Annotated in this window: 44 protein-coding genes, 1 rRNA gene and 1 pseudogene; 16 read left to right on the top strand and 30 right to left on the bottom strand. The window is 61.8% G+C overall.

The window, feature by feature from the left end; genetic code table 11:
- A 5S ribosomal RNA gene (gene rrf, locus HAQ05_RS29685) occupies window positions 1-78 on the top strand; the annotation flags it as partial.
- 98 nt (window positions 79-176) lie between these two features.
- On the opposite strand, the gene queD is transcribed toward rrf, so the two are convergent.
- Complete coding sequence (queD, locus tag HAQ05_RS18835; RefSeq protein WP_190423324.1) at window positions 177-533, bottom strand: 6-carboxytetrahydropterin synthase QueD; 357 nt, start codon at window positions 531-533, stop codon at window positions 177-179.
- 133 nt (window positions 534-666) lie between these two features.
- On the opposite strand from queD, the gene HAQ05_RS18830 reads away from it, so the two are divergent.
- The 8 genes and pseudogenes from HAQ05_RS18830 (at window position 667) to wrbA (ending at window position 8,614) form a co-directional block, all read left to right on the top strand.
- Complete coding sequence (locus HAQ05_RS18830) at window positions 667-981, top strand: PepSY domain-containing protein (protein ID WP_190423323.1); 315 nt, start codon at window positions 667-669, stop codon at window positions 979-981.
- The gene (locus HAQ05_RS18825; protein ID WP_190423322.1) at window positions 982-1,650 is read left to right on the top strand and encodes a response regulator transcription factor; all 669 of its coding nucleotides are present in this window, start codon (window positions 982-984) and stop codon (window positions 1,648-1,650) included.
- On the top strand, window positions 1,647-2,966 hold the full coding sequence (locus HAQ05_RS18820; protein WP_190423321.1) for an ATP-binding protein: 1,320 nt from the start codon (window positions 1,647-1,649) through the stop codon (window positions 2,964-2,966). Before HAQ05_RS18825 ends, HAQ05_RS18820 begins: the two co-directional genes overlap by 4 nt.
- A gap of 60 nt (window positions 2,967-3,026) precedes the next feature.
- Window positions 3,027-3,848: pseudogene (locus tag HAQ05_RS29530) on the top strand (cache domain-containing protein); the annotation flags it as partial.
- A 36-nt stretch (window positions 3,849-3,884) separates the two neighbouring features.
- Entirely contained in the window at window positions 3,885-4,706 is an 822-nt protein-coding gene (locus HAQ05_RS29525; protein WP_420825782.1) for a methyl-accepting chemotaxis protein, read from the top strand.
- Between the two features lie 129 nt (window positions 4,707-4,835).
- Window positions 4,836-5,897, top strand: coding sequence for an AI-2E family transporter (locus HAQ05_RS18810; RefSeq protein ID WP_190423318.1), 1,062 nt, complete (start codon window positions 4,836-4,838; stop codon window positions 5,895-5,897).
- Between the two features lie 132 nt (window positions 5,898-6,029).
- Window positions 6,030-7,925: a penicillin-binding protein 2 gene (gene mrdA, locus HAQ05_RS18805; RefSeq protein WP_190423316.1), complete on the top strand. Its 1,896-nt coding sequence runs from the start codon at window positions 6,030-6,032 to the stop codon at window positions 7,923-7,925.
- An 89-nt stretch (window positions 7,926-8,014) separates the two neighbouring features.
- Window positions 8,015-8,614, top strand: coding sequence for an NAD(P)H:quinone oxidoreductase (wrbA, locus tag HAQ05_RS18800; RefSeq protein WP_190423314.1), 600 nt, complete (start codon window positions 8,015-8,017; stop codon window positions 8,612-8,614).
- A 56-nt stretch (window positions 8,615-8,670) separates the two neighbouring features.
- Here the strand turns inward: wrbA and nuoN are convergent, their stop codons facing one another.
- From nuoN to cspD, 23 genes are all read right to left on the bottom strand, one after another.
- Entirely contained in the window at window positions 8,671-10,146 is a 1,476-nt protein-coding gene (gene nuoN / locus HAQ05_RS18795; RefSeq protein WP_190423312.1) for an NADH-quinone oxidoreductase subunit NuoN, read from the bottom strand.
- Between the two features lie 7 nt (window positions 10,147-10,153).
- Window positions 10,154-11,686, bottom strand: a complete 1,533-nt coding sequence (gene nuoM / locus HAQ05_RS18790; RefSeq protein ID WP_190423309.1) for an NADH-quinone oxidoreductase subunit M — start codon at window positions 11,684-11,686, stop codon at window positions 10,154-10,156.
- Between the two features lie 48 nt (window positions 11,687-11,734).
- Window positions 11,735-13,588 (bottom strand): NADH-quinone oxidoreductase subunit L, encoded by a 1,854-nt coding sequence (nuoL, locus tag HAQ05_RS18785; RefSeq protein ID WP_190423307.1) that lies wholly within the window; start codon window positions 13,586-13,588, stop codon window positions 11,735-11,737.
- Window positions 13,585-13,893, bottom strand: coding sequence for an NADH-quinone oxidoreductase subunit NuoK (nuoK, locus tag HAQ05_RS18780; RefSeq protein ID WP_190423305.1), 309 nt, complete (start codon window positions 13,891-13,893; stop codon window positions 13,585-13,587). Before nuoK ends, nuoL begins: the two co-directional genes overlap by 4 nt.
- A 3-nt stretch (window positions 13,894-13,896) precedes the next feature.
- Complete coding sequence (gene nuoJ / locus HAQ05_RS18775; RefSeq protein WP_190423303.1) at window positions 13,897-14,397, bottom strand: NADH-quinone oxidoreductase subunit J; 501 nt, start codon at window positions 14,395-14,397, stop codon at window positions 13,897-13,899.
- 9 nt (window positions 14,398-14,406) lie between these two features.
- Window positions 14,407-14,955, bottom strand: a complete 549-nt coding sequence (nuoI, locus tag HAQ05_RS18770) for an NADH-quinone oxidoreductase subunit NuoI (protein ID WP_190423301.1) — start codon at window positions 14,953-14,955, stop codon at window positions 14,407-14,409.
- Between the two features lie 11 nt (window positions 14,956-14,966).
- A complete protein-coding gene (gene nuoH / locus HAQ05_RS18765) occupies window positions 14,967-15,974 on the bottom strand; it encodes an NADH-quinone oxidoreductase subunit NuoH (RefSeq protein WP_190423299.1) in 1,008 nt (335 codons plus the stop codon).
- On the bottom strand, window positions 15,971-18,679 hold the full coding sequence (nuoG, locus tag HAQ05_RS18760; protein ID WP_190423297.1) for an NADH-quinone oxidoreductase subunit NuoG: 2,709 nt from the start codon (window positions 18,677-18,679) through the stop codon (window positions 15,971-15,973). The genes nuoH and nuoG overlap by 4 nt, the downstream gene beginning before the upstream one ends.
- Before the next feature lie 123 nt (window positions 18,680-18,802).
- A complete protein-coding gene (gene nuoF / locus HAQ05_RS18755; protein WP_190423295.1) occupies window positions 18,803-20,167 on the bottom strand; it encodes an NADH-quinone oxidoreductase subunit NuoF in 1,365 nt (454 codons plus the stop codon).
- A complete protein-coding gene (nuoE, locus tag HAQ05_RS18750) occupies window positions 20,164-20,661 on the bottom strand; it encodes an NADH-quinone oxidoreductase subunit NuoE (protein WP_190423293.1) in 498 nt (165 codons plus the stop codon). Before nuoE ends, nuoF begins: the two co-directional genes overlap by 4 nt.
- A 2-nt stretch (window positions 20,662-20,663) precedes the next feature.
- Entirely contained in the window at window positions 20,664-22,448 is a 1,785-nt protein-coding gene (nuoC, locus tag HAQ05_RS18745) for an NADH-quinone oxidoreductase subunit C/D (protein ID WP_190423291.1), read from the bottom strand.
- A gap of 84 nt (window positions 22,449-22,532) precedes the next feature.
- Window positions 22,533-23,207 (bottom strand): NuoB/complex I 20 kDa subunit family protein, encoded by a 675-nt coding sequence (locus tag HAQ05_RS18740; RefSeq protein ID WP_190423289.1) that lies wholly within the window; start codon window positions 23,205-23,207, stop codon window positions 22,533-22,535.
- A 10-nt stretch (window positions 23,208-23,217) separates the two neighbouring features.
- Entirely contained in the window at window positions 23,218-23,631 is a 414-nt protein-coding gene (locus HAQ05_RS18735; RefSeq protein WP_190423287.1) for an NADH-quinone oxidoreductase subunit A, read from the bottom strand.
- 556 nt (window positions 23,632-24,187) lie between these two features.
- Window positions 24,188-25,513: an isocitrate lyase gene (gene aceA / locus HAQ05_RS18730; RefSeq protein WP_190423285.1), complete on the bottom strand. Its 1,326-nt coding sequence runs from the start codon at window positions 25,511-25,513 to the stop codon at window positions 24,188-24,190.
- 467 nt (window positions 25,514-25,980) lie between these two features.
- Window positions 25,981-26,736 (bottom strand): secretin N-terminal domain-containing protein, encoded by a 756-nt coding sequence (locus HAQ05_RS18725; protein WP_190423283.1) that lies wholly within the window; start codon window positions 26,734-26,736, stop codon window positions 25,981-25,983.
- A gap of 87 nt (window positions 26,737-26,823) precedes the next feature.
- Window positions 26,824-27,246 carry a GNAT family N-acetyltransferase gene (locus tag HAQ05_RS18720; RefSeq protein ID WP_190423280.1) on the bottom strand — a complete coding sequence of 141 codons (423 nt, stop codon included), beginning with the start codon at window positions 27,244-27,246 and terminating at the stop codon, window positions 26,824-26,826.
- Window positions 27,239-28,408, bottom strand: coding sequence for a ribosomal protein uL16 3-hydroxylase (locus HAQ05_RS18715; RefSeq protein WP_190423278.1), 1,170 nt, complete (start codon window positions 28,406-28,408; stop codon window positions 27,239-27,241). Before HAQ05_RS18715 ends, HAQ05_RS18720 begins: the two co-directional genes overlap by 8 nt.
- 77 nt (window positions 28,409-28,485) lie before the next feature.
- Window positions 28,486-29,856 carry an adenylosuccinate lyase gene (gene purB / locus HAQ05_RS18710; protein WP_190423276.1) on the bottom strand — a complete coding sequence of 457 codons (1,371 nt, stop codon included), beginning with the start codon at window positions 29,854-29,856 and terminating at the stop codon, window positions 28,486-28,488.
- A gap of 125 nt (window positions 29,857-29,981) precedes the next feature.
- On the bottom strand, window positions 29,982-30,611 hold the full coding sequence (gene hflD / locus HAQ05_RS18705; RefSeq protein WP_190423274.1) for a high frequency lysogenization protein HflD: 630 nt from the start codon (window positions 30,609-30,611) through the stop codon (window positions 29,982-29,984).
- The gene (gene mnmA / locus HAQ05_RS18700) at window positions 30,608-31,741 is read right to left on the bottom strand and encodes a tRNA 2-thiouridine(34) synthase MnmA (RefSeq protein ID WP_190423272.1); all 1,134 of its coding nucleotides are present in this window, start codon (window positions 31,739-31,741) and stop codon (window positions 30,608-30,610) included. The genes hflD and mnmA overlap by 4 nt, the downstream gene beginning before the upstream one ends.
- Window positions 31,742-31,820: 79 nt before the next feature.
- Window positions 31,821-32,261 carry an NUDIX hydrolase gene (locus HAQ05_RS18695; protein ID WP_190423269.1) on the bottom strand — a complete coding sequence of 147 codons (441 nt, stop codon included), beginning with the start codon at window positions 32,259-32,261 and terminating at the stop codon, window positions 31,821-31,823.
- A gap of 67 nt (window positions 32,262-32,328) precedes the next feature.
- On the bottom strand, window positions 32,329-34,554 hold the full coding sequence (locus HAQ05_RS18690; RefSeq protein ID WP_190423267.1) for an NADP-dependent isocitrate dehydrogenase: 2,226 nt from the start codon (window positions 34,552-34,554) through the stop codon (window positions 32,329-32,331).
- 522 nt (window positions 34,555-35,076) lie between these two features.
- Entirely contained in the window at window positions 35,077-35,334 is a 258-nt protein-coding gene (cspD, locus tag HAQ05_RS18685) for a cold shock domain-containing protein CspD (RefSeq protein ID WP_190423265.1), read from the bottom strand.
- A gap of 226 nt (window positions 35,335-35,560) precedes the next feature.
- Between cspD and clpS the strand changes: the two genes are divergently transcribed.
- Window positions 35,561-35,923 carry an ATP-dependent Clp protease adapter ClpS gene (clpS, locus tag HAQ05_RS18680; RefSeq protein WP_190423263.1) on the top strand — a complete coding sequence of 121 codons (363 nt, stop codon included), beginning with the start codon at window positions 35,561-35,563 and terminating at the stop codon, window positions 35,921-35,923.
- 29 nt (window positions 35,924-35,952) lie between these two features.
- The gene (gene clpA, locus HAQ05_RS18675) at window positions 35,953-38,223 is read left to right on the top strand and encodes an ATP-dependent Clp protease ATP-binding subunit ClpA (RefSeq protein ID WP_190423261.1); all 2,271 of its coding nucleotides are present in this window, start codon (window positions 35,953-35,955) and stop codon (window positions 38,221-38,223) included.
- Between the two features lie 88 nt (window positions 38,224-38,311).
- Here the strand turns inward: clpA and infA are convergent, their stop codons facing one another.
- From infA to aat, 3 genes are all read right to left on the bottom strand, one after another.
- Window positions 38,312-38,530, bottom strand: coding sequence for a translation initiation factor IF-1 (gene infA, locus HAQ05_RS18670; protein WP_002553999.1), 219 nt, complete (start codon window positions 38,528-38,530; stop codon window positions 38,312-38,314).
- A 244-nt stretch (window positions 38,531-38,774) separates the two neighbouring features.
- Entirely contained in the window at window positions 38,775-39,482 is a 708-nt protein-coding gene (locus HAQ05_RS18665) for an arginyltransferase (RefSeq protein WP_190423259.1), read from the bottom strand.
- Between the two features lie 58 nt (window positions 39,483-39,540).
- A complete protein-coding gene (gene aat / locus HAQ05_RS18660; RefSeq protein ID WP_190423257.1) occupies window positions 39,541-40,260 on the bottom strand; it encodes a leucyl/phenylalanyl-tRNA--protein transferase in 720 nt (239 codons plus the stop codon).
- 356 nt (window positions 40,261-40,616) lie between these two features.
- Here aat and HAQ05_RS18655 point away from each other — a divergent pair, with 356 nt between their 5' ends.
- The 5 genes from HAQ05_RS18655 to cysG all read left to right on the top strand — a co-directional run bounded on the left by HAQ05_RS18655 (window position 40,617) and on the right by cysG (window position 47,928).
- Window positions 40,617-43,160 carry a DNA translocase FtsK gene (locus HAQ05_RS18655; protein ID WP_190423255.1) on the top strand — a complete coding sequence of 848 codons (2,544 nt, stop codon included), beginning with the start codon at window positions 40,617-40,619 and terminating at the stop codon, window positions 43,158-43,160.
- A 56-nt stretch (window positions 43,161-43,216) separates the two neighbouring features.
- Complete coding sequence (gene lolA, locus HAQ05_RS18650; RefSeq protein ID WP_190423253.1) at window positions 43,217-43,840, top strand: outer membrane lipoprotein periplasmic chaperone LolA; 624 nt, start codon at window positions 43,217-43,219, stop codon at window positions 43,838-43,840.
- 6 nt (window positions 43,841-43,846) lie between these two features.
- Complete coding sequence (locus tag HAQ05_RS18645) at window positions 43,847-45,178, top strand: AAA family ATPase (protein WP_190423251.1); 1,332 nt, start codon at window positions 43,847-43,849, stop codon at window positions 45,176-45,178.
- 74 nt (window positions 45,179-45,252) lie between these two features.
- A complete protein-coding gene (serS, locus tag HAQ05_RS18640; RefSeq protein ID WP_190423250.1) occupies window positions 45,253-46,533 on the top strand; it encodes a serine--tRNA ligase in 1,281 nt (426 codons plus the stop codon).
- Entirely contained in the window at window positions 46,534-47,928 is a 1,395-nt protein-coding gene (gene cysG / locus HAQ05_RS18635; RefSeq protein ID WP_190423247.1) for a siroheme synthase CysG, read from the top strand.
- Window positions 47,929-47,973: 45 nt separating this feature from the next.
- Here the strand turns inward: cysG and HAQ05_RS18630 are convergent, their stop codons facing one another.
- The 3 genes from HAQ05_RS18630 to mexE are packed head-to-tail and all read right to left on the bottom strand — an operon-like array spanning window position 47,974 to window position 53,834.
- Complete coding sequence (locus HAQ05_RS18630) at window positions 47,974-49,404, bottom strand: efflux transporter outer membrane subunit (RefSeq protein WP_190423246.1); 1,431 nt, start codon at window positions 49,402-49,404, stop codon at window positions 47,974-47,976.
- Entirely contained in the window at window positions 49,401-52,577 is a 3,177-nt protein-coding gene (locus HAQ05_RS18625) for an efflux RND transporter permease subunit (RefSeq protein ID WP_190423244.1), read from the bottom strand. Before HAQ05_RS18625 ends, HAQ05_RS18630 begins: the two co-directional genes overlap by 4 nt.
- Window positions 52,578-52,601: 24 nt before the next feature.
- Window positions 52,602-53,834, bottom strand: coding sequence for a multidrug efflux RND transporter periplasmic adaptor subunit MexE (gene mexE, locus HAQ05_RS18620; RefSeq protein ID WP_190423242.1), 1,233 nt, complete (start codon window positions 53,832-53,834; stop codon window positions 52,602-52,604).
- Window positions 53,835-54,471: the final 637 nt, after the last annotated feature.

The following is a 54,471-nucleotide window of genomic DNA, read 5'->3' as shown; positions in this document are numbered from 1 at the left end:
CCCGAACTCAGCAGTGAAACGACGCATCGCCGATGGTAGTGTGGGGTTTCCCCATGTGAGAGTAGGTCATCGTCAAGATTCAAACCCACAAAACCCCAATCGCTCACGCGGTTGGGGTTTTGTCTTTTACGGCGTTGTAACGTGGAAAAACCCGGCGAAGCCGGGCTATTGGGCGGTTAGCCACCACTGTACTCGCAGCCACTGGTGCAGGTTTCATGCACCCGCACCTTCGACAGTTCCGGCAGTGACGGCTTGAGCTGCTGCCAAATCCACATGGCCAGGTTCTCGCTGGTGGGGTTTTCCAACCCCGGAATGTCGTTCAGGTAATTGTGGTCCAGGCGCTCGTACAGAGGCTTGAAAATGGCTTTGATCTCAGAAAAGTCGCGGACCCAGCCCGTATGGGGATCAACCGGGCCGCTGATATGTATTGCGACCTTGAACGAGTGGCCATGCAGGCGTGCACACTTGTGGCCTTGCGGTACGTTGGGCAAGCGGTGGGCAGATTCGAAGGTGAACTCTTTGAAAATATCCAATGGGTTGGGTCCTGGGGCAGTGCAAACGAAAAGGCGTATGGTAACGCTTTGAATCGCCTACGGGCAGGCATGTTCAGTTCTGATTAAGGCAGGTAGGGTATCCTTGCCAGTCCAACACCTACCAGGCATAGCCATGCCCGAACACCGATTTACTGGCCGTACACCGGCGCTGTTGCTGGCCCTGCTCAGTAGCTGCGCCGGCGCCCATGACCTCGACCAGAACCAAGCGCTAAAATTGCGCCAGCAGGGGGCGATTTTGCCGCTGGAGCAATTGCTTGCACAGGCGCTTGCGCGCTACCCCGGGGCCCGGTTGCTGGAAGCAGAGCTTGAACGCGATGATGGCCGCTATATCTATGAAGTAGAGTTGTTGACCTCCCAAGGCGTGGTCAGGGAGCTGGAGCTGGACGCCGCCACCGGCCAGTTGCTCAAGGATAAGGAAGACGACTGAATGCGTTTGCTACTGGTTGAGGACAGCGTGGCGCTGGCCGATGAGCTACAGGGCAACCTGTCGCGCCACGGTTACGCCGTGGATTGGCGCACCGATGGCCGCGATGCGCTGTATCAAGCGCAGATAGAACCGTATGACATCATTGTGCTGGACCTTGGCTTACCAGGCATCCCTGGCCTGGAGGTATTGGCCCAGTGGCGCCGGGAGGGCTTGGGTACGCCTGTGTTGGTGCTGACCGCACGGGGCTCCTGGGCCGAGCGAATCGAAGGGCTGCGCGCCGGCGCCGACGATTACCTGACCAAACCCTTCCACCCCGACGAGTTGCTGCTGCGCCTGCAGTCGTTGCTGCGGCGCGCCAAGGGCTTACCCAACCAGCCTACGCTCAAGGCCGCCGGGCTTGAGTTGGATGAAAGCCGCCAGGTGGTGCAACGAGGCGATGAAGCGTTTGCCTTGACCGCGGCGGAATTTCGCTTGCTGCGCTATTTCATGCTCCACCCGGGGCAGTTGTTGTCCAAGCAGCAACTGGCTGAGCACCTGTATGACGGCGAAAGCGAGAGGGAGTCCAATGTTCTGGAAGTGCACGTGAACCACCTACGCCGCAAGCTGGGCCGGGATGTGATCGAAACGCGACGCGGCCAAGGGTACTGCTTTACCGGTGTAGCCCGGTGAAATCGATTCAGGGGCGCTTGAGCCTTGGCCTGATCGGGGTATTGGTGATGGTGGGCCTGATTACGGCACAAGTGAGCCTATGGCTGTTCGAAGCGGGTTTGCAGCGTTACCTGGAAGCGGGCCTTCGCAGCGAAAGCGAAAGCCTGCTGATAGCCGTTGGCCGCGACGCGCAGGGCCTGCGGTTGAACCCCGAGCGGTTGTTACCCGCTTACGACCGGCCGTTTTCCGGGCGCTATTTTCGCATTGATACCCCACAAAGCCATTGGCGCTCGCGCTCTTTGTGGGATGCCGAGCTGCCGCTGCCCGAGCAGCCTGGGTTGCATACGGACTGGCGAGTAGGGCCGGACAACCAACTGCTATTGGTGTTGCGTAGCGACTACCGGCGGTATCAGCAAACCGTGACCATTACCGTGGCCCAAGACTACACACCGGTGCGGCAAAGCTTCCAGCGCATGCGCCAGGTAGGGCTGGGGACCGGCGCTATTGCCTTGCTGTTGATTCTGATACTGCAACGCTTCACCGTAAAGCGCGCATTGGCGCCGCTGGAGCGCGCGCGCCAGCAGATCGCGCAACTGCGCCAAGGCCGGCGTAGCCAACTGGACCACGGCCAAGCGGCAGAGCTCGAGCCTTTGATCGAACAGATTAACCACCTGCTGGCCCACACTGAAGACAGCCTCAAGCGCGCCCGCAATGCGACCGGGAACCTCGGCCATGCACTGAAAACGCCCCTGGCGGTATTGCTCAACCTGGCTGACCATGCGCAGCTCAAGGCCGCGCCGGCGCTGCGCCAAGTGATGCAAGAACAACTGCGAGCGATCGAGTGGCGGGTCGGGCGCGAGCTGAATCGGGCACGCTTGGCTGGCGATGCCCTGCCGGGTGCGCGGTTCGATTGCGACGAGGAAATTCCCATCCTGATGCAGACCTTGGCGAAGATCCACGGCGGGCACTTGCAGCTCTGCACGCGAATTGCCCCGGGCTTGCAACTCCCACGGGAGCGTGAAGATGTGCTGGAGCTGCTGGGTAACCTGCTGGACAACGCCTGTAAGTGGGCGGACGCCACGGTGCTGCTGACGATAGAGGCGCACGCCGATGCATTGCACATTGGCGTCGATGACGACGGGCCCGGTATCGAGCCCTCGCGCCGCCAAGCGGTACTGGAGCGTGGCCAACGCTTGGACGAAAGCGTGCAGGGCCACGGGCTGGGGCTGGGGATCGTGCGTGACATTGCCCAGGCGTGGGGGGCCAGGCTGGAACTGCAAACCAGCGAATTGGGCGGCCTGCGGGCGGTCGTCAGTTGGCCGCTGGGCCACGCCTAAACCTTTGCCGTGGCACGCCGATAGAAGGGGCATTACCTCAACCTGCCTCGAGAAACCATCATGCACCTGAGCCTCAAAGGTAAAGTCCTGTCTCTGGCCATTCTGCCGGTCGTGTTGTTCGCCATTGTAACCTGCGTGCTTACCGTGCTCATCCTGCGCCAGCAGGCCGACAAAGAAGTGCAGCAGACCCGAGAACGTTTACTCAACGACGCCCATACTATGCTGCAGGATTACGTCAGCATCGGCCTGGGCACCATCAAGCCGCTCTACGATGCAGCCACCGCTGGCGATAATGCCAGCCGTGAGCAGGCGATCAAGATGCTCTCGCAGGTGACCTACGGCAAGGATGGTTATTTTTTCGGCTATGACGGGCAAGCCGTTCGCTTGTTCAAGGGCAGCAGCCCCGACGGCGTGGGTAAGAGTTTCATCGAGGCCAAAGACCCCAATGGCGTATACGTCAACCGGGGGCTGGTGGAGGTCGCCAAAGACAACAGCCACTACATGACCTACTCCTCGAGCTTGCCAGGCAGTAGCGAGCTGGTGCCTAAGCTCGCCTACAGCTACTACCTGCCCAAGTGGGACATGGCACTGGGTACGGTCATCAACATCGACGGTATCGATGCCCGGGTGGCGCAACTGCAAACCCAGGTTCATGCGCGGGTGCATGAAATACTGTGGAGCATCGTCGGTATCGCCGTGGCGGTGGTGGTGGTCATTGGGATACTCGGCTTGCTGCTGTCGGGCACGGTGTTGCGCCCGCTCATGGCCATGAAAGCGAACCTGGACGACATCGCCGCGGGTGAAGGTGACCTGACCCAGCGCCTGCCGGCCAGCGGCAGCGACGAAATCGGCGAGCTGGCGCAGTCGTTCAACCGCTTTGTCGACAAAATCCATAACCTGGTGCGGCAGATTGCCGAGATGACTGGGCAACTCAACGGCTTGGTCGGCGAGGTGAGCAGCCAGGCGCAACGTTCGGAGCAGGCCATGCAGCGCCAACGGCAGGAAACCGACCAGGTCGCCACAGCCATCAATGAGATGTCCAGCGCGGCCCAGGAAGTGGCCCGCAGCGCACAAAATGCCGCGCAAGCCGCCCACCAAACCGATACGGAAGGGCAGCAGGCGCGGCGGGTGGTCGAGGGCAGTGTGAAGCGGATTCACTCATTGGTCAGCGACATTCGCCAAAGCGGGGCGTCGTTGGACAGCCTGCAAAGCGACGTGAAGTCTATTGTTGGCGTGCTGGGCGTGATCCGTTCCATCGCAGACCAAACCAACCTGTTGGCGCTCAATGCCGCCATCGAAGCCGCCCGGGCGGGGGAGGCCGGGCGTGGCTTTGCCGTGGTGGCCGACGAGGTGCGCGCGCTGGCCAGCCGTACCCAGCAAAGCACCCAAGAGATCCAGGGCATGATCGACCGGCTGCAACAAGGCACCGAGGGGGCGGTTGAAGCGATGCGCCGTTCCAGTGACGCCGGTGATGACACCTCTGAGCAGGCCAACCAGGCGGGGGTGTCGCTAGACACCATCGCCGGCCTGATCGCAACCATCAGCAACATGAATGCGCAGATCGCCAGTGCGGCAGAGGAGCAAACGGCCGTCGCCGAAGAAATCAACCGTAGCGTTCACCAAATTGCCCATTCGGTGGACCAGGTAGCGGATGAAACCGAGCAAGGTGCGGCCACTGCCCGCAGCCTGGCCGGCCTGGGCGAGCATTTGGGCCGGTTGGTCGGCCAGTTCCGTATCTAGGGTGGCACCTTAGCCGTTGGCTACAAAATGGTGGCGGTGCCTTTTGCAACCGGGCACTTTGCCGGGCCGCCCGTGGACTAACCCAGAGGGCGCCAACTGGCGCGCTCGGCAGGCCACAGCGGAACGCACATGAACGAAAACACCCTGCAATATAAAACCCTTCTGGCCTTATTGGTGTCGGTCACCGTCGCCTTCATATGGATCCTCTTGCCTTATTATGGCGCTGTGTTTTGGGCGGTGATCCTCGGGATCCTGTTCGCGCCCTTGCAACGGCGCCTGGCCCGGCGCTTTAAATGGCAACGCAAGGTCTGCGCGCTGGTCACGCTGTGCGTGTGCGTGGTGGTGGCCGTATTGCCGATGGTGATCGTCAGCGCTTTGCTGGTGCAAGAGGGTGCCTCGTTATACAAAAGCATCGAAAGCGGCCAACTGGACATCGCCGGCAACATCGACCACATCAAGCAGGCGCTACCGGTTTCCCTACAGCAATTGCTCGACCGCTTCGGTATGGGCAACCTAGAAGGGCTACGCGATCGCGTGACCAATTGGGCCACTGCCGGAGGCCAAGCGTTGGCCAGCCAGGCGTTTTACCTGGGGCAAGGCACTTTCGACGTGATCGTCGGCTTTGCCGTCATGCTGTACCTGGTGTTCTTCTTTTTGCGCGACGGCCCAGAACTGGTGCGCCGGGTACGTATGGCGATCCCTCTAGCGGACCAGCAAAAGCGCCGCCTGCAGTTGAAGTTCACGCGGGTGGTGAGGGCCACGGTCAAGGGTAATATGTTGGTGGCGATAGCCCAAGGGGCGCTGGGCGGCATTATGTTCTGGTTGTTGAATATCCCCAGTTCGCTGCTGTGGGCTGTACTGATGGCCTTTATGTCGCTGCTGCCTGCGGTCGGTGCGGGCGTGGTGTGGGCGCCGGTTGCGGTGTATTTCATGGTCACTGGTGCGTTATGGAAGGGCATCGGGCTGGCCCTTTACGGGGTATTCGTGATCGGCCTGGTGGATAACGTGCTGCGGCCGATCCTGGTCGGCAAAGATACCCGCATGCCCGACTACCTGGTGTTGGTGTCCACCCTGGGAGGGCTTGCGGTGTTCGGCCTCAACGGTTTTGTGATCGGCCCGCTGATCGCCGCGCTGTTCATGTCGAGCTGGAGCATCTTCACCGACAACCGCCGGCCGATGCCGCTACCCTGAACCTGAAGAAACCCTCACGTCGGCGGGGCGTTAACGCCGCTTGAGGGCCCGGCGGGCATTGGTTAACATCCCCGCCTTTGCGCGACAGCGTTCCCACCTGTAGGGGCCTGTTTCAGCCAACGAGCGGTATGCATGCCCAACCCGATTCCCCTTAAAGACCACGAGAAAGAAAAAAGCTTGGTCAACCGTCGGTTGATCGCCTGTGCGCTGCTGGTGCTGATGCTGGCATTGGCATTGGTGGGCCGGCTGTATTTTCTGCAGGTGATCCAGTACGCCTACCACTCCACGGTGTCCGAGAACAACCGTGTCCATGTGCTGCCTATCCCACCTGAACGTGGCATCGTCTACGACCGCAACGGCGTGGTGCTGGCCGATAACCGCCCCAGCTTCAACCTCACGCTGACTCGCGAGCGTGCTGGCGATGCACCTCAGGTGCTCGACACGCTGGCTCAGATCCTGCATCTGTCCGAAGACCAGCGCCGTGAATTCGACAAGGACCTTAAGCGTTCCCGCCACCCGTTCGAGCCCGTTACGCTAATGTACGAGCTCAATGAAGAACAGATCGCCGACATCGCGGTGAACCAGTTCCGCCTGCCAGGGTTGGATGTCGAGGCCCAGTTCGTGCGTGAGTACCCCTACGGCGAGCTGTTTGCGCATTCGCTGGGTTACGTGGGGCGCATCAACGAAAACGAGGCGAAAACCCTCGACCAGACCGAATACCGTGGCACCCAGTCGGTGGGCAAAACCGGCGTAGAGCGTTTTTACGAACCGCAACTGCACGGCCACGTGGGTTTCGAGGAGGTCGAGACCAACGCCCAGGGCCGGGTGATGAGGGTGCTGCGCCATACGGATCCGGTGGCCGGTAAAAGCATCACCCTGAGCCTGGACATCAATTTGCAGCGCGCCGCCGAAAAAGCCCTGGCGGGTCGCCGTGGCGCCATCGTGGCGCTGGAACCCAACACGGGCGAAGTGCTGGCGATGGTCAGCGAGCCAGGCTTCGACCCCAACCTATTCGTCACCGGCATCAGCTTCAAGCAGTACACCGCCCTTCGCGATTCACTCGACCGCCCCTTGTTCAACCGCGTGTTGCGTGGCCTGTATGCACCGGGTTCGACTATCAAGCCTGAAGTGGCTGTCGCGGGCCTCGACAGTGGCGTGATCAACGCCGGCACGCGGGTGTTCGACCCCGGTTACTATCAATTGCCCAACTACGACCACAAGTACCGCAACTGGAACCACTCCGGCGACGGTTGGGTCGACCTGTACTCGGCGATCATGCGTTCCAACGACGTGTACTTTTACGAAACCGCGCACCGGTTGGGCATCGACCGCTTGCACGATTACCTGAGCCGGTTCGGTATCGGCCAAAAGGTATCGCTGGACATGTTCGAAGAGGCGCCAGGCTTGATGCCATCGGAGCAATGGAAGCGCGCCACGCGGCGCCAGCCATGGTTCCCCGGCGAGACCTTGATCCTCGGTATCGGCCAGGGCTACATGCAGGTCACGCCGTTGCAGTTGGCCCAAGCCACGTCGCTGATCGCCAGCAAGGGCGTTTGGCACCGCCCCCGTTTGGCGCAATTGATCGGTGGCCAACCCCCGGTGGATGAAAACCCCATGCCCAATATCGTGCTGCACGATCCCAACGAATGGGAGCAGGTCAACCGCGGCATGCAGGCCGTGCTGCATGACCCCCGTGGCATCGCGCGGCAAACGGCGGTGGGCGCCCAGTACCGTATCGCCGGCAAGAGCGGCACCGCCCAGGTGGTCGCCATTCGCCAGGGCGAGCGCTATAACCGCGAACGGACCTCCGAGCGCAACCGCGACAACGCCTTGTTCGTAGGTTTTGCCCCGGCGGAAAACCCCAAGATCGTGGTCGCGGTAATGATCGAGAACGGTGAGGCCGGGGGTCGGGTGGCTGGCCCCGTGGTGCGTGAAGTGCTCGACGCTTGGCTGTTGGACCAAGATGGCCACCTCAAGGCCCAATACGCCGAGCCTTTGCCAGCGCCCACCAAACCGCCGCACGCGTAAGCCAAACTGGCGCAACGGCGTGGGCCTTCTACGCTTTGGTCAAGGCTCGCGCGCGCTAATTCCGGCGCGTGCTGATCAGGAGCATGTCCATGGCAAAAGTTCTCGTTCTGTATTATTCGACCTATGGCCACGTAGAAACGATGGCGAACGCGGTGGCCGAAGGCGCACGTGGGGCCGGTGCCACGGTAGACATCAAGCGAGTTCCAGAAACCGCGCCGCCGGAGGTGGCGCAAAATGCAGGTTTCAAGCTCAACCAGGCAGCGCCGGTAGCAACCGTGGCAGAGTTGGCCGACTACGACGCCATCATCGTGGGTACGCCCACCCGCTTTGGCCGTATCAGCAGCCAAATGGCGGCCTTTCTCGACCAGGCCGGTGGGCTTTGGGCCAAGGGCGCGCTCAACGGCAAGGTGGGTGCGGCGTTTGCGTCGACCGCCACCCAACATGGTGGGCAGGAAACAACCCTGTTCTCGATCATTACCAACCTGCTGCACTTCGGCTTGATCATCGTGGGGCTGCCCTATAGCTACCAAGGCATGACGACCCTGGACGAGGTCGTCGGTGGCGCGCCTTACGGGGCCACCACGTTGGCCGGTGGCGACGGTTCACGCCAACCCAGCCAGCTGGACCTGGACGGCGCGCGCCACCAAGGCGAGTTAGTAGCCAAGACGGCGATCAAGCTGTTTGGTTGACCTTAAAACCAAAACACCCCGCACGGTGGCGGGGTGTCGGCTATAGCGGGTAAGGGTCAGCCCATCGGGTGCAACCCTGCGTGCTGCACCAGGTCGATCAGCGGCTGCGGGTACACGCCCAGCACGAACGCCAATATGGCAACCGCCAACAACATCACGCCGCCTGCGCGCTGTTCCCACTTAAGCGGCGCATCGCGGCGCGGGATGTCCGCTTCGCGCAGGTACAGCGTGACCATGACCCGCAGGTAATAGAACACGCCGATGGCGCTACCGATCACCAACGCGCCCACCAGCCACCATAGCTGGGATTCGACGCCGGTGGCGATCACATAGAACTTGCCAATGAACCCCGCGGTAAGCGGGATACCCGCCAGCGACAGCATCATCACCGTGAGCACGGCCGTAAGGTATGGGCGGCGCCAGAACAGCCCGCGGTATTCGAACAGCGCATCGGCGTCCCGGCCGTGGTACGGCGAAGACATCAGTGTGATCACACCGAAGGCGCCCAAGCTTGTGAGCACGTAGGTGGCCAGGTACACGCCAATGGCTTCGACCGCCAGCCCTTTGCTGGCCACCAGTGCGATCAGCAGGTAACCGAAGTGAGCGATGGACGAGTAGCCCAACAAGCGCTTGATATTACTTTGCAGCACAGCCAGCAAGTTGCCAACCAGGATCGACAGCACCGCGATCACCGCCAGCACGGTGTAGACCATGCCGCTAGAGGTCAGCGGCGACAACTGGAACAAGCGCACCACCACGGCGAACACCGCGACCTTGCTGGCGGTGGCCAGAAAGGCCGCTACCGGTGCTGGGGCGCCTTCGTACACGTCTGGTGTCCAAAGGTGGAAGGGCACCAGCGACAGCTTGAATGCCAGGCCCACCAGCATCATCGACAGGCCCAACTGTGCCAGGCTGCTCGGTTGTCCGGTGGCGGCTAATACCGAACCGATCGCGCTGAACGACAGGCTACCGGCATCGGCATACACCAACGCCATGCCAAACAGCAAAAACGCCGAGCCCGCGGCCGACAGCACCATGTACTTGATGCCGCCCTCCAGCGAGCGTTTATCGAAAAAGGCGTAGGCGATCAGGCCGTAGGTCGGTACCGAGAGCAGCTCCAAGCCGATGAACAGCGTCGACAAGTGCTGCGCCATCACCAGCACCAGGCCGCCAGCGGCGGCGAGGATGATCAGCAGGTACAGCTCTTCGCGGTTGCCAGGGTAGCCGGCGCCTTCGACGCTTTCACCCAGGTAGGCATGTGCCAATGTTACGCAGGCCAAAGTGGCGATCAAGATCAACGCCATGTACAGGCAGGCAAAATTGTCCACCTGCAACAGCGTGGTCACGCTCAACGGCGTGACTTTGAGTACCGGCAGTATCGATAGCAGCGCCAGGTTCAACCCGGCGCACGACAGCAAGAAGGTCATCGAATGGTTGCGACGCCAGGCAATTGCCAGCATCACCACGACGGCGGTGGCGCTGGTAATTAGCAGCGGCGCCAGTGCCAGAAAGTGTTGAGAGGTCAGTTCCATAGCGCTCTTACCGGGCCGAAGCAAGTTGAGTGAAGGCGGTGCTGAACCAGTGCTGCACACCGCTGATGGTCGCCGACGAGGTGTCGAGGAACGGCTGTGGGTATAAGCCCAACCACACCAGCAGTACGGCCAGGCCCAGAATCATGGTCATCTCCCGGCCATCCATGCCGGGCAGCACGCTGGTGGCCTTGGCCGGCCCAAAATAGGCACGGTGGATCATGATCAGCGAGTACACCGAACCGAATACCAAGCCGGACGTAGCGATCGCCGAAATCCACGGCGTAGCCTTGAAACTGCCCAGCAGAATCAAGAACTCGCCAACGAAGTTGCCGGTACCCGGCAAACCCAGCGATGCGGCGGCGAAGAACAGGCTGATCGCCGGCAGGTACGGAATTCGCGCCCACAACCCGCCCATTTCGCGCATGTCACGGGTGTGCAGGCGTTCGTACAGTTGGCCAGAGAGAATAAACAGCGCCGCGGCCGATACCCCATGGGCCAGCATTTGCACCACAGCGCCCTGCAGCGCCAGTTGGCTACCCGAGTAGATCGCGATCAATACGAAGCCCATGTGCGAAACGCTCGAATAGGCGATCAGGCGCTTGATGTCGGTTTGCGCGAAGGCCAGGAACGCCCCGTAGAAAATCCCGATCAAGCCCAGGGTCATGGCCACCGGCGCGAACTCTGCCGAAGCGTGCGGGAACAACGGGAGGGCGAAGCGCAGCAGGCCATAGGCGGCGGTTTTCAGCAGGATACCGGCCAGGTCCACGGAACCGGCGGTTGGCGCTTGGGCGTGGGCATCGGGCAGCCAGGAGTGCACCGGCACCACGGGCAGTTTCACCGCGAAGGCGACGAAGAAGCCCAGCATCAACACGAACTCGGTCCCGGCGGGTAACTGCGCCTTGAGCAACTCACCGTAGCTGAAGGTAAGGATGCCGGTTTGGTTGTAGTGCACCAGCACCAAGCCGAGAATCGCCACCAGCATGATCAAGCCGCTGGCTTGGGTAAAAATGAAGAACTTGGTCGCCGCGTAGATCCGGGTGCGCTTGCCGTCGGCCGAGCTATGGCCCCACAGCGCGATCAGGAAGTACATCGGCACCAGCATCATTTCCCAGAAGAAGAAAAACAGGAACATGTCCACGGCCAGGAATACGCCGACCACGCCCCCGAGGATCCACATCAGGTTAAGGTGGAAAAAGCCGACGTGCCGCTGGATTTCCTTCCAGGAGCACAGTACCGAGAGCATGCCGAGCAGGCCAGTGAGCAACACCATCAGCAACGATAGGCCATCGAGGGCCAAGTGGATGCTGATGCCGAAGCGCTGGATCCAGCCCACGTGGAACTCTACAGCCCAGTGGGGTGCGGCGCCTGGCGCCGGGGCCAAGGTATAGTCCCCGGTGGCCCACAGCCAGAGGCCTAGGGCGAATTCCAGGGTCATGGTCAGCAGCGCAATCCAGCGTGGCAGGGTGGCGGCACCGCGCTCACCCAGCCAGCACAGCAGGCCACCGATGAAGGGGATCAGGATCAGCCAAGGCAAAATCATGACGGGGTCAATTCCTTTCGCAAAGTCGCAAAGTCGCAAGGTTCATGGTCACACCGCAGCCGCGACGACGGCGCCGATGACCAGCACGGCACCGAAGGCGATGGAAGCTGCGTACCAGCGCAACTGCCCGGTTTCGCTTCGGCTCAAGGCGGCATTGCCGCCTTTGGCCATGGCCGGGATCAGGCTGATGGTTTTGTCCACCGGGTCCTTGCGCAACAGGTGGCTGATCAGCAGGTAAGGTTTGACGAACAGCTTGTCGTACAGCCAATCGAAGCCCCAGGCGGCGAACCACCAGCGCGACAGCAACCGGCCAGGGCCACTGTTGGCCATTGCCGTGGCAACGCTGCGCCTGCCCAGGAACAACAGGGCGGCCAGCAGGATACCCGCCAGGGCGATAGCGCCGGAGGCGATTTCCAGGCTGTGCTGCGCGCCGCCGCCGGCATGGCCCACGCTCTCGGGCAATACCCCGGCCAACGGTGGGTGAATCCATGCGCCGATGAAGGTCGACAGCACGATCAGCGTGCCCAGTGGCAGCCAGTGGGCGATGCCATGCCCGGCATGGGCTTCGGTCTTGGCTTCACCGTGGAAGGCAATGAAGATCAAACGGAAGGTGTAGATCGACGTCATGAAGGCGCCCAGCAACCCGGCATACAGCAGGTAGGTGTGGCCGCTGGCGAAGGCTTCCCAGAGGATTTCATCCTTGGAGTAGAAGCCGGCCGTGATAATCGGCAGCGCCGACAGGGCCGCGCCACCGACGATGAAGCTTGCATAGGCTAGCGGTAGCTTTTTCCAAAGCCCACCCATCTTAAAGATGTTCTGTTCATGGTGGCAGGCGATGATCACCGCACCGGAGGCCAGGAACAGCAGCGCCTTGAAAAAGGCGTGGGTCATCAGGTGGAAGATCGCCCCCGACCAGGCGCCCACCCCCAGGGCCATGAACATGTAGCCGATCTGGCTCATGGTCGAGTAGGCCAGGATGCGCTTGATGTCGGTTTGCACCAACGCGGCGAAACCGGCCAGTACCAGCGTCACCGCGCCGATGATGCCAACCAGGTGCAGGATGCCCGGCGCCAGCTCGAACAGGCCATGGGTACGGGCGATCAGGTAAACGCCCGCGGTCACCATGGTGGCCGCGTGGATCAGCGCCGAGACAGGCGTGGGGCCGGCCATGGCGTCGGCCAGCCAGGTTTGCAGCGGCAGTTGCGCCGATTTACCTCCGGCGCCGCCCAGTAGCATCAGGGTCGCCAGCACGATCCAGAAGTCGTTGACCTGGAAGTGGCCTGGGGCCCGGGCCAGCAGCGCCTGGATGTTCAGTGTGCCCAGTTGGTAAAACAGAATGAACAGGCCGATGGCCATGAACACGTCACCAATGCGGGTCACGATGAACGCTTTCAATGCCGCGTTACCGTTTTTGCGTTCGCTGTAGTAGAAGCCGATCAACAGGTAACTGCACAGGCCTACGCCTTCCCAACCCAGGTACAGGAACAGCAGGTCGTCACCCAGCACCAGAAACAGCATGCTGGCGATGAACAGGTTGGTGTAGGAGAAGAACCGCGAATAGCCCGGGTCGCCGCGCATGTACCACGAGGCGAACAGATGGATCAGAAAGCCCACCCCGACCACCACACCCAGCATGGTCACGGCCAGGCCGTCCAGGTACAGGGTGAAGGTTGGGGTAAAGCCGTCGACGTCTATCCAGGTCCATAGGTGCTGGGTGAATGCGCCGCCCGCGGGCGGCGCCACGTTGAATTGCCAGATCACGTAAGCCGCGACGATGGCCGACAGCCCCAAGGCGCCGACGCCGATGGCCGCCGCGGTGTTTTCCGACCAGCGCCCGCGTGAAAACGACAGCAGCAGGAAACCGATCAGGGGAAAGACGAAAGTCAGGAATAGTAGGTTCATCCGTGCATCTCGCTGGCTGCATCGATATCGAGCGTATGGAAACGGCGATACAACTGGATCAAGATCGCCAGGCCAATACTGGCCTCCGCGGCTGCCAGGCTGATCACCAGGATGAACATGATCTGCCCATCCGGCTGGCCCCAGCGGCTACCGGCGACGATGAAGGCCAAGGCCGAGGCGTTCATCATGATTTCGAGGCTCATCAATATGAAGAGGATGTTCCGCCGTACGAGTAGCCCGACGAGGCCGAGCGTGAACAGCACGCCGGCGACGGCAAGGCCGTGTTCCAATGGAATGGCAGGCATGGCTTACTCCTTGGCCTCGTGGCGCCCGATGTGAAAAGCCGTGACCACGCCCGCGAGCAGCAGCATGGAGGCCAATTCCACCACCAGCAAGTAAGGCCCGAACAGGCTGATGCCCACGGCCTTGGCGTCGACGGTAGTGGTGCCGATGGCGGTGGCGCTGGGGTGGCCGAACAACACCACGCCCAATTCCAGCAACAGCAGTACACCCAGCAGCATGGGCCCGGCCCAGATGCCGGGCTTGAACCAGGCTTTTTCCTGCGCCGCCTGGGCAGGCCCCAGGTTAAGCATCATCACCACGAACACGAACAGCACCATGATGGCGCCAGCGTAGGCGATAACCTCCAGGATGCCGGCGAACGGCGCACCTAGGGCGAAAAACGTCATGGCAATGGCAATCAGCGAAATGATCAAGTACAGCAAAGCATGCACGGGGTTGGTGTTGGTGATCACCCGAAGGGTGGCCAGCACTGCAACACCGGATGCGAAGTAGAAAGCGAATTCCATCGTTCGTCCTTAAGGCAGCAGGCTCTTCACGTTGATCGGCTCGGCTTCGTTCTGCGCGGCGCCTTTCGGCTTGCCGGCCACGGCCATGCCCGCGACGCGATAGAAGTTATAGTCCGGGTTCTTGCCGGGGCCGGAGATCAGCAGGTCCTCTTTTTCGTAGACCAGCTCCTGGCGCTTGTACTCGGCCATTTCGAAATCCGGCGTGAGCTGGATCGCCGTGGTCGGGCACGCTTCCTCGCACAGGCCGCAGAAAATGCAACGCGAAAAATTGATGCGGAAGAATTCCGGGTACCAGCGGCCGTCTTCGGTTTCGGCCTTTTGCAATGAAATGCACCCCACCGGGCATGCCACGGCGCACAGGTTGCAGGCCACGCAACGCTCTTCACCGTCCGGGTCGCGGGTGAGCACGATGCGCCCGCGATAACGCGGTGGCAGGTACACGGCTTCTTCGGGGTATTGCAGGGTGTCGCGTTTGCGAAAACCATGGCCGAAAACCATTACCAAGCTGCGAAGCTGGGAGTAGGTGCCGCTCATGATGTCGCCGATGTATTTGAACATGGTGGGGATCCTCACTGAACCGCGCCGGCCGGGGCGTGCAAAAGCACGACCGCGGCGGTGACCAGTAGGTTTAACAGGGTCAGTGGCAGGCAGAACTTCCAGCCGAATTCCATCACTTGGTCATAGCGCGGGCGCGGGATCGAGGCGCGCAGCAGCACGAACAGCATGATGAAAAACGACGTTTTGAGTGCGAACCAAAGGAACGACAGCTGCGGCAGCAGGTTGAACGGGCCATGCCAGCCACCGAAAAATAAGGTGACCAACAGCGCCGACACCAGGATGATGCCAATGTATTCACCCACGAAGAACATGCCCCATTTCATGCCGGCGTATTCGATGTGGTAGCCGTCGGCCAACTCCTGCTCCGCTTCGGGTTGGTCGAAAGGGTGGCGGTGGGTCACCGCTACGCCGGCGATGAAGAACGTGCAGAAGCCGAAAAACTGCGGAATGATCAACCACAGGTTTTGTGCCTGGTATTCAACGATGTCGCGCATGTTGAACGAGCCCACCTGCACCACCACACCCATCAACGCCAGGCCCATGAACACTTCATAAGACACCGTTTGCGCCGAGGCGCGCAGGCTACCGAGCAGCGCGTACTTGTTATTGCTCGACCAGCCGGCGAACAGCACCGCATACACCGACAGGCCGGCCATGGCGAAGAAGAACAGCAACCCGATGTTCAGGTCTGCCACGCCCCAGGTGGCCGTGATAGGGATGACCGAGAAGGCGATCAGCAAGGCGCTCATGGCCACCACGGGGGCGAGGGTGAAGATCACCCGGTCGACGAAGGGTGGGTTCCAGTCTTCCTTGAAAAACATCTTCAGCATGTCGGCGGCAATCTGGAACATGCCGAACGGGCCCACGCGGTTCGGGCCGTAACGGTCTTGCCACCAACCGAGCAAGCGCCGTTCGATGAACGACAGCAGCGCACCGCCCACCACCACCGCGAGCAGCACCACGATGCACTTGAGCACTTGAATGATGACGTCGACCACTACTGGGGTTAGCCAACTCATTGTGCAGCCTCCTGAAGCCCATCCACCGTGAGGCCGCTGAATGCGGCCGGGATGCCAGCCAAGCCCTTGGGCAGCCCAACCAGGCCGGCGCCCAGTTCGTGGTTGATTATCAGTGGCAGGCGCAGGACCGTGCCGGCTATGTTCAGGCTCAGTATCGCACCGTCATTCACGCCCAGCCGGGCCGCCTCGGAGGCGGCCAGCGCCACATACGCCTGTGGAGTACGAGACTGCACCGGCGCGGCCTTGGAGGAGGTTTCCTCACTGCCAAACAGGTGGTAGAACGGCACGGCGTACCAGGTGCCCTGGGCCGGGGCGAAGGCGGGCGGCGCCTCGAACCAGGCCAGGTTGTCGCCGGCCGGCTCGATCAGGCGCACGCCCGGGTCACCTGCGCGCAGGCTACCGCCTACTTCGTCCTGAAACTTGTTCCAGGCCTGGGGCGAGTTCCACCCGGGCGACCAGGCGAATGGCACCTGCTGGCGCGGTTCGGCGGAGCCCGAGTAACCTTCCATGGAAAACGCAAAGGCTGAATCCGGGTCTTGCGAAGTGCGCGGCTCGTGCACGCTGATGTTGGCGCGCATGGCGGTACGGCCACTGTAGCGCAGCGGTTCGCGGGCCAGCTTCATACCCTTGATACGGAACCCGGCAGACGGCGCCGCATCAACGATACGCGCCAACGATTTGCTGGCATTGGCACACGCCAGGGTCACATGGTCGAGCAGGGTCCAATCTACCGCCTTGCCCAGCAGGGTCGCACGCAGCGCGTGCAGCCAACGCCAGCCCTCGTGAATGAGGTTGCTGGCATCGAGGTAGGCTGGGTCATATACCTGGAAGAAACGTTGGGCACGGCCCTCCTGGCTGACCAGCGTACCGTCGCCTTCGGCGAAGCTAGCAGCCGGCAGCACGAGGTTGGCGCGTTCGGCGGTGGCGGTCATTTGGTGGTCGGCCACAACCAGCACCTTGGCCGCGGCCAAGGCGGCGTCGACCTTAGCGGCATCGACGCGGGTGTACAGGTCGTTTTCCAGCACTACGATCGCATCGGCGTGGCCATCGATCACTTGCTGCAGCGCGGCATCGAGCGAATCGCCACCAAGCAGGGCCAGGCCCAGGCTGTTGGCTTCCGGCACCACCAGGCTCAACGAACCGGCCTTTTCACGGGCGGCGAGGGCCTTGGCAACGTTAGCGGCAGCCTGGATCAACGCCTCGCTACCCAGTGACGTACCTGACACCACCAACGGCCGCTTGGCCGCCAGCAGCGCATCGGCAATGGCTTGGGCGAACGCTTGTGCCTCGGCATCCAGGCCGGCGACGGCCGGAGCGCTGGGGTCGATGGCGTGGGCCACGGCAAAGCCGATACGGGCCAGGTCCGCCGGGGCAGCGTGCACGCATTGCTCGGCAATGTCGTCGAGCCGGGTATCGGCCAGGCTGGCGATGAACAGCGGGTTCATTTCGTGCTGGCCAATGTTTTTCACCGCGGCGTCCAGCCATGGCTGCACCCGCATGGCTTGTGCCATGCCCTCGGCCTTGCCCTTGACCAACTGGCGCAGGGCCAGGGCCAGGCGCGCAGCGGTTTGGGTGAGGTCTTCACCCAGCACGAATACCGCGTCGTGGTCTTCGACCTCGCGCAGGCTGGGGATCGGCAACGGGCTGTTTTGCAGCACGCTCAGCGCCAGGCGAATGCGCGAAAGTTCACCCGCTTCGATGCCGCTGTAGAAATACCCGGCGCCGACCAACTCACGCAGGGCGTAGTTGCTTTCGAGGCTCGCCCGCGGCGAGCCGATGCCGATGAGGGTGCGCCCACGCAACAGCTCGGCGGCCTTGTCGAGGCTCTCGTCGAGCGTGAGTGTATGTTGGCCCAGCAAGGGTTGGCGTGGGCGGTCCTTGCGGTTGACGTACCCGTAGCCGAAGCGCCCGCGGTCACACAAAAAGTAGTGGTTAACCGCACCGTTGTAGCGGTTTTCGATACGGCGCAGTTCGCCATAGCGCTCACCGGGGCTGATGTTGCAGCCACTGGAGCAGCCGTGGCAGATGCTCGGGGCGAATTGCATGTCCCACTTACGGTTGTACCGCTCGGAGTGGGTTTTGTCGGTGAAAACGCCAGTGGGGCACACTTCTGTGAGGTTGCCGGAGAACTCGCTTTCCAGCACCCCGTCTTCGACCCGGCCGAAATACACGTTGTCGTGGGCACCGTATACGCCCAGGTCGGTGCCGCCGGCGTAGTCCTTGTAAAAGCGCACGCAGCGGTAGCAGGCGATGCAGCGGTTCATCTCATGGGCGATGAACGGGCCCAGGTCTTGGTTCTGATGGGTGCGCTTGGTGAAGCGGTAACGGCGCTCGTTATGGCCCACCATCACGGTCATGTCTTGTAGGTGGCAATGTCCGCCTTCTTCGCAGACCGGGCAGTCGTGAGGGTGGTTGGTCATCAGCCATTCGACGACACTGCTGCGAAACTGCTTGGCTTCCTCGTCGTCGATGCTGATCCAGGTGTTGTCGGTGGCGGGGGTCATGCAAGACATCACCAGCCGCCCGCGTTTGTCGTTTTCGTCGCTGTACTGCTTCACCGCGCACTGGCGGCAGGCCCCCACGCTACCAAGCGCGGGGTGCCAGCAGAAGTAGGGGATGTCGAGGCCCAGGGACAGACAAGCCTGTAGTAGGTTGTCGGCTCCATCGACTTCGAGCGCTTTGCCGTCTACGTGGATAGTGGCCATGGTTCAAAGTTCTTCGTTGGCCCGCGTAAGCGGGCGAGGCTAATGGAAATCTTGTCATCCGCCTGGCGCAATCGGCGTCTTCAGGCGTGGGTAGCGGCTCGCGCCGCCGACCTGTGGTTGCTGTCAGGCGCCGGCCGGTATCGGTTGCGGCTGGCCAAGCCCTGGCACCGGCGCGGCGCTGGTAGGCGCGACGCCGGCTTCGAATTCCTCGCGAAAATACTTGATCGCACTGCCCAGCGGCTCCACGGCCCCAGGGGCATGGGCGCAGAAGGTTTTGCCGGGGCCGAGGAAGTTCACCAGCCCCAGCAAGGTGTCGATGTCTTCCCGGGTGCCCTGGCGCTTTTCCAGCGAATGTAGAAGTTTCACGCTCCACGGCAGGCCATCGCGGCAAGGGGTGCACCAGCCGCAGGACTCCCGGGCGAAGAATTCTTCCAGGTTGCGCAGCAGAGAAACCATGTTCACCGTGTGGTCGACGGCCATTGCCAGGCCTGTGCCCATCCGGGTGCCGACCTTGCCGATACCGCCGGCGTACATTTGCGCGTCCAGGTGTTCAGGTAGCAAAAACCCGGTACCGGCACCGCCAGGCTGCCAGCACTTGAGGGTGTAACCGTCGCGCATACCACCGGCGTAGTCTTCGAACAGTTCGCGGGCGGTCACGCCGAAGGGCAGCTCCCACAAGCCGGGGTTCTTCACCTTGCCGGAGAACCCCATCAGCTTGGTGCCGTGGTCGTCGCTGCCCTCGCGGGCCAGGCCCTTGTACCAATCGTTGCCGTTGAGCACGATGGCCGGCACGTTGCACAAGGTTTCGACGTTGTTCACGCAGGTAGGCTTGCCCCATACGCCCACCGCGGCCGGAAACGGCGGCTTGGACCGCGGGTTGGCGCGGCGGCCTTCGAGGGAGTTGATCAAGGCGGTTTCTTCACCGCAAATGTAACGCCCGGCCCCAGTGTGCACGAACAGCTCGAAATCAAAACCGCTGCCGAGGATGTTCTTGCCCAGCAGGCCGGCGGCCTTGGCTTCGTCGATCGCCCGGCTGAGGTGGCGGGCTGCCGTGACGTACTCGCCGCGCAGGAAGATGTAGCCACGGTAGGCCTTCAGTGCCCGCGCGCTGATCAACATGCCTTCGATCAGCAGGTGGGGTAACTGCTCCATGAGCAGGCGGTCCTTCCAGGTATTGGGCTCCATTTCATCGGCGTTGCACAGCAGGTAGCGGATGTTGAGCGATTCATCCTTGGGCATCAGGCCCCACTTCACCCCGGTGGGGAAGCCCGCACCGCCACGGCCCTTGAGCCCGGAGTCTTTTACCGACTGCACGAGGTCGTCGGGGGCGAAGTCCGCCAGTGCTTTGCGCGCGGCGGTATAACCGTTCTTGCTTTGGTATTCCTCAAGCCATACCGGCTCTGCGTCATCACGCAGGCGCCAGGTCAGCGGGTGGGTTTCCGGTGCGCGGGCGATGCGGTTGGCGGGCCCGAAAGAGGTAAGGGTCATACGTAGCCCTCCAGCAGTTGGGCGACGCCGTCCGGCTGCACGTCACCGAAGGTATCGTCGTCGATCATCAGTGCCGGCGCCTTGTCGCAATTACCCAGGCAGCACACCGGCAGCAGCGTGAAGCGGCCGTCTTCAGTGGTCTGGCCCAGGCCAATGCCCAGTTCGGCCTGGATCTTGGCCACCACCGATTCATGGCCGCCGATGTAGCAGACCATGCTGTCGCATACGCGGATGATGTGCCGACCCACCGGCTGGCGGAAGATCTGGCTGTAGAAGGTGGCCACGCCCTCGATGTCGCTGGCCGGAATACCCAGTACCTCGCCGATGGCGTAGACAGCGCCGTCGGGCACCCAACCCCGTTCTTTCTGGACGATTTTCAACGCTTCGATCGACGCCGCGCGGGGGTCTTCGTAGTGGTGCATTTCGTGCTCGATGGCCGAGCGCTCGGTTTCGCTCAGGGCGAAACGGTCAGTTTGGATCAGCGTGCTGTTCATGCTCAACGGTCCACATCGGCCATGACGAAATCGATACTGCCCAGGTACGCGATCAGGTCGGCGACCATGCTGCCGCGGATCACCGAGGGGATCTGCTGCAAGTGCGGATAACTGGGGGTACGGATACGGGTACGGTAGCTCATGGTGCCGCCGTCGCTCGTCAGGTAATAGCTATTGATGCCCTTGGTCGCCTCAATCATCTGGAAGGCTTCGTTGGCCGGCATGACCGGGCCCCAGGAAACCTGCAGAAAGTGGGTGATCAGGGTTTCGATGTGCTGCAGGGTGCGCTCCTTAGGCGGCGGCGTGGTCAGCGGGTGGTCCGCCTTGTACGGGCCTTCGGGCATGTTGCGCAGGCACTGGTCGATGATGCGGATACTTTGGCGCATCTCCTCGACGCGCACGATGCAGCGGTCATAGGCATCGCCGTTATGAGCCAGCGGGACCTCGAAGTCGAAGTTCTCATAGCCCGAATACGGGCGCGCCTTGCGCAGGTCGAAGTCGCAACCGGTACAGCGCAGGCCCGCGCCGGTGGTGCCCCAACTGAGCGCCTCGGCGGTGTTGTACTGGGCTACGCCGACGGTGCGGGCGCGCAGGATGCTGTTCTGCAAGGCGGCTTTGACGTATTCGTCCAGGCGTTTGGGCAACCACTCAACGAAGTCCTTGACCAGCTTGTCCCAACCGCGCGGCAGATCATGGGCCACGCCACCGATGCGGTACCAGGCCGGGTGCATGCGAAAGCCGGTGATCGCCTCGATCACCGTGTAAGCGCGCTGGCGGTCGGTGAAGGTGAAGAACACCGGGGTCATGGCGCCCACGTCCTGGATATAGGTCCCCAGGAACAGCAGGTGGCTGGTGATGCGGAAGAATTCGGCGAGCATCACGCGGATGGTGTCGACCTTCTGCGGCACTTTGATGCCCGCCAGCTTCTCGACCGCCAGCACATACGGCAGGTTGTTCATCACCCCGCCCAAGTAGTCGATACGGTCGGTGTACGGGATGAAGCTGTGCCAGGATTGGCGCTCGGCCATTTTTTCGGCACCGCGATGGTGGTAGCCGATGTCGGGTACGCAATCGACGATCTCTTCGCCATCGAGTTGCAAGATGATGCGAAAAGCGCCGTGGGCCGAGGGGTGGTTGGGGCCGAGGTTGAGGAACATGTAATCCTCGTTCGCCCCGGAGCGCTTCATGCCCCAGGCTTCGGGCTTGAAGCGCGCTGCTTCTTCTTCCAATTCCTGCTTGGCCAGGGTGAGGCTGTAGGGGTCGAACTCGGTAGCACGCGCCGGGTAATCCTTGCGCATCGGGTGGCCTTGCCAGGTCGGCGGCATAAGAATACGCGTCAGGTGCGGGTGGCCCTCGAAGGTAATGCCGAGCATGTCCCAGACTTCACGTTCGTACCAGTTCGCATTCGGCCAGATCGAGGTGGCGGTGGGCAGGTTGAGGTCGCCCTCGGCCAGGGCCACCTTGATCATCACGTCACTGTTACGCTCCACCGAGAGCAGGTGGTAGAACACGGTGAAGTCGGCATTGGGCAGGCCCCGGCGCTGTGTGCGCAAACGCTCATCGATACCGTGGAGGTCGTAGAGCATCGAATAGGGCTTGGGCAGGTTGCGCAAGAAGCTCAATACGTCTTTGAGCTGCTGGCGTGCGACCCACAATACCGGCATACCGGTGCGGGTTTGCTGGGCGGTAAAGGCATCAGGGCCGAAACGGTTGTTCAATTCGACGACCACATCCTGGTCGTCTGCCTTGTAGGGCGGGATATACAGAGCGGTGTCCGCTGTTGTCATGATCTCGGTCGCTTTCGGTCAACGTCAAAGAATGAAACCCGTTCGCCAGGCGCCACTGAATCAGCGGCGCCCTATATCGACGGCTCAGACTTCGTCGGGGCTGCGCAGGTTGGTGACCGCGATGCGTTGCTCGCGGCGCTGTTCCCGTTGCGAGGGCATGTCGGCACGGTAGATGCCTTGGTCGCCCACGACCCAGGACAGCGGGCGGCGCTCCTGCCCGATGGATTCCTGCAGCAGCATCAGGCCTTGCAGGAACGCTTCGGGGCGAGGAGGGCAGCCAGGCACGTACACGTCCACAGGCAGGAACTTGTCCACGCCTTGCACGACCGAGTAAATATCGTACATGCCACCAGAGTTAGCGCACGAGCCCATGGAAATGACCCATTTAGGTTCGAGCATCTGTTCGTACAGGCGCTGGACGATCGGCGCCATCTTGATGAAGCAGGTGCCGGCCACGACCATGAAGTCGGCCTGGCGTGGCGAAGCGCGGATCACTTCGGCACCGAAGCGGGCGACGTCATGGGGCGCCGTGAAGGCCGTGGTCATTTCCACGTAGCAGCACGAAAGGCCAAAGTTATAGGGCCATAACGAGTTCTTGCGCCCCCAGTTGACCGCGCCACTGAGCACGTCGGAGAGTTTCCCCATGAAGACGTTCTTGTGAACCTGGTCTTCCAGTGGGTCGGTTACGGTTTCCCGTTGGCCGACAGGATATTGCTCGTTCGGAGCGTCCGGATCGATGCGCGTAAGGTTGTATTGCATTGCCAAAGCCTCATTGTTTTAGCTTCGCCTGCCGCTTGCGACGACCTTCAGGTGCCCAATCGAGCGCACCCACTCGCCAAAGGTAGACAAGACCTGCCAACAGAATTGCTATGAATATGAAAGCTTCAGCGAAGCCGGCCCAACCGCTCTCACGGACCGAAACGGACCAGGCGAAGAGGAACAGGGCTTCGATATCGAAGATCACGAAAAGCATCGCGACCAGATAAAATTTGGCGGACAAGCGCAGGCGAGCAGTGCCCACCGGCAACATACCGGATTCGAACGGTTCGTTTTTGGCACGGCCCCACGCTTTGCTACCCAGCAGGCTCGACAAGCCGAGCATGAACGCACACAGGCCGGCGACACCCAGGAGGAAAATGGCAAAGCCCCAATTGTGGGCCAGGAATCCTGCTGAATGGGTCATGCTTTAATCCTTAACAGAGCGGGCAGTGGAAGCTGGTGAACCCTGTGGTTGTGTAAATGTGCCGCAGTGACGTTATGTCGCAGCTGAAACGATCCGCGAGATTTTATGGGCAAAGCCACGGTAAGTAAATTTGCATAACCAAATTAATTTCCCGCATCGGCCACATAGGGCACTGCTATAACCTCCGCAGGCCGGCCGCTTCAGCCATTATCGCTATTTCGTTCAACTATGTTTCTCCGTGACAGCAACGAAACTCATCGCTTTTTAAATGATAACTAGTAGCATCTGCATTTGATTGTTGTTTGCTGGCGATGCCCATCGTTTCAAATATAGACCGTCCAGGGTTTTACGCGATCCTTCTTTTGTGGGTATGGACCTGGATCAAAGCCGATTGGAATAATTCAGCGCCCAGCCGAGGGCGGCGAAGCCGTGCGGGCAACAGGGCGCAACCAGCGCACCTGGCGTTTAGGCAGGGGCACGGCCGCCGAAACAGGCCCACAATAAAAAGCCGCAACCCAGGCGCACACTGGCTTGCGGCGTAAGGGTGCGGCGCTTGTCAGTGAAACTGCGCTTCTTCGGTCGAGCCGGTCAGGGCCGTGACCGATGACGCACCGCCCTGGATGACGGTGGTCATGTCGTCGAAGTAGCCGGTGCCGACTTCTTGCTGGTGGGCCACAAAGGTGTAGCCTCGGTTCGCATCGGCAAACTCTTGTTCTTGCAGCTTCACGTAAGCGGTCATGTCGTTGCGTGCATAGTCGTATGCCAGATTGAACATGCCATGCCACATGTTGTGGATCCCGGCCAGGGTGATGAACTGGTGCTTGTAGCCCATTGCCGACAGTTCGAGCTGGAACTTGGCGATGGTCGCGTCGTCGAGGTTTTTCTTCCAATTGAATGAAGGCGAACAGTTATAGGAAAGAATCTGATCCGGATATTGCTTTTTGATCGCCTCGGCGAAGCGGCGGGCTTCGGCCAAATCAGGCTTGGCGGTTTCGCACCAGACCATGTCCGCATACGGCGCATAGGCCAGGCCTCGGGCGATGGCTTGGTCAAGCCCTGCGCGGACACGATAAAAGCCTTCGGCGGTGCGCTCACCCGTTACGAAAGGCTGGTCGTAAGGGTCGCAGTCGGAGGTCAGCAAGTCTGCCGCGTTGGCGTCGGTACGTGCCAGGATGATGGTTGGCACGCCGGCGACGTCCGCGGCCAAGCGCGCAGCCACCAGCTTTTGTATGGCCTCCTGGGTGGGTACCAACACCTTGCCGCCCATGTGCCCGCATTTTTTTACTGACGCCAATTGGTCTTCGAAATGCACGCCGGCGGCGCCAGCTTCAATCATTGCCCGCATCAGCTCATAGGCGTTGAGCACACCACCGAAACCGGCTTCGGCATCGGCCACGATGGGCGCGAAGTAATCGGTATAGCCGGCATCGCCGGGGTTCTTGCCCGCTTTCCACTGGATCTGGTCGGCACGGCGAAACGCATTGTTGATCCGCTTGACCACGGCAGGTACCGAGTCAACCGGGTATAACGACTGGTCCGGGTACATTGACTCGGCCGAGTTGTTGTCTGCCGCCACCTGCCAACCCGAGAGGTAAATGGCCTGGATGCCGGCCTTGACCTGTTGCACAGCTTGGCCGCCGGTCAGCGCCCCCATGCAGTTGACGAAGTCTTTTTCAGGGCGAAAAGAAGGTTTGGCGCCTTCGGTCACCAGCTTCCAGAGTTTTTCCGCACCCAGGCGGGCAAGGGTGTGCTCAGGCTGCACCGAGCCCCTTAGGCGTACGACATCGGTCGCCGTATAGGTACGGCTGACGCCTTTCCAGCGGGGGTTCTCTGCCCAGTCTTGTTCCAGGGCCACTATGTGTTGTTCGCGTGTCAGTGCCATTGGGTAAACCTCGTCGCAGGGGGCTTTAAGTTGATCCTGGCTCTGCTGGGGGCGCGGTGAGGTAAACAGGCGCGAAGGCCTGAGCGCAAATGCGAACGAAGGGCTCAGGGCATGCCGCTTTGCGGCCTGGGTAGTGGTCGCTCCAAAAAATGTAGTATTTTTGGAAGGGCACTCCAAAATCGCCCGCCCGGGGCCTACAACCATTCGAAAGTTGCAATGCTCGGCACCACATCACCCCTGTCGCCTACGTGTTGCACCGCCTTGTAGGCGGTACAACCGCAGTATCACTCATTCGGGGTGATGAAGAGTGTACCTGAAGCCCTTACCGGGCCCCTGATCAGCGGGAGCGAGGCCATCATGCCTAGCGATAAAGGCGCCGTCAAACATTTCGTAGTGTAAAAATAAAGTCACTACATAATCGAGCCGGTGTGACTCGTTGGTCGGTTCAGGGCTTGTGAATCGTGGGTTTACTGCAGTGCGTCTACCTTGACCCTGAGCGTCATATCCGTGCGGCCTTCAGTGGAGTACCGCTTGGCCAAGGTGTTCTGGTCAGCCTGGCTGTTTTCGTTCACGCCGGCCAAGGTAATCCACTCACCCAGGTGGCCCGTTACCTGGGTGGCCGTGCTTTGCACGTTGATCACGTCTGGGCGCTGCTGGCTGACGCGGTCATCATTGCTACTGATGGCCAGGTGCACTTGATCACTGGTGACGCTGGCCGTCACGTAGAACCCCCGGGTTGCATTGCGATACTGGGTATCGCTTTGCCACGCCCCATAGCCGTCGCTGCGGGTGGAGGTTACCGGCACGCTCTGGCCTACCTGGATCAACGCTGGCGTGCCTTCGGTGGTTTGCACCTGCTGTACGCCGCCGCTGCGGTTGGCAGTGCCATAGCGGATGATACGGCCCTGCTCGCCATTGTTGAGCGTGTAGCCGCTGGCATCGCTGTGGTTGCTGTCGCGGGTATCGACGCTGATCAGCAGGCGCCGGGCCGGGCGGTCGATGCGTTCGAGCAGTGCGGTGAGTTCGTCGATCTTGCTGGGCTCTGCCGATACCACCAGTTGATTCCCATACGCTTGGACATCGCCGTCGCGCCCCAAAAACGACTGGGCGATGGGTAACAGCTCGGCACTGGTGCGGTAATGCAGGGCGAGCACTTGGGTAGCGGCCTGGGCCAGGCTGCACCAGGCCATGGTAAGGGCAGCGAGCAAAAGGCGTGGCGGCATCGCATGGGGGCTCCGCGGTGGGGCCATGGCGCACGGCCCCTTCTGTCCCCAGTATGGCTTATGCCGCTTGCCGCGGGTACGTTGCTGTCAACTGCGGCGCAGCATATCGACATGGGCAATGCCGGCCTCGAGGAACTCCTCGCTGACCACTTCAAAGCCCTGGCGCTCATAGAACGCGCTGGCATGTACTTGCGCGGTCAACTTTTGCTCATGCAAGCCTTGCCGGTCGGCCTGGGCGAGGGCGGCCTGCAATAGCGCGTGGCCGATGTTCAGCCCGCGCCAGTCTTTCAGCACCGCCACCCGGCCAATATGGCCGTCAGGGGTGAGGCGGGCGGTGCCCACGGCGAACTCGCCTTCGCAAGCCAAAAAGTGCACGGCGGTGTCGTCTTCGCCGTCCCATTCCTGCTCGGGCGGTACCGCTTGTTCAGTGACGAACACCGCCTGGCGAATGCGGTGGATATCGTTGTAGTCGCGGTGCCAATCCGCTACTCGTACACTGATCTCATTCATCGACGGCAAACCCCAGGCTGCCTTGTTCTACCAATTGGCACAGCAGCATCAGCGCTTCTTCATCTTCCAGCCATTCCCCCAGGTTGTCGCTGTGCAGGGCATCGGCGCTGCAGACTTGTTTAAGCAGTTCACGCAGGCGTGGTTCGAGCAAGCGGCTTTGGCCGCTGGCGAACAGCGTCACGTAGCCGTCCATTTCGGCCCAGGCCAGGCGCGCGCTAGGGTTGCGGACCAGTAGGGCGCCTTCGGCAAGGTGCTGGCGCAGCTCGCTCGGCGGCAGGGCATCGCCGTTCACCCGCTCTGGATACCGTGGTTCAGTCATGAACTGGCCGAACCACGTTAGCAGCAGGTGATCATCGTTCATGTGCTTGTTAACCAGCGCCTTGAGCCGGGCCAATGCGTCGTGTTGCAGTTGCGTTGGGTCCGCCGCAGGGGTGGTATCGGCGTCGCTGTAACGCTCTTCATCGGGGATGAACTGCCCGAGAAAATCAGTAAAGTGGGTCAGCACTTCCGTCGCACTGGGTGCGCGAAAGCCCACACTGTAGGTCATGCATTCGTCATCAGCGGTGCCGAAGTGGGCCAGGCGAGGCGGTAAATAGAGCATGTCGCCCGGCTCCAGGGTAAAGCTTTGGCTTTCGTCGAAATCGGCCAAGATGCGCAGGTCGGTGTGCTCGAGCAGCGGGCTGTCACCGGTGCACATTTGCCCCAGCCTCCAGGTGCGGTGGCCATGGCCTTGCAACAGGAATACATCATAATTGTCGAAATGCGGGCCAACGCCCCCGCCCGGTGCGGCGTAGCTGACCATCACGTCGTCGATGCGCCAGGTGGGCAGAAAGCGGAAATGATCGAGCAGGCTGTTCACTTCGGGCACGAATTGGTCCACCGCTTGTACCAACAGGGTCCAGTCGCGCTCGGGCAGGGTGCTGAAGGTGTCTTCGGCAAAGGGCCCGCGGCGCAGTTCCCAGGGTTGGGCGCCATGCTCGAGCACGATGCGCGACTCGATTTCGTCCTCCAGTGCCAAACCGGCCAGTTCATCGGGTTCAAGTGGGTTTTGGAAAGCAGGGAAGGCCTGGCGAATCAATAGCGGTTTTTTTTGCCAGTAGTCACGTAAGAACTGCCGCGCGGTCAGGCCGCCGAGAAGTTCAAGAGAAGTATCGTTATTCATACATAACCCACTGTTAAATAATGCAATGCGCAAAGAAAAACGCCCGGCCTAGGCCGGGCGTCTCAGGCGGTCACGGTTCAGATGCGCTTGGCCTGCGCGGCGGCGTTGCCAATATAGTTGGCCGGTGTGAGCTGATGCAGTTCGGCTTTCGCGGCGTCGGGAATGGCCAAGGCGTCGATGAAGGTTTTGAGTACATCGGCGCTGATGCCTTTGCCGCGGGTCAGCTCCTTGAGCTTCTCATACGGGTTCTCGACGTTGTATCGGCGCATCACCGTCTGGATCGGTTCAGCCAGGACTTCCCAGCAAGCATCGAGGTCGGCCGCCAGGCGGGCGCTGTTGATTTCCAGCTTGCCGATACCCTTGAGGCTGGCCTCGTAGGCGATCACGCTATGGGCGAAGCCTACGCCGAGGTTGCGCAGCACAGTAGAGTCGGTGAGGTCGCGCTGCCAGCGTGAGATCGGCAGCTTGCGGGCCAGGTGCTGGAACAGTGCATTGGCCAGCCCCAGGTTGCCTTCGGAGTTTTCGAAGTCGATCGGGTTGACCTTGTGCGGCATGGTCGACGAACCGATCTCGCCGGCCACGGTGCGCTGCTTGAAGTAACCCAGGGAGATATAGCCCCATACGTCCCGGTCGAAGTCGATCAAGATGGTGTTGAAGCGGGTGATCGCGTCGAACAGTTCGGCGATGTAATCGTGTGGCTCGATCTGCGTAGTATAGGGGTTGAACACCAGCCCCAGCCCCTCTTCGATGAAGGCGCGGGCGTTGGCTTCCCAATCCACTTGCGGGTAGGCCGCCAGGTGAGCGTTGTAGTTACCCACGGCGCCGTTGATCTTGCCCAGCAGCGGTACGGCAGCAACCTGGTCGATTTGCCGGCGCAGGCGGTAGGCGACGTTGGCCAACTCCTTGCCCAGGGTGGTGGGCGAGGCCGGCTGGCCATGGGTACGCGACAGCATGGGCACTTCGGCGAAGCGAATGGCCAACTCGCGGATGGCGTCGGCGATTTGGCGCATCAGGGGCAGCAGCACGCTGTCGCGACCCTCGCGCAGCATCAGCGCGTGGGACAGGTTGTTGATGTCTTCGCTGGTGCAGGCAAAGTGGATGAATTCGCTGACCTTGGCCAGTTCCGGCAATTTGGCGGCCTGCTCCTTGAGCAGGTATTCGATTGCCTTCACGTCGTGGTTGGTGGTGCGCTCGATCTCCTTGACCCGCTCGGCATGCTCGAGGGAGAAGTCAGTGGCCAGTTCATCGAGCAGGGCATTGGCAGCGGCGCTGAGCGGGGCGACTTCGGCGACTTGCGGATGCGCGGCCAGGCGTTGCAGCCAGCGCACTTCGACCAGGGCGCGAAAACGAATCAGGCCATATTCGCTGAAGATGGCGCGCAAGGCCTGGGTCTTGCCGGCATAGCGGCCGTCTACAGGGGAAACCGCAGTGAGCGAAGAAAGCTGCATGGGGGTTCTCGGACAGTCGGGCTACAAAAAGGGCGCATAGCATACACGAATTAGATCGACAAATGCATGCAAGGGGCCAAGCTTCACGCAAGGGGCAACGCGGCCCAACGGGGTGCGCGTGGCGGTCAACCATTACCCCCAAGCATCGGATACAACGCCCGCAGCAGCTTGCGCCGGCTGAACAACAATTGCCAGCGGTTGCCACCTAACTGGCGCCACAACCGGGCGCAGCGGATACCGGCCAGCAGCAGCGCGCGGATTTTCGAGGCGTTGCTCGGCTGTTGCAGGTGGCGCATGTCCCCGTGTACCTGGATGCGCTGGCGCAAGGTGCTAAGGGTGTCTTGGTACAGGGCGCCACTGGCGGCGATGACGTTTTCGTGGGCCGGGCCAAAGTGCTCCACTTGCGACTGCAACTGCGGTAGGCGCCGGCCAATCAGTTCGAGCATGTCGCCCCGTTTAGCCAACTGGCGCTCCAAGCCCAACATCGATAGGGCATAGCGCAACGGTTCACGTTGCAGCGCCGCGGGGTCGCGCTCCAGTGCACCGGCCAGGGCGCCGTAGCCCTCACGCAAGTGCAGGTCGCTGCCGCCGAACACGTCGAGGGTGTCCCGTGGGTCGCGCACCAATAAGCTGCCGAGCATGCACGCCAGTTCCGCTTCGCTGACCTGGCCGGTCTTGGCGATGCGGTCGACCAGTACCGCCGCCTCGAACACCGCCCCCAGTGCCGTCAGTTGTTCGTGCAAGGTACCGCTCATGCCGCTGTATCCTTGTTCCGGTAAAAAGCCTCGGCGTATTCGATCACGCCGCCACCTAGGCAAACCTCGCCGTCGTAGAACACCACCGACTGTCCCGGGGTGACCGCGCGCTGCGGGGTATCAAATACCGCGCGATAGCCCTGTTCGCTGCGTTCCAGCGTGCAGCTTTGGTCAGCCTGGCGGTAGCGCACCTTGGCGGTAAGCCGGCGCGGTGCGCTGATCTCGACCGGGTTCACCCAATACAGCTCGGTGGCGTGCAGCGCGCCGGAAAACAACATCGGGTGCTCATTGCCCTGGCCCACCACCAGTACGTTGCGCGCCAAGTCTTTGGCCAACACGTACCAGGGGTCGTCACTGGCGTCTTTCAGGCCGCCGATGCCCAGGCCCTGGCGCTGGCCAATGGTGTGATACATCAGGCCATGGTGTTGGCCGATCACGTCGCCCGTGGTGGTGTGGATCTCGCCAGGCTGGGCCGGCAGGTATTGCTTGAGGAAGTCGCTGAAGCGGCGCTCACCGATAAAGCAGATGCCGGTGGAGTCTTTTTTCTTGGCCGTGGCCAGGCCGTGGCGTTCGGCAATGGCGCGTACCTGGGGTTTTTCCAGTTCGCCGACCGGGAACAAACTGCGGGCGATTTGCGCGCCGCCCACGGCGTGCAGGAAATAGCTCTGGTCTTTGTTCGGGTCTAACCCCTTGAGCAACTGCGCCGTGCCGTCGCAGTCACGGCGGCGCACGTAATGGCCGGTGGCGATCAGATCTGCGCCCAGGCCCAAGGCATAGTCCAGGAAGGCTTTGAACTTGATTTCACGGTTGCACAGGATATCCGGGTTCGGTGTGCGCCCGGCCTTGTACTCGGCCAAAAAATGCTCGAATACGTTATCCCAATACTCGGCGGCGAAATTGGCGGTATGCAAACGGATCCCGAGGCGGTCGCAAACGGCCTGGGCGTCGGCAAGGTCTTCGCGGGCGGTGCAGTATTCCGTGCCGTCGTCTTCCTCCCAGTTTTTCATGAACAGGCCTTCGACCTGATACCCCTGTTCGAGCAGTAACAGGGCAGACACGGAGGAGTCGACGCCGCCGGACATGCCGACGATCACGCGCGTGTTGTTCGAGGCGGGCTGGGAAACGGGCATAGGGCTAGCGCAGGTATCGAATGAAAAGAGGCGGATTCTAACAGGTCGGCGGCGCGGCGCAAAAACCTGACTGGTGCCCTCAGTCGCACACCACGTCCAAGGGGTAGGCGCCCCTTTCAAGGTAGTCGTCCAGGCAGCGCAGCACCAGTTCGCTGCGCCAGCGGTTGGCGGCTGCGGCCAATTGGTCGCGTGTCAGCCACACAGCACGCAATATGCCATCATCCAGGGCGCGGTGTGGGTCGTGGCGCAGCGGGTGGGCGCTGAAGCATACACGTTGGTAGGTTACGCCGTTGCTTGGGGCGGTATACAGGTAGATGCCGCTGACGCCGGTCAGCGCCACGGACCAGGCGGTCTCTTCGAGGGTTTCACGCAGCGCCGCCTGGCGCAGGGTTTCGCCGGCTTCGAGGTGGCCCGCGGGTTGGTTGAGTACGTCGCGCCCGGCCTTGTGCTCTTCGACGAACAAAAAACGCTCGCCGTCCTGCACCAAGGTGGCGACGGTGATATGGGGCTGCCAGCTCATTGCACGCTCTTCATGAAAAAAGAACCCCGGCGCGGGCCGGGGTTCGGTTCGCGGCGCGGGCGCCGCGTTATTTCAGCGACGCGATGGCGGCGTTGAGGGTGGCGCTAGGGCGCATCACCTCACTGGCCGCTTTCGGGTCGGCGAAGTAGTAGCCGCCGATATCCACGGGCTTGCCTTGTACAGCGCCAAGCTCGGCGACGATGGTGTCTTCGTTGTCGGCCAAGGTTTTTGCCAAGGGGGCGAACAACTGCGCGATGGCGGCGTCTTCGTTCTGCGCGGCCAGGGCCTGGGCCCAATAGGTGGCCAGGTAGAAGTGGCTGCCGCGGTTATCGATACCCCCCACTTTGCGGGCTGGCGACTTATTGTTGTCAAGGAACTGGCCGGTGGCTTTGTCCAGTGTACTGGCTAGCACCTTCGCCTTGGGGTTGCTGTACTGCTGGCCCAGGTGCTCAAGGGAAGCCGCCAATGCCAGGAATTCGCCCAGCGAATCCCAGCGCAGGAAGTTCTCCTCGACCAATTGCTGCACGTGCTTGGGCGCCGAGCCGCCCGCGCCTGTCTCGAACAGCCCACCGCCGTTCATCAACGGCACGATCGACAGCATCTTGGCGCTGGTGCCCAGTTCCATGATCGGGAACAGGTCGGTCAGGTAGTCACGCAGCACGTTACCGGTAACCGAAATGGTGTCTTTGCCGGCGCGGATCCGCTCCAGCGACACGGCCATGGCCTCGACCGGCGTCAGTATGCGGATGTCCAGGCCGTTGGTGTCGTGGTCCTTGAGGTATTTTTCAACCTTGGCGATCACCTGCGCATCGTGGGCACGGGCGGGGTCGAGCCAGAACAGCGCAGGGGTGTTCGACAGCCGTGCGCGATTAACTGCCAGTTTTACCCAGTCCTGGATGGGCGCGTCTTTGGTTTGGCACATGCGGAAAATGTCGCCGGCTTCCACGGGCTGCTCCATCAGAACCTTGCCCTGGGTGTCGGTCACGCGGACCACGCCGGCCGTGGCCAACTGGAAGGTTTTATCGTGCGAACCGTATTCCTCGGCCTTCTGCGCCATCAGGCCGACGTTAGGTACGCTGCCCATGGTGGTGGGGTCGAACGCGCCGTGTTGCTTGCAGTCTTCGATCACGGCCTGGTAGATGGTTGCATAGCAGCGGTCGGGAATGATCGCCTTGGTGTCTTGCAACTGGCCTTCAGCGTTCCACATGCGCCCGGAGTCGCGAATCATCGCCGGCATCGAGGCGTCGACGATCACGTCGCTGGGAACGTGAAGGTTGGTGATGCCCTTGTCGGAGTTGACCATCGCCAGCGCGGGGCGCTGGGCATATACAGCCTTCACATCGGCTTCGATGGCGTCGCGCTGTTCGGTCGGCAGCTTCTGGATGCTGGCGTAAAGGTCACCGATACCGTTGTTGGGGTTGAAGCCGGCCTGCTGCAATGCCGACGCATGTTTGCTCAGCGCATCGGCATAAAATACTTCGACAAATTGGCCAAACATGATCGGGTCGGAAACCTTCATCATGGTGGCCTTCAGGTGCACCGAGAACAGCACGCCCAACTGCTTGGCGTCTTCGATCTGGGCGGCGACGAATTCGCGCAGCGCCTTTTTGCTCAACACGGCCGAGTCGATGATCTCACCGGCCAGCACGCTGGTTTTTTCCTTCAGCACCGTGGTGCTGCCGTCGTTAGCCACCAGCTCGATCTTCACGGCGCCATCGCGCTCGATCAGCGCGGCCTTTTCGCTGCCATAGAAGTCGCCGGCTTGCATATGGGCAACGTGGGATTTGGAGTCGGCCGCCCAGGCGCCCATTTTGTGCGGGTGCTTGCGCGCATAGTTCTTGACCGACAACGGCGCGCGGCGGTCGGAGTTGCCTTCACGCAGTACCGGGTTCACGGCGCTGCCCTTGATCTTGTCATAGCGCAGGCGGGCGTCTTTCTCGGCCTCGCTGGCCGGGGTGTCGGGGTAGTCGGGGACGTTGTAGCCCTTGGCCTGCAATTCTTTGATAGCGGCCTTTAGTTGCGGTACCGAGGCGCTGATGTTCGGCAACTTGACGATGTTGGCTTCCGGTGTGGTGGCCAGTTGGCCCAGTTCGGCCAGGTCGTCGGTTACCTTGCGTTCGCCCAGTTGCTCGGGGAAGCTCGCCAAGATACGGCCCGCCAGGGAGATGTCGCGGGTTTCGACGGCGATATCGGCGCAAGCGGTAAACGCTTCGATGATGGGCAGCAGGGAGTAGGTGGCCAGGGCCGGGGCTTCGTCGGTGAAGGTGTAGATGATTTTCGAACGGGTGGGCATATCAGGTTAACTCTCTGTTTTGCTGAGCATGCTGGGCGGCTCGAATGCGCAGGGTAGGCGCTTGCGATCAGGGGCCGAGCCCGTGGCCGCAAGTCGAGACGGCTTCGCGGTGATGGTGGGTGCATCAGTCGAGCGTCAAGCGGTCGCGCCGGGGTTACGGCGTAACCTTCTGAAACAAATGACCAGACCGGCGAACCTCGGCAAGGCGGCGATCAAGGCCCTGCGGCGCCCATGACCCGGCGGTCACCGGCGAAGTATATCAAACCTTGCGTCTTAAGCATCAAGACCAAAGGTGGAGGCGTGTCTCTGGCGTTGGCCGTACGCTTATGTCCGCGCCCTGTGTTGCCGGGTGGCGCCTGGCCCGGCCACAACACTGATGGATCAATATTGGTGCGAACGTCGATACATAACGCTAGGCAGATGGGGAACGGCGAATCAGAGGGAATAGGGAGAATGGCCGGGACAGCGCCCCGCAGAAAGCTCGAAAACCGGCGCCGCCGGTTTTCGCCGTGGTGGTGGTGGTCAGGCGGGCGCGCGCGCCGTGATCTCAGCGGGCGCCGGCGAACGGATCGCTTCGCTGGCCGCACTGATGTTCACCGCGTGCAGCCCTTTAGGCCCCTGGACGATTTCGAATTCCACGGGCTGGCCGGCTTTCAGGGTTTTGTAGCCGTCCATCCGGATGGCTGAAAAATGAGCGAACAAATCCTCGGACTTGCCCTCTTCGTTAATGAACCCGTAGCCCTTGGCATTGTTGAACCACTTGACTTTGCCGATCAGCATACCCATATCCCTCTGCAAAGACCCCTTCTGTGGGGTATCATCCACCTGGCCCGCGCGCCGGCAAAAAAAATTTTATTTGACGGCGCGGACCTTTATTCCCCAATGTGGGTTCTACTGTTTGTAACACCGTTTTGCCGATAGTCAAGGTCATGCGGCGGCCGAGTATCAATCCCGACATCACTCCAACCCTCAACCTTTTATTCGCTGAACGATGAACCGTCTTCCCATGCATGCATCGAACCGAATTCGACTAACATTCAATCAGGATCGCCCGCTGCCCGGTGAGGACGACGCAGCGGGTGTGGCGGTGCAGGAATCCAAGCCTGCGCTGCAAGCACCGCCAATGTACAAGGTGGTGTTGTTCAACGACGACTACACGCCTATGGATTTCGTCGTCGAGGTTCTGGAAATGTTCTTCAACCTCAATCGCGAACTCGCGACCAAGGTAATGCTGACCGTCCACACCGAAGGGCGGGCGGTATGCGGGTTGTACACCCGGGACATCGCCGAGACGAAAGCCATGCAGGTCAACCAATACGCCAGGGAAAGCCAGCATCCGCTACTCTGTGAAATCGAGAAGGACGGTTAGACGCCGACCACTTGGTATGAGGTGAAGCTATGTTAAACCGCGAGCTCGAAGTCACCCTCAACCTGGCCTTCAAGGAAGCGCGCTCCAAACGTCATGAATTCATGACGGTCGAGCACCTTCTGTTGGCCTTGTTGGATAACGAGGCGGCCGCGACCGTTCTACGGGCCTGCGGCGCGAACCTCGATAAACTCAAGCATGACCTGCAAGAATTCATCGATTCGACCACGCCGCTGATTCCGGTGCACGACGAAGACCGGGAAACCCAGCCGACCCTGGGCTTTCAACGGGTGCTGCAGCGTGCCGTGTTCCATGTGCAAAGCTCGGGCAAACGCGAAGTGACCGGTGCCAATGTGCTGGTGGCGATCTTCAGCGAACAGGAAAGCCAAGCGGTGTTCCTGCTCAAGCAGCAAAGCGTTGCGCGTATCGATGTGGTCAACTACATCGCCCATGGCATCTCCAAGGTGCCGGGGGCGGGCGATCATTCCGAGGGTGAGCAGGAAATGCAGGAAGACGAGGGTGGTGAGGCTTCTTCCTCAGGCAATCCTCTGGATGCCTATGCCAGCAACCTGAACGAGCTAGCGCGCCAGGGCCGTATCGACCCGCTGGTGGGCCGCGAGAACGAGGTGGAGCGCGTGGCGCAGATCCTCGCCCGCCGGCGCAAGAACAACCCGCTGCTGGTCGGCGAAGCCGGGGTAGGTAAAACCGCCATTGCCGAAGGGCTGGCCAAGCGCATCGTCGACAGCCAGGTGCCAGATCTGCTGGCCAACAGTGTGGTGTATTCACTCGACTTGGGGGCCCTGCTCGCCGGCACCAAATACCGCGGCGATTTCGAAAAACGCTTCAAGGCGTTGCTCGGTGAGCTGCGCAAGCGCCCGCAGGCGATCCTGTTCATCGACGAAATCCACACCATCATAGGTGCCGGCGCGGCGTCAGGGGGGGTAATGGATGCCTCCAACCTGCTCAAGCCGCTGCTTTCCAGCGGTGAGATTCGCTGTATCGGCTCGACCACCTTCCAGGAATTTCGCGGCATTTTCGAGAAGGATCGCGCATTGGCGCGGCGTTTCCAGAAAGTCGACGTGGTCGAGCCGTCGGTGGAAGACACCATCGGCATCCTGCGAGGGCTGAAAGGCCGTTTCGAGCAGCACCATGAAATCGAATACAGTGACGAGGCGCTGCGCGCCGCCGCGGAATTGGCGTCGCGCTACATCAATGATCGGCACATGCCTGACAAGGCCATCGACGTTATCGACGAAGCCGGGGCGTACCAGCGCCTTCGGCCGGTGGAGCAGCGGGCCAAGCGCATCGATGTGCCGCAGGTCGAAGACATCATCGCCAAGATCGCGCGTATTCCGCCTAAGCATGTGAGCACCTCCGACAAAGAGCTGCTGCGTAACCTGGAACGGGATCTGAAGCTCACCGTGTTCGGCCAGGACGCCGCCATCGACTCGCTGGCCACGGCTATCAAGTTGTCCCGGGCCGGGCTCAAGGCCCCGGACAAGCCAGTAGGCTCGTTCCTCTTCGCCGGCCCGACCGGCGTGGGCAAGACCGAAGCGGCGCGGCAGTTGGCCAAGGCCATGGGTATCGAATTGGTTCGCTTCGACATGTCCGAATACATGGAGCGCCACACGGTGTCGCGTTTGATCGGCGCGCCGCCCGGTTATGTGGGCTTCGACCAAGGGGGCTTGTTGACCGAGGCGATCACCAAGCAGCCGCATTGTGTGTTGTTGCTCGATGAAATCGAGAAGGCCCACCCGGAAGTCTTCAACCTGCTGTTGCAGGTGATGGACCACGGTACCCTGACCGACAACAACGGGCGCAAGGCGGATTTTCGCAATGTGATCCTGATCATGACCACCAATGCCGGCGCGGAAACCGCTGCGCGCGCCTCGATCGGCTTTACCCAGCAAGACCATTCCACCGATGCCATGGAAGTGATCAAGAAAAGCTTCACACCGGAATTTCGCAACCGCCTGGACACCATCATCCAGTTCGGCCGGCTTAATACTGAAGTCATCAAGAGCGTGGTCGACAAGTTCCTTACCGAACTACAGGCCCAGCTCGAAGACAAGCGTGTGTTGCTCGACGTCACCGACGCGGCGCGCGGCTGGCTGGCAGAGAAAGGCTACGACGCGCAAATGGGCGCCCGACCCATGGCGCGCTTGATCCAAGACAAGATCAAGCGCCCCTTGGCCGAAGAGATCCTGTTCGGCGAACTGTCCGAGCACGGCGGCACTGTGCACGTCGACCTTAGGGATGGTGATTTGGTGTTCGACTTCGAGGTGGCCGCGGAACTGGCCTGATTGCAGGCCGGTTCACTGCCACAGCGCAGCGAACGTTTTGCCCAATGAAAACGCCCGGCATTGCCGGGCGTTTTCATTGGGAAGGGGGTCAGCGGGCGCGGTAGGTGATGCGGCCTTTGCTGAGGTCGTAGGGGGTCAGTTCAACCCGGACCTTATCGCCGGTCAGGATGCGGATGTAGTTCTTGCGCATTTTTCCAGAGATGTGCGCGGTAACGACGTGCCCGTTTTCCAACTCCACGCGGAACATGGTGTTAGGCAGGGTGTCGACGACAGTGCCTTCCATTTCGAAGCTGTCTTCTTTCGACATGCAGTAAAACCCTCGGTATCCCAGTTAGTGGCCTGGAGCAATCCAGGCCGCGTGAAAACGACTGCGCTAGGCCAGGCGGCGTAGGTGTGGCGGCCTTGAATGCTCATTTACGCTGGGTAAACTTCGCTTCGTCGGCAGCTCGCCTTGCCTCTGCATTGCTCGCTACGCGTTCTCGCGGCTTGTTTTCGCGCCAGGCAAAAAGTGGCGCGTATTGTGCCGAAAAACTGACCGCACGCCAAGGACTTCAGTTCAATGTGACCCAACGCTGGTTGATTAGCAGCTCGATGGGCCGGTACTGGGTCTTGTAGTTCATCTTCTTGCAGTTCTTTATCCAGTAGCCCAGGTAAACGGCGTCCAGTTGGAGGCGCAGCGCCTCGGCCACCTGCCAGAGGATTGCAAAGCGCCCCAGGCTGCGGCGTTCTTCGTCGGGCTCGTAGAAGGTGTAGACCGCCGACAGGCCATTGGGCAGGATGTCGGTCACGGCCACCGCCATCAATTGTTCGCCCCGGCGGAACTCGAAGAAACGGCAGAACGGCAGGTCGCGCACCAGGAAGGTAGAGAATTGCTCTCGGCTGGGCGGGTACATGTCGCCGTCGGCATGGCGTTGCTCGATATAACGCCGGTACAGGTCGAAGTATTCTTCGGTGAAGCGCGGCGTGCTGCTGAGCACGGCCAGGTCAGCGTTGCGCTTGAGAATGCGCCTTTGCGCCCGGGTCGGGATAAAGTCATCGGCCGGGATACGCGCCGGCACGCAGGCATTGCAGCGCTGGCAATGTGGGCGGTATAGGTGGTCGCCGCTGCGCCGAAAGCCCATCTCCGACAACTCGGCATACACGCTCGCGTCCATCGGCTGGCTGGGGTCGAGAAACAGCGTGGTGGCCTGTTCCTCGGGCAAATAGCTGCACGAATGGGGTTGAGTGGCATAAAACTTCAGGCGCGCCAGCTCAGTCATGATCAACCCTCGGTTGATGCGTTTTCTCGTCAGTGTAAGCCAGTGCCACGGCAAACGCCTAGTGCGGTGGTTCAGCCCCAATGCCCGGTACACCCCCATGTGGGGTCCACCGCACATCGCTGGGTTGGTCGGCGTAAGTGTGTAAGCACGCTGCGAACTCGCGCCGGCTGATGGCCTGGGCCCCTAAGCTGTGCAAGTGCTGGGTGGGCATTTGGCAATCGATCAGTACGAAACCGGAACGTTCCAGGTGCCGGACCAGCGTCACGAAGCCGACCTTCGAAGCGTTGTCGGCGCGGCTGAACATCGACTCGCCGAAGAATATCTTGCCCATGGCCAGCCCATACAGGCCGCCCACCAGTTGCCCGCCTTCCCACACCTCGACGCAGTGGGCGATGCCTTGCTCATGCAACTGGATATACGCCTGCTGCATCTTGGGGGTGATCCATGTGCCATTGGCGTAGCTGCGCGGCGCGGCGCAGGCGCGGATAACCGCCGGGAAGTCACGGTCGAAGCTCACCTCGAAGCGCTGCTGGCGCAGCACCTTGGCCAGGCTGCGGGAAATATGCAGTTGTGCCGGGCGCAACACGGTGCGTGGGTCCGGGGACCACCACAAAATCGGCTGGCCCTCCTCGAACCACGGGAAAATGCCCTGGCGGTACGCCTGAACCAGCCGTTGCGGCGAAAGGTCGCCCCCGGCGGCGAGCAAGCCGTTCGGTTCGCGCAGGGCGCGCTCGATTGGCGGGAAGCTCAGGTCGTTACGGTCAAGCCAGGTCAGCATGGAAGGGGCCTACGTCGCGCAAGGGGAGGGGGCAGTATCGTGGCTACGGTGCGTGGCGTCGACCCTCTGGCGCTGCGTTTTGCCCTGCCGCCGCGGAACCTGCGTGTGCGCACCGTGGTCAACGGGGCAGCGGGCTAAGGTCTTTTTGTAATTTCTGCTTATAAGCCTTTGTCAGCAAAGATAATGCATGGTCAAATCGAAGCCTCAGGCCGTTGATCGCGCTCGTGGCGTTCAGCCAGCGTGGCAAGGCGCCCACAAAGCCGTACAATACGCCCCGGCCCGTTTATGTTGACGGTGCGGCCTGTGGTAGGTTTTTTATCCGTAAAGCGCACCTGGCGCGCAGGAAAGCACGTGTTTTGAAGAAGTCGACCGCTACACCCCATACCCTTCCGGCTTGGCGCCTGCAACTGCATTACCGCCTCAAGGAAGGTGCCTTGATCGCCATGGGCGCGTTGTGCCTGTACCTGTGGATGGCCTTGCTCACCTATGACCAGGCCGACCCCGGCTTCAGCCACCCGAGCAATGCGCTCCAGGTGCAGAACGCCGCGGGCCGTGCTGGCGCCTATGCGGCCGACATCCTGTTCATGGTAGTGGGGTACTTCGCCTATATCTTCCCCTTGTTGCTCGCCATCAAAACCTGGCAGATCTTCCGCGAACGCCACCAGCCTTGGCAGTGGAGCGGCTGGTTGTTCTCTTGGCGGCTGATCGGGCTGGTGTTCCTGGTGCTCTCAGGGGCGGCGTTGGCGCATATCCATTTCCACAGTGCCAGCGGGCTGCCCGCGTCGGCCGGCGGCGCCCTGGGTGAAAGCCTGGGCGACCTGGCGCGCAATGCCTTGAACGTACAAGGCAGCACCTTGATGTTCATCGCGCTGTTTCTGTTCGGCCTAACGGTGTTTACCGACCTGTCATGGTTCAAGGTGATGGACATCACCGGCAAGATCACCCTCGACCTGCTCGAGCTGTTCAACGGTGTATTCAGCCGCTGGTGGGCGGCGCGCAGCGAGCGCCGCCAGTTGGTCGCGCAACTGCGCCTGGCCGACGAACCGCCCGTGGCGCCCGCGGTAAAGCCGGCCAAACGCTTGGCGCGCCCGGAAGATGCCACCGTGCAACCGAGCATGGACATGCCGCCCACCAGCGCGCCGGCGCCCCGTGTCGTGGCGCCGGCCGCACCCCGTGCCGAGCCGCGCAAAGAACCGCGTATCGAGCCCATTCTGCCGCCCTGGGAAGACGACGAAAACTCCGAGCCCGTAGCGTTGCAGGTGCGGGCACCAGCGCCCGGTCGGCCGCCGGTCGAACGGCCGCACATGCCGCCCATTGTGCCGTTGTCTTCGGAACACGCCCCCGAGCCTAGCAAGCGCGCACAACAGGAAAAACAAGTGACGCTGTTCGACGCCTCGCTCGAAGGCACCTTGCCACCGTTGTCCCTGCTGGACGCGGCAGAAAAAAAACAAGTGCAATACTCGCCCGAATCGCTGGCCAGTATTGGCCAGTTATTGGAAATCAAACTCAAGGAATTCGGTGTCGAGGTCACGGTAGACTCCATCCACCCCGGCCCGGTGATCACCCGCTACGAAATACAACCGGCCCCCGGCGTGAAAGTCAGCCGCATCGCCAACCTGGCCAAAGACTTGGCGCGTTCGCTGGCGGTAATGAGCGTGCGGGTGGTCGAGGTGATTCCGGGCAAAACCACCGTGGGTATTGAAATCCCCAACGAAGACCGGCAGATCGTGCGTTTCTCCGAGGTACTGCAATCCACCCAGTATGACGACGCCAAATCACCGGTCACCCTAGCGCTGGGCCACGATATCGGCGGCAAGCCGGTCATTACCGACCTCGCCAAAATGCCTCACCTGCTGGTGGCCGGTACGACCGGTTCCGGTAAATCGGTAGGGGTGAATGCAATGATCTTGTCGATTCTGTTCAAGTCCGCCCCGCAGGATGCGCGGATGATCATGATCGACCCGAAAATGCTCGAGCTTTCGATCTACGAAGGCATTCCGCATTTGCTGTGCCCGGTGGTCACGGACATGAAAGACGCCGCCAATGCCCTGCGCTGGAGCGTGGCGGAGATGGAGCGGCGCTACAAATTGATGGCGGCGATGGGGGTACGCAACCTCGCCGGCTTCAACCGCAAGGTCAAGGATGCCGAAGAGGCCGGGGCGCCATTGGCCGACCCGCTGTACCGGCGCCAGAGCATGGAAGACGAGGCGCCACGGCTAGCGACCCTGCCGACCATCGTGGTGGTCGTCGATGAATTCGCCGACATGATGATGATCGTCGGCAAGAAAGTCGAAGAACTGATCGCCCGTATCGCCCAAAAGGCGCGCGCGGCCGGTATCCATTTGATCCTTGCCACCCAACGGCCGTCGGTGGACGTGATCACCGGGCTGATCAAGGCCAACATCCCTACCCGCATGGCGTTCCAGGTGTCGAGCAAAATCGACTCGCGGACCATCATCGACCAAGGTGGCGCCGAGCAGTTGCTTGGCCACGGCGATATGCTTTACATGCCGCCGGGCACCAGCCTGCCGATCCGCGTTCACGGTGCGTTCGTTTCCGACGATGAAGTGCACCGGGTGGTCGAGGCATGGAAAAAACGCGGGGCGCCGGACTACAACGACGATATTCTCGCGGGCGTGGAAGAGGGTGGCGGCGGTTTCGAGGGCGGCACGGGCGGTGGCGACAGTGATGACAGCGAGAGCGACCCGCTCTACGACGAGGCGGTGGCGTTCGTGCTAGAGAGCCGCCGGGCATCGATTTCGTCGGTGCAGCGCAAGCTCAAGATCGGCTACAACCGCGCCGCACGGATGATCGAGGCCATGGAAATGGCCGGGGTAGTCACCCCCATGAACACCAACGGCTCACGCGATGTGGTCGCACCAGGGCCGATGCGCGACTGATACCTGTACGCCTTGCCTGCTGGCGGGGCGTTTTCCTGAATTATCCGAGGAGTTCCATGCGCCTTATTCGCCTATTGTGGGTCGCGGCCCTGGGCCTTGGCGGCACCGCCGCCCACGCCGATGAGCAAGCGGTGAAATCGCTCACCCAACTGCTGGAGCAGGCGCAAACCCTGACCGGTCGTTTTTCCCAGCTCACACTGGACGGCAGCGGTACGCAACTGCAGGAAACCGCTGGCGAGCTGTCGCTGCAGCGCCCCGGCTTGTTTTACTGGCACACCGACCCACCGCAGGAACAACTGATGGTGTCCGACGGCCAAAAAGTGTCGCTTTGGGACCCGGACCTCGAGCAGGTCACCATCAAGAAGCTTGACCAGCGTTTGACCCAAACGCCGGCGTTGCTGCTCTCTGGCGACATTTCGAAGATCAGCCAGAGCTTCGACATCAGCGCCAAGCAAAGCGGTGACGTGATCGACTTCACCCTCAAACCCAAAACCAAAGACACGCTGTTCGATTCGCTGCGCCTGTCGTTCCGCCGTGGCACCCTTAACGACATGCAACTGATCGACAGCGTTGGCCAGCGCACCAACCTGTTGTTCACCGGTATCAAGGCCAACGAGCCGATCCCGGCGAGCATCTTCAAGTTCGACATCCCCAAGGGTGCCGACGTGATCCAGGAATAACCCGGCGTGGCCAGGGACTTGTTTGCCAGCGCCCCGGTGGCTCAGCCGCTGGCCGCGCGCTTGCGCGCCACGAGCCTGGATGAGTACGTGGGCCAGCAACACCTGCTGGCCCGGGGCAAGCCATTACGTGAGGCCCTGGAGCAGGGCGCATTGCATTCGATGATCTTTTGGGGCCCCCCGGGCGTGGGCAAGACCACTCTGGCGCGGTTGTTGGCCAAGGTGTCGGATGCGCACTTCGAAACCGTGTCGGCGGTGCTGGCCGGGGTCAAGGAAATCCGCCAGGCCGTGGAAATCGCTCGCCAGCACGCAGCGCAGTCAGGGCGGCGGACCATCTTGTTCGTCGATGAAGTGCATCGGTTCAATAAAGCCCAGCAGGATGCTTTTCTGCCCTATGTGGAAGACGGCACGCTGATTTTCATCGGCGCCACCACCGAAAACCCCTCATTCGAGCTTAACAACGCTTTGCTCTCGCGGGCACGGGTATACGTGCTCAAGAGCCTCGACGAAGCCGCCATGCGCCAACTGGTGACCCGCGCGCTGAGCGAAGAGCGGGGCCTAGGTGCGCGGCGCCTGCAGTTGGGCGACGACGGTTTCGCGCTGCTGGTGGCGGCTGCGGACGGTGACGGGCGGCGCTTGCTGAACCTGCTGGAGAACGCCGCAGACCTGGCCGAAGACGGTGAGGCCATTTCGGTAGAGCTGTTGCAGAGCTTGCTCGGCGACACTCGGCGGCGTTTCGACAAGGGCGGTGAGGCCTTTTACGATCAGATCTCAGCGCTGCACAAGTCGGTACGCGGCTCCAACCCTGATGGCGCGCTGTATTGGTACGCGCGCATGCTCGACGGCGGTTGCGACCCCCTGTACATCGCCCGGCGGGTGGTGCGCATGGCCAGCGAAGACATTGGCAATGCCGACCCGCGCGCGTTGGGCCTGTGCTTGTCGGCCTGGGACGTCCAAGAACGCCTGGGTAGCCCGGAAGGCGAGTTGGCGGTGGCGCAGGCGATCGTATACCTGGCCTGCGCACCCAAAAGCAACGCGGTGTATAGCGCGTTCAACGCCGCGATGCGCGATGCCGCCGAGCAAGGGTCGCTGGAGGTGCCGCTGCATTTGCGCAACGCCCCGACCAAACTGATGAAGCAACTGGGTTATGGCGAGGAATATCGGTACGCTCACGATGAGCCAGACGCCTACGCCGCCGGCGAAGATTATTTTCCGGAAAATCTTACGCCTCGGCAGTACTATCAGCCCGTGCCACGAGGGCTGGAACTGAAAATCCGGGAAAAGCTCAGCCACCTGGCGGCCCTGGACCAAGCCAGCCCGAAACGGCGCCGCAAGCGCTGAACGCCCCACCCCTGGCGGGCCCCTCTGAGCCAGGCGGCACTGCCCCGAACCTATTGAACACACGAGAGACTGACATGCTCGATTCGAAACTGTTACGCGGCCAGTTACAGGAAGTGGCCGACCGCCTGGCGACCCGGGGTTACACCCTGGACATCGCGCGCCTTGAAGCGCTGGAAAACCAGCGTAAGGCTGCGCAAACCCGCACCGAGCAGTTGCAGGCGGAACGTAACGCGCGCTCCAAGTCCATCGGCCAGGCAAAGGCCCGCGGCGAAGACATCGCCCCGCTGATGGCCGATGTCGAGCGCATGGGCCAGGCGCTGGGCAGCGCCAAGGTCGAACTGGAGGCAATCCAGAACGAGTTGGACGCTATCATGCTCGGTATCCCCAACCTGCCCGATGAAACAGTGCCGGTGGGTGCTGACGAAGAACAGAACGTCGAAGTGCGGCGTTGGGGCACCCCGCGTGAATTCGATTTCCCGGTGCTCGACCACGTCGCGCTGGGTGAGAAGGGCGCTTTGCTCGATTTCGAAACCGCCGCCAAGCTCTCCGGCGCACGCTTTGCCGTGCTGCGCGGGCCGATTGCCCGCCTGCACCGGGCGTTGGCGCAGTTCATGATCAACTTGCACGTGGCTGAGCACGGCTACGAGGAGTGCTATACGCCCTACTTGGTACAAGCGCCGGCCCTGCAGGGGACCGGGCAACTGCCCAAGTTCGCCGAAGACCTGTTCAAGGTCGCCCGCGACGGCGAGGCCGACCTGTACCTGATCCCCACCGCGGAGGTGTCGCTGACCAATTTGGTCGCCGATCGCATACTGGATGCCAAGGACCTGCCGCTCAAGCTCTGCGCCCATACCCCGTGTTTCCGTAGCGAAGCCGGCGCATCGGGCCGCGATACCCGTGGCATGATCCGCCAGCATCAATTCGACAAGGTCGAAATGGTCCAAGTGGTGGAGCCGGGGCAGTCGATGCAGGCGCTGGAAAGCCTGACCGCCCATGCCGAGCGTGTGCTGCAGGCGCTGGAGCTGCCCTATCGTGTGCTGGCGCTGTGCACCGGCGACATGGGCTTCAGCGCCACCAAAACCTATGACCTGGAAGTGTGGGTGCCGAGCCAGAACAAGTACCGTGAGATCTCTTCGTGCTCCAACACCGGCGACTTCCAAGCCCGGCGCATGCAAGCGCGCTGGCGCAACCCGGAAACCGGCAAGCCAGAGCTGGTGCATACCCTCAACGGTTCGGGCTTGGCGGTGGGCCGCACGCTGGTGGCGGTGCTGGAGAACTACCAGCAGGCCGATGGCAGCATCCGCATACCGCAGGTGCTCAAGCCGTACATGGCCGGCCTTGAGGTTATCGGTTGAATGAAGTACCTGCCGCTGTTCCACAAGCTCGCCGGGCACCAGGTTCTGGTGGTGGGCGGGGGCGACATAGCCTTGCGCAAGTCGCGTTTGTTGGTCGATGCCGGCGCGCGCTTGCGGGTGGTGGCCCCGTACATCGACAGCCAGCTCGCGGCGCTGTTGGCCGCCCATGATGGGCAAGCGCTGGCCAGGGAGTATCAAGGCAATGACCAGGACGGCTGCCAATTGGTGATCGCCGCCACCGACGATACCCTGCTCAATGCCCAGGTATCGGCCGAGGCGCATCGGCGCGGCGTGCCGGTGAACGTGGTCGATGCGCCTGCCCTGTGTTCGGTGATCTTCCCGGCGATCGTCGACCGCTCGCCGTTGGTGGTCGCGGTGTCCAGCGGTGGCGATGCACCGGTGTTGGCACGGCTGATCCGTGCGCGGTTGGAAGCCTGGATACCGCCACGCTATGGCGAGTTGGCCGGGCTGGCCGCCAAGTTTCGTGACAAGGTCAAGCAGTTGTACCCGAACGTGAACCAGCGCCGGGCCTTTTGGGAAGAGGTGTTCCAAGGGCCGGTGGCAGACCGCCAATTGGCCGGGCAGGGCGCCGAGGCCGAGCGCTTGTTGCAAGAGCGTGTCGAGGGTGCCCCGCCCCATGCACCCGGCGAGGTATACCTGGTCGGCGCCGGACCCGGCGACCCAGACCTGCTCACGTTTCGGGCGCTGCGGTTGATGCAGCAGGCCGATGTGGTGCTTTATGACCGTTTGGTGGCGCCGGCGATCATCGACCTGTGCCGGCGCGACGCCGAGCGTATCTACGTGGGCAAGCGCCGCGCCGACCACGCCGTACCACAGGAGAAAATCAACGAGTTATTGGTCACGCTTGCCCAGGCAGGCAAGCGGGTGGTGAGGCTCAAGGGCGGCGACCCGTTCATTTTTGGGCGGGGCGGTGAGGAAATCGAAGAACTGGCCGCGCACGGCATTCCCTTCCAGGTAGTGCCGGGCATCACCGCCGCCAGTGGCTGCGCGGCGTATGCCGGCATTCCATTGACCCATCGCGATCACGCCCAGTCGGTGCGCTTCGTGACCGGGCACCTGAAAGACGGCTCCAGCGACCTGCCCTGGCAGGAGTTGGTCGCGCCGGCACAGACCCTGGTGTTTTACATGGGCCTGGTGGGCCTGCCGGTCATCTGCGAGGGTTTGATCCGCCATGGGCGCGCGGCCAACACGCCAGCGGCGTTGATTCAGCAGGGCACTACCGTGCACCAGCGGGTGTTCACCGGCACCTTGGCGAACCTTCCGGCGCTGGTGGCGCAGCACGAGGTGCATGCGCCCACGTTGGTGATCGTCGGTGAAGTGGTGACGCTGCGGGATAAACTGGCCTGGTTCGAAGGCCGTATGGAGACGCTGTAGGGCCGCCAGCGCATGCCCAGCTTGCTGCCGGGCCGCGCCGGCATTTTACCTGGCCGCCACTGCCGCATTGGCCTCCGGCACTTGCCACCCACCGCCCAAGGCTTTGTAGATCGCGACGATGCCGTGGTACAGGTCTTCTTCCCCCAGGGCTTGCGCATCTTCGGCGGCCAGCCGTTCACGTTGGGCATCGAGCAGCACCAGGTAATCCACGCTGCCTTCCTGGTAGCGCACCTCGGCCAAACCAGCGGCCTTGCGGCTCGCCTCGCTTTGGCGGATCAACGAGAGCAGCCGTTGTTGGCGTTTGCCGTAATCGCTGAAAGCGTCCTCGGACTCCTCCAACACCACCAGCACCTGCTGTTCATAGCTGGCCAGCGCCCCCTCGGCATCGGCCTTGGCGCCTCGTATGCGTGCACGCACGCTGCCCAAGTCGAAGGCCGCCCAGGTGATGGTGGGGGTCAGTGTCCAGGCCTGCGCAGCACTGGCGCCCAGTTGCGAGCCGCGGCCCGAGGTGAAGCCTAAAAAGCCTGCTAGGCTCACGCGCGGGAACAAGTCTGCGGTTTGTACGCCGATGCTCGCGGTGGCGGCTGCCAGGCGGCGCTCGGCGGCGCGGACATCTGGGCGCCGCCGCAGCAGCTCGCCCGGGTCGCCGATGGGCAGGGCCTTGGCGATGGCGGGAAGGGCCTTGGGCGAGAGGTCCAGTGTCAGTTGCTCCGGGCGTTGGCCAAGCAAGGTGGCGATACGGTTGCGCGCGCGCACCTGCTCGGCTTGCAGTTGCGGCACGGTGGCTTCCACGCCGGCCAACCGGGCATCGGCGCGGACCACGTCGAGGTCGTTGCCGACCCCGGCATCACGCAGTGTCTCGGTGATTTTCAGCGAGGCTTTTTGATTGTCGAGGTTGGCCAGGGCGATTTTTTCGCGCAGTTGCGCGCCGCGCAGTTGGCCATAGGCATCGACCAACTCGGCGATCATGCTCACCTTTAGCTGCTGCAGGTCGGCCATGGCGGCCGCTTCTTGGGCATCGGAGGCCTCCAGCTCGCGCTGAATACGGCCGAACAGGTCGACTTCCCAGGCCATGTCCAGGCCGGCGTCATAGCGCTCGATATTGGCGCGGTGGTCGGTATAGCCAGGGTCTTGGGCGCGGCCCAGGTTACTGCTGGTGCGCCCGGTGACCACGGGTAACTCATCGTTGGCCACGTCGTCGCGAATCGCCCGCGCCGCCTTATAGCGCGCGAAGGCCACGCGCAGGTCGCGGTTACCCTGCAGGGCCTGGCTTACCAACCGGTTCAACGTCGGATCATCGAACTGTTGCCACCATTGGCTTTCGAAGCGCGAACGGTCGTATTGGGCGTTGCCCATGGGCTGCGCCGCGTCCGCCTGGGCCGGTGCCGTTTGCGGCGCTAGGTAGTCCGGGCCTACTGCACAGGCCGCCAATGCCAGCGCCAACAGGCTGGGTGCAAAGGGTTTGATCAGGTTCATGCTTGCACCTCGTTCAACGCGGGGGCGGCCTTGCGCGCTTGCCGGCGCTCGACGAAGCGGCGGATCAGGTAGAAGAACACCGGGGTCAACAGCAGCCCGAAAAAGGTCACGCCTAACATCCCGGAGAATACGGCCACGCCCATGGCATGGCGCATCTCGGCCCCGGCGCCGGAGGACAGCACCAGCGGTACCACACCCATGATGAAAGCGAAGCTGGTCATCAGAATCGGCCGCAGGCGAAGGCGGCAAGCCTCCAGCACCGCATCGGTCACGCTCATGCCTTCCTGTTGCTTGTCTTTGGCGAACTCGACGATCAAAATCGCGTTCTTGCACGCCAAGCCCACCAGTACGATCAAGCCGATCTGGGTGAAGATATTGTTGTCGCTACCGGCCAGGATCACCCCCGTAATCGCCGACAGCAGGGTCATCGGTACGATCAGGATCACCGCCAACGGCAGGCTCCAGCTTTCGTATTGGGCGGCCAACACCAGGAAGGCGAGCAATACGCACAGCGGGAACACGAGCAGCGCAGTATTGCCCGAGAGAATCTGCTGGTAGGTCAGCTCCGTCCATTCGTAGGTCATGCCGTTGGGCAGTTCCTGCTTGAGCAACTTTTCCACCGCCGCTTGTGCTTGGCCCGAGCTGTAACCTGGGGCCGCCGCGCCGTTGATCTCGGCGGTGACGAAGCCGTTGTAGTGCATCACCCGGTCGGGGCCCGCCGTGGGCTCGACCTTGAGCAGCGTCGCCAGCGGGATCATCTCGCCACGGTTGTTGCGCACTTTCAATTGGCCGATCTGATCGGGCTCCAGGCGAAATCCTTGGTCGGCCTGGACGTTCACCTGGTAGGTGCGGCCGAAGCGGTTGAAGTCATTGGCGTATAGCGAACCCAGGTACACCTGCAATGTGTCGAAAATATCGCTGATGGGCACGCCCAACGTCTTGGCCTTGTCGCGGTCGATATTGGCGTCCACCTGCGGCACATTGACCGTGTAGCTGGTGAACAGCCCTGCCAGCTCCGGTACGCTGTGGCTTTTGTTGATGATGTTCTGGGTTTCCTTGTACAGCGCGTCATAACCCAGGTTGCCGCGGTCTTCGATTTGCAGGCGGAAACCGCCAATGGTGCCCAGGCCCATCACCGGCGGTGGTGGGAAAATCGCCATGTAGGCGTCTTGGATGCTGGCGAATTTACCGTTCAGGGCGCCGGCGATGGCGCCGGCCGACTCGCTCGGGTCTTTGCGCTCTTCGAAAGGCTTGAGCGTCACGAACACCACGCCGTTGTTCGGGCTGTTGGTGAAGCCGTTGATCGAAAGCCCCGGAAACGCCACGGCATCTTCCACCCCCGGTTGCTTCAGGGCGATATCCGACATGCGTTTGATCACGCTTTCGGTGCGGTCGAGGCTCGCTGCATCGGGCAACTGGGCGAAGGCCACCAGGTACTGTTTATCCTGGGTGGGCACAAAGCCAGTGGGGGTGTGGGCAAAACCGAAGTACGAGAGCCCGATCAGCCCGGCATACACCACCAAGGCGATGCCGCTGCCGCGCAGCATTTTGCGCACGGTGCCCACATAGCCGTGGCTGGCACGTTCGAACAAGCGGTTGAAGGGCCTGAACAACCAACCACCGAAGGTGCGCTCCAGCAACCGAGAAAAGCCATCCTTCGGGGCGTTGTGGCCCTTGAGCAACACCGCCGCCAGGGCCGGGGAGAGGGTCAATGAGTTGAACGCCGAGATCACCGTGGAAATTGCGATGGTCAACGCGAACTGCTTGTAGAACTGCCCGGTGAGCCCGGAGATGAACGCGGCCGGTACGAACACCGCGCACAGCACCAAGGCGGTGGCAATGATCGGCCCCGTCACTTCCTTCATCGCCCGTTGCGTGGCAGGCACCGGGTCCAGCCCCAGTTCGATGTTACGCTCTACGTTCTCTACCACCACGATGGCGTCGTCTACCACGATGCCAATCGCCAACACCAAGCCGAACAGCGACAGCGCGTTGAGTGAGAAGCCGAACAGATGCATCACGGCGAAGGTGCCGATCAACGACACTGGCACCGCAGCCAGCGGAATGATCGAAGCGCGCCAGGTTTGCAGGAACAGCACCACCACCAGCACCACCAGCACCAAGGCTTCGAACAGGGTGTGCACCACCGCTTCGATCGAGCCTCGCACGAAGATGGTCGGGTCGTACACGATGCTGTAGTCCATACCCTCGGGGAAGGCTTTTTTCAGCTCGGCCATCTTGGCCCGTACCTGGTTGGAGATGTCGATGGCGTTGGAGCCCGGCCGCTGGAAGATCGGCAGCGCCACCGCTGGCTGGTTGTTGAGCAACGAGCGCAGCGCATACTGGCTCGAACCCAATTCCACACGGGCGATGTCCTTCAAGCGGGTAATCTGGCCGTCGTCACCGGCGCGGATGATGATGTTTTCGAATTCATCCTCGCTGACCAGCCGCCCCTGGGTGTTGATTGCCATCTGGAAACTGGTGGCATTGGGTGCGGGTGGGGCGCCGAGCTGGCCGGCGGCGACTTGGCGGTTCTGCTCGCGAATCGCGTTGACCACGTCGGTGGCGGTGAGGTTGCGTGACGCCGTCTTGTTCGGGTCAAGCCATACCCGTAGGGAATAATCGCCCATGCCGAACAACTGCACGTCGCCCACACCGTCCAGGCGCGCCAGTTCATCCTTGACGTTGAGCACCGCGTAGTTCGACAGGTAGAGCATGTCGTAGCGTTGGTCTGGCGAGGTCAGGTGCACCACCATGGTCAAGTCGGGCGAGGCCTTGTCGACGGTGATCCCCAGGTGGGTGACCTCCTCGGGCAGTTTCGGCTCGGTGCGGGTGACGCGGTTCTGTACCTGAACCTGCGCGTTATCCAGGTCGGTGCCCAAGGCAAAGGTGATGGTCAGCGTAAGCTTGCCATCGGCCGTGGCCTGGGACGACAAGTACAGCATGTGCTCGACCCCGGTGATGGCCTGTTCCAATGGCGCGGCAACGGTTTCACCGATCACCTTGGGGTTGGCACCGGGGAAGTTGGCGCGTACCACGACGGTGGGTGGCACCACTTCGGGGTATTCGCTGATCGGTAACTGGAACAGTGAGATCGCGCCGCCGATCAGGATCAACAACGACAGCACGGCAGCAAAGATCGGCCGGCGGATGAAAAACTGGGAGAAACTCATGGTCGTGTTCCTATAGCCGTTGGCTTAGCCGCGGGGGGAAGCGTTGGCCAGTGTCGGCGTATTACTGGGCTGGCGGTTGGCCGCTTCAAGCAATGCGCGTTGCCGGGCCAAAGCCGCCAGGGTTTGCTCGCTGGCCATGGGCACATCCTCTGGCGCCACCTGAGCCCCTGGGCGCACGCGCTGCAGGCCGTTGACGACAATCCGCTCATCCTTGCTCAGGCCCTTGCGCACGATGCGCAGTCCCTCGAGCTTGGGGCCCAATTCCACGGCGCGATAAGCCAAGGTGTTGTCCTTGCCCATCACCAACACAAACTTTTTGCCCAGGTCGGTACCTACGGCGTCGTCCTTGATCAGCACGGCCTCATAAGTGCCGCTGCCCACCAGCCTGAGCCGGGCATACAGGCCAGGGGTGTACTCGCCTAGGCTGTTGTCGAACACGGCGCGGCCACGGATCGTACCGGTTTGCGGGTTCACCTGGTTGTCAACGAAGTTCATCTGGCCCAGGTGCGGATTACCGTCTTCGTTGGAGAGGCCCATGTACACCGGGGTGGCTTGGCCACGCTGGCCATCGCGGGCCAGTTGGTTGTACTTGAGAAAGGCGCGCTCGTCGGCGTCGAAGTAGGCGTACACCTTGTCGGTAGATACCACGCTGGTGAGGTTGCTGGTGTCAGCGGTCACCAGGTTGCCAGCAGTGATTTCAGCCCGGCCCACGCGGCCGGTAATCGGTGCGTTGACCCGGGTGAAGCTGAGGTTCAGCCGGGCCAGGTCCAGTTGCGCCTGGGTCGCTTGCACCTCGGCACGTGCCGCTTGTTCGGCGGTGTTGCGCGAGTCGACCAATTCGGCGGAGATGGCATTGCTGGCGCGCAGCCGCTCACCGCGCTGGGCTTCATTCTGCGCATTGCTGGCATTGGCCTTGGCTTGCAGCAGCTGCGCTTGCAGGCGATCGACTTCGGCCTGGAACGGGCGGGGGTCGATCTGGAACAACAGGTCGCCCTTGTGCACCAGCGCGCCCTCACTGAATGCTACGCGGTCGATCTGGCCCGACACCCGCGGGCGAACTTGTACGGTTTCCGGCGCCTCCAGGCGGCCGGTGAACTCATCCCATTCGTTCACGGGCTGCTCGAGCACCTTGGCCACGCTCACGGGCGTAGCCGCTGGCGCCGATGCAGCCGGCTCCGGCGCCTTACCGCAAGCCGCCAGCACGACGACAGCCAGCGCCGCTAACGGCACGCGCAGAGGTTTGAGTCCCTCGTCCATGGTAAAACCCGCCTTAATCTTCGGTTAATGAGAATGGGCGGATTCTGGGTGGTAGGCGGGTTTATCGACGAATCGAATGGTCTGAAGATGAATATCACTGAAGATGATGTTAGTACGCATTTAATTAGCAAGCTTGCTAATTAAATGCGTTTCTTTTTGATCGTGGTGGCGTGTTTACATGCGCGGTGCGGCGGCCATCTGGGAAAGCCACCGGCAAAAAATAGAGCGGCCCACTTCTAATACACCACAGCCGTTTCGCAGGCGGCAGGCAGGCGTGGATCGTGTCCCTGGAAATGGTGTAACTGAACCAGCCGAAGTCACCTTGCGGGCGAAGGCGCATGGGCGCGTTGGGGCTCTATGCGGCCTATCACCCTGACCATGCCGTTGCTCTGGCTGCTCGCAGGCTTCCAGTAGATAACGCCTTCGACGTGCCGGAGATTACCATTGTACTCAAAAGCAGCGTGTATCCGGGGGCATTAATGAGAGGGGTAATCAGTGGGAGAGTCTGGAGGGACTTTTGAGTTAAAGCAAAGACCCACGGTACCTCGGTGGCGGCACATCGCTGGGTAATTGCACAGCCGGGCAGATCGAGCATGATCAGCGCGCGGCCATCCAGCGTTGTCGATCAACCCGCGAA

Source organism: Pseudomonas typographi (assembly GCF_014694385.1).
In the GTDB taxonomy this organism is placed as follows: Bacteria; Pseudomonadota; Gammaproteobacteria; order Pseudomonadales; family Pseudomonadaceae; genus Aquipseudomonas; species Aquipseudomonas typographi.
Note: the sequence above shows the minus strand (reverse complement) of the source record. Positions and strands in the feature narration are given on the sequence as shown.

Excerpts from the sequence above, each read along its gene's own strand:
- hflD (WP_190423274.1), bottom strand. The coding sequence starts at position 30,611 with ATGAGCGGTACCTTGCACGAACAACTGACGGCACTGGGGGCGGTGTTC.
- nuoH (WP_190423299.1), bottom strand. The coding sequence starts at position 15,974 with ATGAGTTGGCTAACCCCAGTAGTGGTCGACGTCATCATTCAAGTGCTC.
- nuoF (WP_190423295.1), bottom strand. The coding sequence starts at position 20,167 with ATGACCCTTACCTCTTTCGGGCCCGCCAACCGCATCGCCCGCGCACCG.
- nuoK (WP_190423305.1), bottom strand. The coding sequence starts at position 13,893 with ATGCCTGCCATTCCATTGGAACACGGCCTTGCCGTCGCCGGCGTGCTG.
- HAQ05_RS18695 (WP_190423269.1), bottom strand. The coding sequence starts at position 32,261 with ATGAGCTGGCAGCCCCATATCACCGTCGCCACCTTGGTGCAGGACGGC.
- nuoG (WP_190423297.1), bottom strand. The coding sequence starts at position 18,679 with ATGGCCACTATCCACGTAGACGGCAAAGCGCTCGAAGTCGATGGAGCC.
- cysG (WP_190423247.1), top strand. The coding sequence starts at position 46,534 with ATGAAGTACCTGCCGCTGTTCCACAAGCTCGCCGGGCACCAGGTTCTG.
- HAQ05_RS18810 (WP_190423318.1), top strand. The coding sequence starts at position 4,836 with ATGAACGAAAACACCCTGCAATATAAAACCCTTCTGGCCTTATTGGTG.
- HAQ05_RS18715 (WP_190423278.1), bottom strand. The coding sequence starts at position 28,408 with ATGAATAACGATACTTCTCTTGAACTTCTCGGCGGCCTGACCGCGCGG.
- nuoL (WP_190423307.1), bottom strand. The coding sequence starts at position 13,588 with ATGAACCTACTATTCCTGACTTTCGTCTTTCCCCTGATCGGTTTCCTG.
- HAQ05_RS18720 (WP_190423280.1), bottom strand. The coding sequence starts at position 27,246 with ATGAATGAGATCAGTGTACGAGTAGCGGATTGGCACCGCGACTACAAC.
- nuoN (WP_190423312.1), bottom strand. The coding sequence starts at position 10,146 with ATGGAACTGACCTCTCAACACTTTCTGGCACTGGCGCCGCTGCTAATT.
- HAQ05_RS18725 (WP_190423283.1), bottom strand. The coding sequence starts at position 26,736 with ATGCCGCCACGCCTTTTGCTCGCTGCCCTTACCATGGCCTGGTGCAGC.
- nuoE (WP_190423293.1), bottom strand. The coding sequence starts at position 20,661 with ATGAACAGCACGCTGATCCAAACTGACCGTTTCGCCCTGAGCGAAACC.
- HAQ05_RS18630 (WP_190423246.1), bottom strand. The coding sequence starts at position 49,404 with ATGAACCTGATCAAACCCTTTGCACCCAGCCTGTTGGCGCTGGCATTG.
- HAQ05_RS18825 (WP_190423322.1), top strand. The coding sequence starts at position 982 with ATGCGTTTGCTACTGGTTGAGGACAGCGTGGCGCTGGCCGATGAGCTA.
- clpA (WP_190423261.1), top strand. The coding sequence starts at position 35,953 with ATGTTAAACCGCGAGCTCGAAGTCACCCTCAACCTGGCCTTCAAGGAA.
- nuoM (WP_190423309.1), bottom strand. The coding sequence starts at position 11,686 with ATGATTTTGCCTTGGCTGATCCTGATCCCCTTCATCGGTGGCCTGCTG.
- HAQ05_RS29525 (WP_420825782.1), top strand. The coding sequence starts at position 3,885 with ATGACTGGGCAACTCAACGGCTTGGTCGGCGAGGTGAGCAGCCAGGCG.
- nuoI (WP_190423301.1), bottom strand. The coding sequence starts at position 14,955 with ATGTTCAAATACATCGGCGACATCATGAGCGGCACCTACTCCCAGCTT.
- HAQ05_RS18625 (WP_190423244.1), bottom strand. The coding sequence starts at position 52,577 with ATGAGTTTCTCCCAGTTTTTCATCCGCCGGCCGATCTTTGCTGCCGTG.
- HAQ05_RS18665 (WP_190423259.1), bottom strand. The coding sequence starts at position 39,482 with ATGACTGAGCTGGCGCGCCTGAAGTTTTATGCCACTCAACCCCATTCG.
- HAQ05_RS18830 (WP_190423323.1), top strand. The coding sequence starts at position 667 with ATGCCCGAACACCGATTTACTGGCCGTACACCGGCGCTGTTGCTGGCC.
- mexE (WP_190423242.1), bottom strand. The coding sequence starts at position 53,834 with ATGGACGAGGGACTCAAACCTCTGCGCGTGCCGTTAGCGGCGCTGGCT.
- HAQ05_RS18740 (WP_190423289.1), bottom strand. The coding sequence starts at position 23,207 with ATGCAATACAACCTTACGCGCATCGATCCGGACGCTCCGAACGAGCAA.
- aceA (WP_190423285.1), bottom strand. The coding sequence starts at position 25,513 with ATGGCACTGACACGCGAACAACACATAGTGGCCCTGGAACAAGACTGG.
- wrbA (WP_190423314.1), top strand. The coding sequence starts at position 8,015 with ATGGCAAAAGTTCTCGTTCTGTATTATTCGACCTATGGCCACGTAGAA.
- nuoJ (WP_190423303.1), bottom strand. The coding sequence starts at position 14,397 with ATGGAATTCGCTTTCTACTTCGCATCCGGTGTTGCAGTGCTGGCCACC.
- lolA (WP_190423253.1), top strand. The coding sequence starts at position 43,217 with ATGCGCCTTATTCGCCTATTGTGGGTCGCGGCCCTGGGCCTTGGCGGC.
- mrdA (WP_190423316.1), top strand. The coding sequence starts at position 6,030 with ATGCCCAACCCGATTCCCCTTAAAGACCACGAGAAAGAAAAAAGCTTG.
- purB (WP_190423276.1), bottom strand. The coding sequence starts at position 29,856 with ATGCAGCTTTCTTCGCTCACTGCGGTTTCCCCTGTAGACGGCCGCTAT.
- cspD (WP_190423265.1), bottom strand. The coding sequence starts at position 35,334 with ATGCTGATCGGCAAAGTCAAGTGGTTCAACAATGCCAAGGGCTACGGG.
- nuoC (WP_190423291.1), bottom strand. The coding sequence starts at position 22,448 with ATGACAACAGCGGACACCGCTCTGTATATCCCGCCCTACAAGGCAGAC.
- mnmA (WP_190423272.1), bottom strand. The coding sequence starts at position 31,741 with ATGCCCGTTTCCCAGCCCGCCTCGAACAACACGCGCGTGATCGTCGGC.
- HAQ05_RS18735 (WP_190423287.1), bottom strand. The coding sequence starts at position 23,631 with ATGACCCATTCAGCAGGATTCCTGGCCCACAATTGGGGCTTTGCCATT.
- infA (WP_002553999.1), bottom strand. The coding sequence starts at position 38,530 with ATGTCGAAAGAAGACAGCTTCGAAATGGAAGGCACTGTCGTCGACACC.
- clpS (WP_190423263.1), top strand. The coding sequence starts at position 35,561 with ATGCATGCATCGAACCGAATTCGACTAACATTCAATCAGGATCGCCCG.
- serS (WP_190423250.1), top strand. The coding sequence starts at position 45,253 with ATGCTCGATTCGAAACTGTTACGCGGCCAGTTACAGGAAGTGGCCGAC.
- HAQ05_RS18690 (WP_190423267.1), bottom strand. The coding sequence starts at position 34,554 with ATGCCCACCCGTTCGAAAATCATCTACACCTTCACCGACGAAGCCCCG.
- aat (WP_190423257.1), bottom strand. The coding sequence starts at position 40,260 with ATGCTGACCTGGCTTGACCGTAACGACCTGAGCTTCCCGCCAATCGAG.